We start from the raw sequence: 57,671 nt of genomic DNA on the forward strand, positions 1-57,671 counted from the left end.
CCATTTCCCCAACACACCAACGCAGCGCATTGGCTGCTTCTTTCATGTCGGTGACAACTTCACAAAGTAAGTGCGGAATGCCTTCATAAACCGACAGTTCCAACATTTTCGGGTCAATCATGATAAAGCGAACATCATCAGGACCAGATTTATAAAGGATACTGGTGATCATGACGTTAACACCTACAGACTTACCCGAGCCTGTAGTACCCGCTACTAATAAATGCGGCATTTTACCTAAGTCAACAACAACAGGGTCGCCCGCGATGTCTTCACCCAGCACCATAGATAAGTTCGACTGGCTTTCATCAAAGGTTTTACTGTCAAGCACATCTCGCATAAAGACCGTTTCACGGAATTTGTTAGGTAACTCTAACCCAACATAGGCTTTTCCTGGAATGACCTCTACAACACGAACACTTTCAGCAAGTAGAGAGCGCGCTAAATCCTTAGAAAGGTTTGTAATTTTCGAGGCTTTAACACCTGGTGCAAGTTCAAGTTCAAACCTTGTCACAACCGGTCCTGGGAATACGCCAACCACGTTTGCGACAATGTTAAAATCAGCTAATTTAGTTTCAACAAGCCTTGCAACTATATCTAGCTCATCTTTAGTTATTGGGTTTTCTTTACGATCAGGTACATCTAATAAACTGATACTCGGTAATGGCGGCATTGCCACTCTTGGCTGACTCGTGACCACTTGCGGCTCTTGACCAGGAATAACAATGATCCCCTCGGCAACATACGGTTTTTCAGCTGCACTTGCTTGAACGGGTTCGCTTTCAGTAGAAGCCACAGAATCTGATACCGAGTCTGATTGCTGGTTTTTAACCGCAGCAGCCATAACCGTTGCACCAATAGACGTCGTACGTTCAAACTCATCGCCAAACTCAGCAACACTGTTTTGTTGGTTCTGTTGAGTAAGGTCAACCGCTGGAGCATCACCTGTTGCGGCCCACGCGGGCGTGTCATCAGCTACAATAGCGTCATTTGTGTTTAATTGAGGTTCGACTCTGCCCTGCTCATTTATATTTGCCTGAGCCTGCTCTGAGTCATTCATATATTCGTCATCCAAAGCATCATTTACTTGTTGACGACGTGGTGAAAGTTTAGATTTTAAACGCGAGAAAACCGAAGGTTTATCTACGCTATTATCTTCATCAACGTAAACGGAATCATGGTTTGATTCTTCGTTGTCGGCGGTGAACTGAGGTTCTAGTTTTCCGCCATATTCACGTGTCGTTGCAGGGGTAATTTGATTGACGCCCTGACTTTCATCATGTTGTGGTGCACTGAATTGCGTATTACCGTCAGCAGTTACATTGGCATTGTCACGACCCTGCTTGAATTTATCGACAACAGACAAGAAACCTCGCGTGTCTTCTGTTTCTGTATTTCCAGAAAAGTAGGTAGGCAAACTTATAATTTTTTTGACACACCATATCGTGCCGTAACCTGTGCCTTCAATGACCGTGAGCCAGCTAATACCTGTCGCTAATGTAAAGCCTGCACCAATAAAGCAAAGCAACAAGAGTGTCGTGCCAAGATTATTAAAGTAAGGCAGCATAGCTTGGCCAATGACATCTCCCGCAACACCACCTGCTGAAAAAACATAAATATCATCAGCATTCATACTCGCTAACGCAGCTAAGGCTAATACCATAAGCATGAATCCAATGATTCTTAATCCAACCGAAAAGTAGTCAATTTCAAACAATTTATGAGTTCGGTTGAATATGAACCAACCTGTTGCCGCAATAATGATGGGAATAAGGTAAGCAATAAAGCCAAAAAAGTAGAACAAGACATCTGCAGTCCACGCGCCCACTGCACCAGTTAAATTACTGATTTCCCCTTGATAATGGGACTGGCTCCAGCCTGGATCATTCGGGTCAAAGCTACTTAAAGCTAAAAGGATATATGTTGCTGTCATGCAACAAATGATTAGGCCACCTTCAAGAAGACGCTGTAGACCACTAAGTGTTTGAAGACTATTTCCCTGAGACAAACGAAAACACCTGAATATGAATTAAATAAGAATGATAACAATAACAGAATATCAATGACGTTGCAGTGATTATGCAATGCTTGAAAGCCAAGCTCAACCTAATGTTTTCATATAGATGCCTGCATAACCAATATTTAATTAACAAAGGGATTTTGGAGTAAAAAGTAAGCAATTTAGGCGGTAAAAAGCCAAGAAGTGGGATTTTAGATAAAAAAATAAAGGGCAACGCCCTTTATTTTATTTGGTCAGAAAGTTTAGTAGCTATCTGCTAATAAATTTAATGCGACTTTATTAGTTTGTTTGACTTCTTCCATGACCACGTAAGTACGAGTATCAGAAACTGATGGCAACTTAAGTAGTGTCTCACCTAATAAACGACGATATGCCGACATGTCAGATACTCGAGTCTTCAGTAAATAATCAAAGTCACCAGAAACTAGATGACACTCTTGAATATCATCTAACAACTGAACTGCTTTGTTGAAGCGCTCAAAAATATCGGGCGTATCTCGTGTTAACGTGATTTCCACAAAGACAAGTAAAGATGCACCAAGATAATGCGGGTTAACTAATGCTGTATAGCCATTAATATAACCTTGTTTTTCAAGACGCTTAACTCGCTCTAAACAAGGAGTCGGACTTAACCCAACTCGCTTGGATAACTCCACGTTTGATATGCGACCATCAACTTGAAGTTCATTGAGGATATTACGGTCAATCCGATCTAAATCTTTTACAGAATTTTTTTTATTATTTGCCATATTATTAACCTTGCTTTAGCACAAAAACAACATATTCATCTTTTAATGTGTAAAGTTTAGCAGCATAAACTGCGTCTAGGGCACTATACTAGACTTCCCTGAAATAAGCACGTTCAGGCGACCGAATATAATAACAATTGAGATGTCGACACCGACAAATTTAAATAGAGGCACAAAATGATTATTGGTATCCCTACTGAAATCAAAAACCACGAGTACCGTGTAGGTATGGTTCCTTCAAGCGTTCGTGAATTAACGATTAAAGGCCATGATGTATTCGTTCAATCTAATGCCGGTATGGGCATTGGCTTTACCAACCAAGATTATATTGACGCTGGTGCTTCTATCTTAGAAACAGCTGCAGAAGTCTTTGCTCAGTCAGACATGATTGTCAAAGTAAAAGAGCCGCAAGCTGTTGAACGCGCTATGCTTCGTGAAGATCAAATCCTATTTACTTACTTGCATTTAGCTCCGGATATGCCGCAAACAGAAGACTTAATTAAGAGTAAGTCTGTCTGTATCGCATATGAAACTGTCACTGATGATCGTGGCGGCTTACCGTTACTTGCTCCAATGTCAGAAGTTGCTGGACGTATGTCGATTCAAGCTGGTGCACGCGCACTTGAAAAGTCTTTAGGTGGTCGCGGTATGTTACTTGGTGGTGTTCCAGGTGTTGAGCCAGCTAAAGTCGTGATAATTGGCGGCGGTATGGTCGGCACTAATGCTGCGCAAATGGCTGTGGGTATGGGCGCAGACGTTGTTGTGCTTGATAGAAGTATCGATGCCTTACGTCGTTTAAACGTGCAATTTGGCTCTTCAGTTAAAGCGATTTACTCAACAGCTGATGCAATTGAACGTCATGTTCTAGAAGCGGATCTTGTTATTGGTGGTGTCCTAGTTCCTGGCGCTGCAGCCCCTAAATTAGTGACTCGCGACATGATTTCACGCATGAAAACAGGTAGTGCGATTGTCGATGTAGCTATTGACCAAGGTGGTTGTGTTGAAACGTCGTACGCAACAACTCACCAAGAGCCAACTTACATTGTTGATGATGTTGTTCATTACTGTGTTGCCAACATGCCTGGTGCCGTTGCACGTACATCAACTTTCGCACTCAATAACGCTACACTGCCTTATATCATTAAGTTAGCGAACTTAGGTTACAAAGCAGCGTTATTAGACGACAAGCATTTATTAAATGGCTTAAACGTTATTCATGGCAAGCTTGTCTGCAAAGAAGTTGCAGAAGCATTAGAACTTGAATTTACTGAGCCTAAAAGCATGCTAGCGTAAACAATATCAGCTTGATTTAGTTGATTAAATCATATTTAAAAGCCGCTAATTAAGCGGCTTTTTTTATTCCCTTTCCGGTTATACCTAAGCTAAACACGTCTTACTTTTTATTCCAAAATGCATAAACTTCTCAATTTTTAAACACATTAAATGCCATTGAAAAGCGCGTTTAATGCACTCCACGTACACAAAAAACACGGCTTTAATACGCAACATAAAGTGCATCAATTTGTATCAATCGTTTGTTTTACACTCAGCTAACACGTGTTAATCTTTTTATTAGCTATTGCTTAAGTAAATAATTTGATAATTCTGCTCTTGACAGCATTTTTAGTGTTTTTTGATTAAGCGTTTAAAGGAAGCCTTGTAAGTCAATGCTGGTAAGGGTTTCAAAAAATACAACAAATAAAACACGCCAAATCATCACGTTAATCATCCTAATAGTGTTTTCTACTGAGTTAGTTTTTTTGAACAGAATTTTAAACTGTTGGAAAAATGACTGATTTTAACTACAATTTGGACTCATTTTTACCATTTCAGTGATTAAGTTATGTGGCTACAAAAGCAAGTACAACTCGCATCAAAAACACGTGGATTTCATATCGTCACAGACGAAATTCTCAATCAAATCCCCGAACTTAATCAGCTAAAAGTTGGTTTAATGCATGTCTTTTTACAACACACTTCCGCTTCCATCACAATCAATGAAAATGCAGATCCAAGTGTAAGGCAAGATTTTGAATCTTACTTCAACCGTGTCGCTGCAGAAAATGAGCCTTATTATATTCATACCTATGAAGGCAGTGACGACATGCCCGCTCATTTAAAGTCTAGCTTATTAGGTTGCCAAGTAACCATACCGATTAAAAATGGCCAACTTGAGCTAGGCACCTGGCAAGGAATATATCTTGGAGAACATCGTAACCATGGCGGACGTCGGCGTTTACTGGTTACTATAAATGGTGAGTAAAATGTCTGATAGTCATCGAAAGCGGTGTTATATCGATTTTATAAGGCGACATATCACAGTTAAATAACATCAAGTATTAAGGGTTATCTAAGCTTAGTTTATTTCAGTATTTATTTAGTTAGCTTAAGAGCAAAATTGTTTTTCAACTAATGCTAAAAACTCCTGTTGCGGCATTGGTTTATAAAAAAAGTAACCTTGAATATCGTCGACTTTTTGCGTTTTAACGAAATCTAACTGAGTTTGTGTTTCAACGCCTTCAGCTGTAACAGTTAACTCTAAAGCATTACTCATACTCGCAATGGCTTCTACTAATGCTTTATGCCGTGCGCCCTGTTCAATTTTTTGGATAAACGCTTTATCAATTTTTATCTGATCAACTGGGAAGTTGGCAAGATAAGATAACGATGAGTAACCAGTGCCGAAGTCATCGACCGATATTTTAATTCCCCACTCCCTTAATCGTATGAGTAAGGTTTCAATATTTTGATGCTGGTCCATCATTAGCGACTCGGTAATTTCCAAGGTTAATAACTCAAACGGAAATGCGGTTTTGCATGATTGTTCACTGCAGGATTTGATTGAATCAATAAATTGATGTTGTAACTCATCATTTAAGAATTCGCAGGTCGATACATTGACCGACAGTGCAATAGGCGTATTTTGTTCAACAAATTGATTAATCAGCTTGATGGCTTTTTCTCTAACCCACTTTCCAATTGGTACGATTAAACCCGAATGCTCAGCTATAGGAATAAACTCCTCAGGTGACACAAACTCACCGTGAAGCTTCCAGCGCAATAGAATCTCAGCCTTAGCAATATGAGTATTTTGAGTCGACACTATTGGCTGAAAGTACAATTCAAACCCTTTCTCATTTAATGCCTTAGTCATCTCCATTTGCAAATAAGCGGTACGTTCAGCATTTTGCTGCATTGTCTTATTAAAAAACTGATAACCGTTACGACCGGTTAACTTAACGTCATACATCGCTTGGCTGGCACAATTGACCAAAGATTCAACAATGGTAGAGTCTTCAGGGTATCGAGAAATACCAATACTAATAGAGGGGTGAACTTGTTGATTATCTATATTAATTTTATCAGTCACCACTTGGTTGATATCTTTGGCAATGCTGATTAGATCTGAGGTAGAGATTTTGCCAGGAATGAATAAACCAAATTCATCACCCGCGATTCTAGCTAATAAGCCATTTGAAGGAGCGACATTGGCTAAACGGTTTGATACTTCTTTTAGTAATACGTCGCCATTTTCATGTCCCAAACTATCGTTAATCTGTTTGAAATTATCAATATCCATTAATAGAACACTACAAGCCGCCCCTTTTTGATGGGTACGCTCTATTTGCCAAACATAGTCATAGATTTTATCTAAGAAACAACGACGATTAGCTAAACTCGTTAATGCATCGTTATTTGCTTGAAAATGGATCAAACGATTTGCATTTTTGTGCTCGCTAATATCAGTAATAAGCCAAGAAAAACAATTCTGTTCACCATGATAATCCCTGAAAGTGGTGACCGTAACATCAGCATCAAAGGTTTGCCCATTTCGCTTATAAGCAAGTAACTCACCTTGCCAAGTATTGCCACGATGAATGTTCTTCAGCATTGACTCCAGTACTACCGGATCGGATTGCTCAAAAAAAACATTAGGATCGAAACATTGCTTGTCAGCAGTAAAGTCTCTCGTGATGGTTTTGAACATAGGGTTAACGGACAAAATTGAATGTTCATCATTGGTGATAATCAAGCCCATTGGCAGTTTATTAAATATACGGCTAGTTAATCGTTGTAAATGCAGCCCCTGACTACGCTCTATGGCAAGGCTTCCAAGCTTTGCAGCTTCTTGTATTAACTCAAGATCAACGCCAGCAGGAGATTTAATCGTATCGTAATACATGGCAAAAGTACCAAGTACATTGCCATGGGTATCGATAATAGGCTCTGACCAACACGCTTTTAACCCTGCTTTAAGCGGTAGTTCTTTATAGGCGGCCCAATTGGGGTGATTTGCAATATCTTCAACAATGACACGTTTTTTGGTTGCAGCAGCAGCGCCGCATGAACCAACATCAATACCGATTTCAACACCATGAATTGCTTGGTTATATTCTTCAGGTAAACTTGGAGCAGCACCAGTCAGTAATCTTTTTTTATCATTGCTTAGCAATAATACTGAGGCTTTAGTACCGATTTTTTGCGCTTCTATGGAAAGGACTAATGAATGGAGGATTTCTCTGAGTGGTGACCCATCTAAAACCATAGAAAGTATCGTACTATAACGCACGATACTTGATGAACGATGACTTAGTACGGCATGTTCTTCAATATTCATTGGTTGAAATTGGGCACTTTCCATAGAGCTCCTTAGCATTACAGCTAGCCTATAATACTAGTTTTTATTTTTAATTTACTATTGAGATTATTCATAAAAACAAAGAAGATCAACCAAAGTATTACTAAAATTTAACATCTCTATCTGGGACAAACACCTAGCTAGTATGATTCTCTTACAAAAATATGCTTTGGTATATTTTGTTCTTAGAAGAACAAAAAAAGCAGTAATGTCTGCTAACATGACTGCTTTGATAACTTGTTTTAAATTAAAACAACTGAGTTTACGCTTCGCTAACGCGTTCCATTCTCGCTAAGTAAAAACCATCAAACCCGTGCTCTGAAACTAAAATTTCTTCATCATCGATAAAGCTAAAATGCGGGTTAGCGGCTAAAAATGCATCGACTTGATTACGATTTTCATCAGGCATAATTGAGCAAGTTGCATAAACCAATATACCGCCAACTTTCACCATTCTGCTGTAGCTTTGCAAAATATCTTTCTGTAATTCCATTAGAATAGGTAAACGTTCAGGCGTATCTCGCCATTTTGCATCTGGATTACGTTTTAACACACCTAAACCAGAGCATGGTACGTCTAACAGTACGCGATCAGCCGTTAACTTTAGGCGTTTAATTGTTTTACTGCTGGCAATAATTCGAGTCTCAACATTGTGAGCACCTGCTCTTCTCGCACGTGCTTTTAAATTGTCGAGTTTCCATTGTTCAACGTCCATTGCTAGCAAACGGCCTTTACCTTGCATTTGCGCTGCAATATGTAAGGTTTTACCACCAGCGCCAGCGCAAGCATCTACAACACGCATCCCCGGTTTAGCGTCGACTGCTGCTGCAACTAATTGAGAACCCGCATCTTGTTGCTCAAAAAAGCCTTCTTTAAACGCTGCCGTTTTAAATAATGCTGAATCAGATCGCACTTCTAATGCACTCTCAACACCTTCGACTTCGTTGGTTGCTACCAGCTCTCTTGTTAAACGTTGCTTTAACTCTTCACGACTCGCTTTTAAACTATTCGCTCGAATATAACGTTTTGGAGGCATTGCTAATGCAGCACGCTCAGCTGGCCATTTTTCGCCAAGTTGCGCAGCGCCAATATCATCTAACCATTCAGGACAACCGTCCCACAGTGCTGGTTTAGTTTTCGCTTCAGCGAGTTTCTGCGCAAAATCATCTTGATCAACGGGTAAAGCATATTCCATTTTCGGTAGATCTAATTCATGAAACAAATGCCAGCCATTTAATAATTTCGAGCCCATACGTTCGATATCAGAAGCTTGTATATCTACAAGTTCACAATATAAGTTTAGTCGACGCAGGATATCGCCCGTTACCGTTGTAATTCGCGCAAGCTCTGCTGGCGGTAATTGACGGCCTGAGAAATTGTGAGAGTATGCTCTATCTAATGGTTTACCATCAGTTAACACCATGGTTAGCACATCGATTACCAGCTCAGAAGAACTGCCAGAAAGTGGAAAAGTCAGCATTGAAAATCTCACAGAATTATGGAAAAGAAATTTATATAGGAAAAGCGGATGGATCATAGGAGCTATCAGGCTGTAGCGCAAGTATTGATTATGATTTATCAGGCTTTAAGCCGAATTAACAAGGCCTAAGTAGAAAACTAAAAAGCAGCCATAAGGCTGCTTGTTAGTTACGACATAATTATCTAACTGAATTATGACATCTGAGCGCCTTTAGCACCGTAAAATACGATAAAAGCATAACAAACTACAGGCAATATAAATGCTGGTTGAATGCCCATTGAATCAGCCATGACACCTTGCAATAAAGGAATGATTGCACCACCAACAATAGCTAAACACAATATACCACTGCCTTGTGACGTGTGCGGCCCTAAATCTCTTAGTGCTAAACTGAAAATGGTCGGGAACATAATTGAATTAAATAACCCCACGGCTAAAATGGCATACATGGCAACTTCACCGCTGGTATACATTGCCACTAACACCAATATTGCGGCAACCAAACCATTAAAGGCTAATACTTTACCTGCAGCAATTTTTTGCATTACAGCTGAACCGATAAAGCGCCCTACCATAGCTCCGCCCCAATAATAGGTAATGTATTTAGCAGCATCAGCTTCTTGTAAGCCAACAATGTGCTCTTCACCTAAAAAATTAACTAAAAAGCTACCAATAGAGACTTCAGCACCAACATAAACAAAAATACCCACTGCACCTAATACTAGATGTAAGCTTTGTACCGCACTGGTTTTGCCTTTATAGCTCACTTCACCTGTGGTTTCTTGTTCTACGTGCTCTTCAATAACGGGTAAAGACAGTTTGGCAAAAATAATTGCTAAAATGGCTAGAGTGGCCGAAAGAAACAGATACGGCATTTTAACGACTTCAGCTTCGGCTTGAGCATGACTCATTTCCCCAACGGCACCTGTAGCGACCGATAAAATCAAGATAGCGCCAAAGTATGGCGCAACTGTCGTGCCTAGCGCATTGAAAGCTTGGGTTAAATTAAGACGGCTAGAAGCGGTTTCTTCGCTCCCAAGTGCATTTACATAAGGATTAGCAGCAACTTGTAAAATAGTAATCCCTGATGCCAATACAAAAAGTGCCCCTAAAAACAAACCATAAACGGCTAAATCAGCTGCAGGGTAAAACAACGCACAACCGAAGCTTGCAATAACTAATCCAGTAACGATACCGCGCTGGTAGCCGAGTTTTTTGACTAACTTACCCGCAGGTAAAGACACTAAAAAGTAAGCACCAAAAAAACAGAATTGAATCAGCATAGCTTCGGTATAGCTTAATGAAAATACAGCCTTTAAGTGCGGGATTAAAATGTCGTTAAGACACGTGATAAATCCCCACATGAAAAAGAGTGAGGTCAGCGAAACCAATGCAAACCGGTATTTTCCATCACCTGAATGGCTAACGGTCGTATTAGAACTAGAGATAGTAGAGGCCATATTCTTGTTACTCTTGTTATTGTGTAATGGTTGTTAATTGAATATATGAACAGCGATCGTGAGATCGCTATTTAAGATTTAATCAATCACAGCGAAGAAACAGTTAAATGCATCGAGAAAAACGCGATTGTTTTTATCTACAACTGCACTCGCCAAACCATGGTCAGTAATGACTTGGTTAATTGTAAAGTTCGAAACATCAAACTCGTGAGTTTTATTTGCCAGGTTAAATACCACTAACAAGGTTTGTGTTTCGAAATGACGTGTGAAAGCAAGAATAGGTTCACTGCTATCAATAAACTTAATGTCACCTGCAATTAATGCAGGGAAATCTTTGCGCCAAGCTAAGAAATGACGATATGCGTGTAAAGTTGAATTGCTATTTTGTTCCTGAACATCGACAGCTAACTGTTTGTGGACATCAGGTATGGGTAACCATGTTTGCTTACTTTGACTGAACCCTGCTTGCAAATGGGCATGATCCCAAGGCATAGGCGTACGACAACCATCTCGACCTTTAAACATTGGCCAGAATGTAATACCGAACGGGTCTTGTAATTGCTCATATTCAATAGGCGCTTCAGTTAAGCCCAGTTCTTCACCTTGGTAACTACACACACTGCCGCGAAGTGAAAACAACAAGCCATTTAGCATTTTGACTAAGTCAGGGTTCGCTTCACCTTTGCCCCATCGTGTCGCAACACGTTGAACATCATGATTACCAATAGCCCAACAAGGCCACCCATTTCCAATACTGGCTTCTAACTCTTCAACAGTTTGACGTATATAAGCAGCACTGAAATCATTGGTGAGTAATTCAAAGCTATATGCCATGTGTAAACGATCGTCACCTTGAGTATATTCTGCCATCGTCGCAAGCGAATCTTCAGATGAGACTTCACCTAAGGTCACTGCACCAGGATACTTATTGATCAATGCACGTAAATCTTCGATAAAACCAACCGTTTGTGGGCGAGTATTATTATAATAATGGTACTGATACGCGTAAGGGTTATCTTCGCTGAAACCTCGCCCTTGACGTTGATCTTTAGGTTTTGCAGGGTTATCTCGAAGTTGTTCATCATGGTAACAGAAGGTAATGGCATCTAAACGGAAACCATCGACACCTTTTTTAAGCCAAAACTCCACATTATCTAGAACCGCTTTTCTCACTTCTGGGTTATGAAAGTTAAGATCTGGCTGACTTTTAAGAAAGTTATGCAAATAATACTGCTGACGACGTGGTTCCCACTCCCAAGCACAACCACCAAAGATAGCTAGCCAGTTATTAGGTGCCGTTCCATCCTCTTGTGGATCTGCCCAAACATACCAATCGGATTTATCATTATCACGGCTTAATTTACTTTGCTTAAACCACGCATGTTCATCTGAGGTATGACTCAATACTTGATCAATAACCACTTTAATATTTAATTTGTGCGCTTTGGCGATTAACTCATCAAAGTCATTCATGGTGCCAAACATAGGATCAACATCGAGATAATCACTAATATCGTAACCAAAGTCTTTCATTGGAGACTTAAAAAAAGGAGATATCCATATCGCATCAACATTTAAGCTAGCAATGTAATCAAGTTTCGCAATAATTCCCTGTAAATCGCCTACTCCGTCGCCATTGGAATCCATTAAGCTTCGTGGATACACCTGGTATATCACTCCACCGCGCCACCATGATAACTGACTCATTGCACACCCTCTGTAATAAGAGAATTAACTATTAAACAACTTAGACATAGTTAACTCTTTGTTGCGACCCAGTAACGAGCCGTCATTATTATTTAATTGACTCGAGGATACGTGAATATGGAAATCAGGTTCAATAGAGCTGCATACGTATGCAAAGAATTAATACAAATTTTAAAAATACAAAACCACAAGTTAAGTGCTACAATTCAACAACTTAATTAATCAGCAACAAGACTTTTGAATGTTAATTAAAAGTAAAAAAACGGCCTTTTTTAGCCTGCATAACCTTTGAATACGTATGCATAACGTTGTCGAAGAAAGAATGCTAGGAGTAGTATCTTCACTGTTCCGCAACAAAACGGACATATACCTCAGCGCTTATGCAGTCATTTAAGCAAGCTGAAGGAAATACTATAAAGACTGTAAATATAAATAATAGAAATCTAGCAGCCCAACCTTACACATTAATTAAGGGCTGCTGGCCATTCAGAAGGGGAAAGATGGATGTCGCTATTTAAACCAAGCTTACTAACGTTAGCAATGGTTGCTGCCAGTACAAGTATGTACGGTTACGCAGCTGAAGCAGAAGAAGCCGCTACTGCAGATGAATCAATTGAGGTGTTAAAAGTCACCGGTATTCGTCGAAGCTTACAAGAATCTCAATCATTAAAAATGTCTTCTTCATCAATTGTTGAAGCGATTTCAGCTGAAGATATCGGTAAATTACCTGATGTCAGTATTGCAGAATCACTTGCACGTCTGCCTGGTGTATCAGCACAGCGTCTTGATGGCCGTGCTAACGTTATCTCTATTCGTGGTATGGGCCCTGACTTCACAACTGCAACATTAAATGGGCGTGAACAGGCTTCTGTTAATGACAACCGTGGTGTTGAATTCGACCAATACCCTTCTGAATTATTAAATCGTGTTGTGGTTTATAAAACGCCAGATGCATCAGTAATGGCTCAGGCTATCGGTGGTACAGTCGATATGCAAACCATTAGTCCGCTAGCACACGGCGAGCAAACATTCGCAATTGGTTTACGTGGCGAAATGAACGATCTAGGCGCATTAAATAGCGGCTCAGATGACACTGGTTACCGTGGCAGCATTTCATACATTGACCAATTTGCAGATGATACTATCGGTATTGCATTAGGTTACGCTCGTATGGTGTCACCTAACCAAGAAGAACGCTGGCAGGCTTGGGGTTACCCTGAAAATGATGCTGGTGATAGTGTGTTAGGTGGTGCTAAGCCATTTGTTCGTTCATCAGAGCTTGAGCGTGATGGTGTTCTAGCGGTATTCGAATATGCTCCAAATGATTTTTACCACACAACGGTTGATCTTTATTACTCAAAATTTACTGATGATCAGCGATTACGTGGTATTGAGATCCCAGCAGCATGGGGCGCTAATGGCGGTGTGGAAGCCACTAATACTGAAGATGGTTTGGTAACTGAAGGCATCATTCGTGGCGCTGAAGTTGTTGTTCGTAATGACGTCAATAAGCGTGATGCTGAATCTTTATCTGTAGGGTGGAATAATAAATTTTTCCTAAATGATAACTGGTCTGTTGAAGCTGATGTTGCTTTGTCAAAAGCAGAACGTACTGATATCGGTATGGAAAGCTACAGTGGTACAGGTCGTGGTACTGGTGTTGGTGCCGTTGATGATTTAGGCTTCGCCTACAATGGCAGTGGTGGTTATAACTTCACTCACAATTTAGATTACTCAGATCCAAACGTAATTAAGTTAGGCGATCCACTTGGTTGGGGTAGCCCGTTAGGCGCCAACACTCAAGATGGCTTCATTAACAAACCTGAAATTGAAGATGAATTAAAGTCGTTCCGTTTAAGTGCTGAATATGTATTTGATGATGGTGCATTCCGTAGTATTGAATTTGGTGTAAACCGTACAGATCGTGATAAAACCAAGTTAGATAAAGGTTACTACTTAACCTTAAAAGGTTATGACGGTACAGACCCAAACTATGTAATGACAGTACCTGATCAGTATTTACTGAGCCCTACTTCTCTTGATTTCTTCGGTATGGGCGACGTATTAAGCTATGATTCTCTAGCTTTTTATAACGACGGTAATTACACAGAAACTGATGTAGCAAATGTTGACTTATCTCGTGCCACTAACTCTTGGGGCGTTTACGAAGAGATTTCTACTGCTTACATTATGGCTAATATTGAAAGCGAGTTATTTGACCTACCACTAACAGGTAACTTTGGTATTCAAGCGGTACATACAGATCAAACTTCAGACGGTACTGTTGCAACAGTTGAAAACGGTGAAGTAGTCGTTACTCCACGTACGGCAGGTGACGATTATTTAGAATGGTTACCAAGCGTCAACTTAGGTTTAGAAGTTGCTGAAGGACAAATGCTTCGTTTTGCAGCTGCACGTACATTAACTCGTGCACGAATGGACAAAATGAATGCAAACGTTAACTTTAGCTACAATGAAAACCCTAATGACGGAGTAAACTGGTCTGGTGGTGCAGGTAATCCTGAACTTCGTCCATGGTTAGCTCGTCAGTACGACTTGAGTTATGAAAACTACTTCAGTGATCAAGGTTACTTTGCCATAGCAGTATTCTATAAAGATTTAGAAAACTATGTCTATGACCAACAGTCAGCATTTGATTTCAGTACTATCTTGCCGCAAAACCCAGGCGATAACCCTATTGGCATCGTAACTCAGCCACAAAATGGTGACGGCGGTTATGTACAAGGTATCGAGGCTTCTTTCTCACTAGATTTTGGCTTCTTTGCTGATGCATTAACAGGTTTTGGTACGGTTATGAGTGGTTCTTATAACGACAGTGAAGTAAAAGAAACACCAGACAGCGATCCTACTACTTTACCAGGTCTTTCTGAGAAAACATTTAATGCGACTGTGTACTACGAAAACTCTGGATTTGAAGCACGTGTTAGCTCTCGCTACCGTAGTGACTTCTTAGGTGAAGTCACCGCAATTAGTTTGACGCGTCAAAACGTGAACATCAAAGCTGAAACTGTGGTTGATGCTCAAGTGGGTTATGACTTCTCTGAAAGCGGTATTGATGCCCTTTATGGTTTATCTGTACTTTTCCAAGTGAATAACTTAACCAATGAGCCATTCACATCTTATACAGGTGAAGATGCACGTCATGTTCGTGATTATCAAAATTACGGTCGTAACTACATGCTAGGCGCTAACTATAAGTTCTAATTAAGACGCTTTTGTCTCGTTAGTAACATTGAAAGAGCCCCTGTAACCTGTTACAGGGGCTCTTTATTATTCCATAATCTGTTTATTACAACCGGCAAATAAAAGGCGATTACTATGAATAAAAATAAAATAAAAGACATTGTAATTGTTGGAGGCGGTACTTCTGGTTGGATGACCGCAGCCATGTTAATCAAACTATTTAAGGCTCAACTTAACATCACATTGATTGAGTCAGAGTCCATTGGCACCATTGGTGTCGGTGAAGCGACCATCCCTCCTCTTCAAATATTCAATAGCGTCCTTGGAATCAACGAGGCTGACTTTATTAAGCAAACCCAAGCGAGTTTTAAACTAGGAATCCAATTTGAGAATTGGAGTAAGGATAAAGACAGCTACATGCATGCTTTTGGCAATATTGGCAAGGATATTGGCTACACTCAATTTCATCATTATTGGTTAAAGTCCTCGCCTCAAAATGCTCATTCATTTTGGGATTACTCACTCAACTATCAAGCTGCTACTGAGAATAAATTTGCTCCTATAGACACAATTAAGGGCTCTCCTCTTGCTGGAATAACGCATGCGTATCATTTTGATGCATCTCTTTATGCCCAAATGCTAAGGCAATATAGTGAAAACTTATCAGTAAAACGTCTTGAAGGATTCATTAGCTCAGTACAGCTCAAGCAAGAAGGCGACATTCAATCGGTTACTCTTGAAGATGACCAGGTCATTAACGGCGATTTGTTCATTGATTGTTCCGGGTTTGCAGCACTATTGATAGCACAGCAATTAAATGTCGGTTACGAGAATTGGCAACATTGGCTGCCGTGTGATAGTGCTTACGCAGTGCCATGTGAGCGCAGTGAGCCATTAGTCCCCTACACTCGCTCAATAGCTCATAAAGCAGGATGGCAATGGCGCATACCATTACAACATCGAACCGGAAATGGGTTGGTTTATAGCAGTCAGCATATAACAGATGATGAAGCTAAATCGTTATTGCTCAACAATTTAGATGGAAAACCACTTGCTGAGCCCAAAAAGATAAGCTTTACAACAGGAAGGCGTGAAAAGCAGTGGCATAAAAACTGTGTTGCTATTGGTCTTTCCAGTGGGTTCCTTGAGCCCCTTGAATCAACCAGTTTACATTTAGTTCAGTCTGCAATAATTCGATTAACAAAGTTCTTTCCACATCAAGGTATTCAACAATCCAGCGTTGACGAATATAACCGTCAATCAAAGTTGGAGTTTGAACAGATTCGTGACTTTATCATTTTACATTATCACGTGAATCAACGAAGCAGTTCATCCAATAAAACTGACTTATGGCAACAATGTCGTGATATGCCATTACCTGCATCATTACAGCAAAAAATTGACTGTTTCAGAACAACGGGAACAGTCACTCGATATCAAGATGAACTGTTTACAGAAGCGGCTTGGATCCAGGTCTTACTTGGCCAAGGGGTGACACCAAAAGATTATAACCCACTCGCTAACAATATTAACCAAAGTGATCTCACTGAGTTTTTAAGTAATGTAAAACAGATCATTTCTGGTGCAGTTACTAATATGCCAACACATAATGACTATATTCAGCGGCTTTAAACGCTATCACCAGTAATCTCATCCCTAAATAAAATATATAAAGCAAGGTTTATAATATGACGGATCAGTTTAAATTAGCTTACCCACTACTAATAAGTTTGCTGTTTTCAGCGCCAGTTGCTTCAGAAGTATCATCATTTTCAGTTGAGCCAGAGTCATGGTGGGCTGGCATGCATAACAACCAACTCCAATTACTGGTTTATGGTGACAATATCGCCAACAAACAAATCAGACTCGCCCAAGCTAATGGGGTTAAATTAATTGACGTTCATCAATCTAGCAGCGATAACCACTTATTTGTCGATCTTGACCTAGCGAATGCCAACCCACAAACGTTAACGTTCGCCATTTATGATAACGATAAACTAGTGCAGCATTTTGATTACCCTATCCTTGCACGTGAGCCAGGATCACGTGACAGACAAGGATTTAGCAATAAAGATGTCATTTACCTGATAACACCCGATCGTTTCGTAAATGGTAACCCTGATAATGATAACCACCCAGATATGCTCGAAAAAGTTAATCGTGCAGACAAAGATGGTCGACATGGCGGCGATATTATGGGGATCCGTAAATCACTTCCTTACTTGAGCGAATTAGGTGTTACCCAGTTATGGATTAACCCGCTTTTAGAAAATAATCAGCAAAAGTATTCATATCATGGTTATTCCACCACTGACTTTTACAACATAGATCCCCGCTTTGGCAGTAACGAAGAATACAAGTCATTAGTCGAAGAAGCGAAGCAGTTCGGAATTGGAATTATTAAAGATGTTATTGTCAATCATATGGGTTCAGGACATCGCTGGATGGCAGGTTTTCCAACTTCAACTTGGATAAACGGCCAGCAACAATGGCAACAAAATCCATCTGATATCTTATATACCAGCCATCGAAGAACAACAGTACAAGACCCTTACGCATTGAAAAGTGACAGAGCCGAGTTCGAAAACGGATGGTTTACTGACACTATGCCTGACATGAATCAACATGATCAGTTTATGGCAAATTACCTGATTCAAAATAGCATTTGGTGGGTGGAATATGCCGGTTTAAGTGGGATCCGTGAAGACACCTATTCATATGCCGACAAGACATTTTTAACTCGCTGGTCAAAAGCAATTATGGATGAATATCCAAACTTTAATATTGTCGGTGAAGAATGGACTGCGAACCCGATTACAGTCAGTTACTGGCAAGCGGGAAAACAAAATGCAGATGGTTATGTCTCACATACCCCCAGCATGATGGACTTTCCGCTATATGAAGAAATGATTAAAAGCTTTACCGATAAAGAGGACTGGGGAAGCGGCTTAATCACTTTATATGAAATGCTTGCCAATGATGTGATTTATGCCAAACCGACGGATTTAGTCTTATTTGAGGGCAACCATGATACCAACCGCTTATACAGTTTGATGGGTGAAGATTTAGCGACATATAAAATGGCGATGACTTATGTAATGACAAGTAACCGTATTCCACAAATGTTTTATGGAACAGAAGTGTTAATGACTAGCCCAACCAAAGACCGAAATGATGGGTTAGTGCGCAGTGATTTCCCTGGCGGCTGGCCAACGGATAAAGCCAATGTATTTGAGCAAACAAACTTAACGCCAGATCAACTCGATGCGCTAACGTTTAATAAGACCTTATTAAACTTTCGTAAAAACTCACTTGCTATCCAACAAGGTACCCTGTCTCATTACGTGCCTAAAGACGGTGTTTACGTGCAAGTAAGACGTTATCAAAAATCTGATAAAAATGAAGATATTCTGATCATATACAACAAGAATGAAAACGCTGTTGAGCTTGATTTAAATCGATTTAGTGAAGTGCTCAGTCAGCATACCTCAGGTGTTGAACTGTTCAGTCAACATTCGTATTCATTAGATAAGCCGCTCACTTTACAAGAAAAAGGTGTCATTATCTTAAGCTTATCTAACTAAAAACAAAAATGACTGCAGCGATTAAATTATTCAACTTAACCGCAGCAATAATAAGAGATAATTATGCATACCCTATCAAGTATTAATAAACCACAACTGCGGACTTCTGTACTCGCCAGCGCACTCGTATTTTTTGCTGCAGGGTGTAGTCACTCCAACACATCGATTGATAATCACATTGCAGAATCAGAAGATAAGCTTCACGATACAGCACTACACAACACAAGTGCTTTGACTGGAAAGCCAGTCATATATCAAGTCTTCACGCGTTTATATGGTAATACCAATACAACCAATAAACCCTGGGGAACCATAGATGAAAATGGTGTCGGTAAGTTTAGTGATTTTACTGATGTTGCCTTACAAGACATAAAATCACTTGGCACCACGCACGTTTGGTACACAGGTGTGCCCCATCATGCTTTGATCAATGACTACACTGATTATGGGATCAGTAATGATGATCCTGACGTTGTAAAAGGCCGTGCAGGTTCTCCCTATGCAGTAAAAGACTATTATAACGTTAACCCTGATTTAGCTAATGATCCTGCTAATCGCTTAAATGAGTTTGAATCACTTATATTGCGCACTCACAACAATGGTATGAAAGTGGTTATCGATATCGTGCCGAATCACGTTGCAAGACGCTATGAGTCGATTGATCAATCATCTAGCTTACCTAGTCATCGTAATTTTGGCCAAAACGATGACACTAATGTTGAATACGCTAAAAATAACAACTTTTACTATATTGTAGATCAAGCATTTCAAGTGCCTGACAGTCATCAAGGAAAGCAGCCTTTAGGCGGCGAACGACATCCACTTTCAGATAAAATATTTGAAGAGAGCCCTGCTAAATGGACCGGGAATGGATCGCGATTAGCAAAGCCAGATGCGAATGATTGGTATGAAACTGTAAAAGTTAACTATGGTGTCAAACCTGACGGTAGCTATGACTTCCCTACACTTCCTGAAGGGTTCAATAAAAAGACCCTTGCTGAGCATTATTTGTTTTGGCAATCTCAACTGCCAACAGCCATACCTGATTCATGGATTAAGTTTAAAGACATCACCGAGTTTTGGTTAGCAAAAGGGGTTGATGGTTTTCGCTATGATATGGCAGAGATGGTTCCTGTAGAATTCTGGAGCTATTTGAACAGTAATATTAAACACATCAATCCAGACGCTTTTTTATTAGCCGAAGTCTATAACCCGAGTCTGTATCGTGACTATATTCACCTAGGAAAGATGGATTACCTTTATGATAAGGTCGATTTATACGACACATTAAAAGACATTATTCATGATAAAACTGCTACATCTCAAATAGCTGTTGATCAGGCAAAAGTCGCTGATATTGAAGAGCATATGCTGCACTTTTTAGAGAACCATGACGAGCAAAGGATCAATACCAATGATTTTGCTGGTAGTCCTGAAGCAGCCTTACCAGCTATGGTCGTATCGACCACGATTAGCCGTTCACCTACTCTTTTGTATTTCGGTCAAGATGTCGGTGAAAAAGGTGCTGATAACGCAGGTTTCGGTCAGGCCACACGTACTAGTATCTTTGATTATGTGGGCGTACCAGCGCATCAACGCTGGATGAACAATGGTAAATTTGATGGCGGGCAATCAACTGAAGCAGAGAAATCTCTTCGTGCTTACTACCAGACATTGTTAAATTTAAGCCATACTGCATCTGCACTCAATGGCGAATATTTTGAACTAGATACACATAACCGTGATGCATCTGTAGCAACAAAAAATGGTTACTCAGACAAGCTGTTTGCATTTAGCCGTTATGATGAAAACCAATTTATCGTTGTCATCAGCAATTTTAGTCAACAAGAAGCAACTGACTTAACGTTAAGTTTACCTAAAGCCTTGCTTAAAGCAGTAAGCTTAACTGATGGTGTTTATAAGATGACAGATTTGCTAACGACTGAAGAACAGACTGAGATGACGGTTAATCAAGATATTGGCACAATATCGATAACGCTAAAACCATTACAATCTAGTGTGTTAATGATTGAACTATAACGTCTTTCGTCATTAATCGTATAAGCCAGATAGCCATGTTATCTGGCTTTTTATTTACATTTATTACAACGACTTATTTATATAACTCAACTTCAACAACGGTAATACTCAGCTCGGCAGTTAACTCAGTCAACAATAGCTTGCTTAACTGCGCTGCTGCACTGTATAAGCCACTATTATCATTATCTATAACCAAGGTTAAAAACCGTTCACTCCAAGGTAAAAGATGTTGGCTCAGTAGCACCTCTGTTCGACTTGTCCCCTCTTCACCTTGGCTAGATGCTGAGCCTGAGACACTATCAAGCTCTAAACAATGCACCAAAGCAACTAACATCAGGCTAAAGTGATCTGTCGGTTCATTATGTTCAAGATTAAAATTAAGATCTTGGAGCTTACAAAAGTCCATAAAGGCAAGCGTTGTATGGTCAAATAAACGATTTTGTTTATTTAAATAGACTGACCCCCAAGGATACGCTAACTTGCCCTTCGGCCTCACAAATAAGGCATTAAAATCTTGTTTAAGCGCTAATAATGGCAGTTGTGATGCTAGCTGTTTAATTTCATCTATTTTTAATAAAGCTAGATCTTGCAAATTCGTTTTATTTGTTATGAATATTGATGTATCGAGTTCAGATAAGGTATTTTTAAATTCTTCATCAGGATTTCGATAAAAAATTTCAGCTAAAATATTAAACATTAACGCTATAGATTTAACGTTATCTGAATTACTCATGTTTATTCCTTATTATTTAATTTACACCATATTATTTCAGGTTATTATTAATATCTGTGATGCATTTCCAGTTATAAAAAGTAATAGCGATGATTTGTAAGCACAGTGATTTAGATCATTATTCAATGCTTAAAAAATTCGTATGATGTTTCAATGCGGTTTATTAATAATAGGTAAACTATGTTAGTCATGAGCTTTAAAGAAAGATGGCGAGCAGCCGAATTGGCCAGTGCTATCGAAAACACCTTAAAGAATGAAGCTGTGTGGTTAGCATCATCTAACCCAGCAAAATCGATAGATGCTATCAGCAGAAAGCTTTCAAGTATGGTAATTAATGACTTCAGACGTGTGGAAACCTTTCCTGAAACCTTAACGGAGTCTGAATTATTAAGCGCTTTTTTTAACGGCTTCAGCGTAGTAATTAATAAAAGTATTAATCAAGAAACCATTACAAAAACCGACTACTCTATCATTGCTTTAGCGAGAGGTTTTGCATTGGATATTGATTTATCCCATGAACAAGCATTATTAGATCAAGCAAGCTCAGTTATTCAAGTTGCAAATAACTGGGATAAGCATATCAGAAATTTAAATCAAAGACGTAATACTCGATTTACTGTGTAATGATTTTTAAAGCTAGTGTATAAATAAACATTAAAAACTTTGTTACCTAGATAACAAATCTTTATTTATTATTTTTACGTCTAAAAAAACTATAGTTTAGTATTAAAAAAGCCTGTTAAATTAACAGGCTTTTACATAACAGCATTTCATTTTGAGCTTTAAAAAGGACATTAATATTTTAAATGCTCTTAATATTAACGCTTTGCCAGTCACTAACCTCTTAATTTAATAAAGACTGTACTTGGGGCCGTACCTAAATCTTGGTGACCATCACCTGACATACTCGCACCAGGTAACGCTAACGCCTCACTGAGATCCATCACATCTAGAACCTGTACAGGACATCCCGTTACACAGAAAGGTTTTTCACCGACATCAAGCCTATCTTTGCACATATCACATTTGGTTAGCACACCTCGACTTGGGTCGATCTTAGGCGCATCATAAGGACACGCATAATGGCAAACACCGCAACCAATACAAGTAGATTCATCTATGTATACAATGCCATCATCTCGTTGGATCATCGCACCTTGTGGACATTTCTCGACACAAACCGGTGACTCACAATGGTGACAAGACTGAGATAAAAATACCGAGACTTCTCTACCTTCACTATTTATTTTTTCGCCTTGGCTAATATCGCGCAAAGTAACGAACTCATTGACGTCGTTACCTGCTTGGCAAGCGACGGTACATGCTTCACAGCCGACACAGTTTTCTTGGCGAAATACAAAACATTTTTGTTCAGACATTTGTTTATTCCTTAATGTAATGGATTACGCCAAAGCGATATCAACACGAGTTGAGTGGAAAGTTGAACCAAAGTTCATATCGGTTAATTCACTATTGGTAAGCTGATTAATAGCAGTGCCACTGCCGTTTTCATTGAGTTTTTTCCATGCATTTTTCCAAGCAAAAATTGTTCCTACTGGTGTCATAGCTTCAACTCTTGCAGTGTATTGAATCACCACATCACGCTGACCATAACGACTCGCCGTTAACTTAACTTGGTCGCCATCACTGATCCCTTTGCGCATAGCATCATCGGGGTGAATATAAACCCTATGCTGCGGGAAAGTGCCTTCAATATATTTAACGTTTGCCCATTGCGAATTACTCAGCTTGGGATGCGCTGGAGAAAGTAAACGGAATTCACGTGATTTTTCATCATCTGTCATGCCTTTGGTGGCAAAGTCATCTGACTCTGGCGTACCAGTATCGATAACAGGATTGAATTTTTCAGGATCGAAATAAGTACCACTGGTGTCTTTAAATTCAATTTTTCCGCTAGGCGTTGGGAAGTCATAATTTTTACGGAATGGGTAATCAACCACTGGGCTATCCCAATTTTGAACACAGAGTTCATCGTAGCTAATGTTGCCCTTCCACGTACCACGTAAAATATCCTCAATACTTTCACTAAACTCAGGGTCGCTGTAACCCATGGCTTTTGCTAAATCTTGGAAAATAATGGTATCTGGTTTTGATTGATATAACGGGCTAATCGCTTGGGTGCTGTGTTTAGCATAATAACAGTGGTAACTATCAATCATATTAGCTTGCTCAATGTAACTTGAGGTTGGCAGTAAATAATCAACGTAGTCCATGGTATCGGTTTGGAATAGATCAATCCCGACTAAAAATAAGTCATCCCGCATTAACCCAATTTCAATTAAATCAGCATCAGGAGCAATAGCCATCGGGTTACTTGAATATACAATCATCGCTTTAATCGGATCGCATGGTTCATCAAACGCTAATGGGCCGACTTGACCATCTTCATGCTGATAATCTTCTGGCAGAAGTGATTTACCAATTTCACTAATATTGACAGTATCTCTTACTGCATCTTCTGGTGTTAAATGATTACCGCCACAATATGCCCAGTCAAACATTCCACCTGCTTGAGTGTTCAGATACACAACGCCTGCACCGACTTTACCAATATTACCTGTTAAAGCGGCTAATGTTGGAATAGCTTTTACCATACGTCCACCATTTAGTGTACGTTGTAAGCCATAACCAATACGGATCATTGCACATTCAGCGCCAGCATAAGCTCTTGCAAAAGACTGATACTGTGACTTGCTCACCCCTGTTTCAGCTTCAATTTGCTCATGGGTAAATTCTTCTAATCTTGCCAATAACGCATCATAGTCTTGGGTATACGATTCAATAAACCCAGTATCATGCAAGCTTTCTTCAATCAATATCTTAGCAATACCAATAACCAAGGTTGCATCTGTCCCAGGTGTCGGTTGTAACCAGATATCGGCCTGTGATGCTAGCGGCGTTCTTGCTGGGTTAACTACCAGTACTTTTGCCCCTTTATCACGCGCTTCATTGATAAATTTTAAGTGATGAATATTGGTCGCTTGTTCGTTTGTTCCCCACGACACAAAACACTTGGTATTGACGTAATCTTCTGGGCTCGGACCGGAGAACTCGCCTAAAATTGAGCTCATGCCAGAATAACCCGCACTAGCACAGATGTTTCGTTGTAAATTACGACTCGCAATTCGGTTAAAGAAACGGTTAGCACCAGAACTAGCACCAATGCCGCTGTAGCCTGAATAGAAATAAGGCACAATGGCATTACCAGAATAGGTATCAATAACTTCATTTAATTTTGCAGCAATTTCGCTATTAGCTTGTTCCCAACTAATTGGCTCGAAGGTTGCGCCAGGACCACGTGGACCTACGCGTTTCATTGGTTGCTGTATGCGGTCAGGACTGTATATAGATTCGAGATACGCATGGCCTTTTACACATGGCGTACCTGCAGTCACAGGATGCGACGGATCGCCACTAACAGAAACGGCAACCCCATCTTTAGTTGAAACTAGCAGGCTACATCTATCACCACAGTTTCTTGGACATGTTGTATGAAAAACACCGTCGGGTTCAGGTGTTGGCGGCTCTGTTACAGGTGGTTCTGTTGTATTGTCATCATCGCTACTAGAACACCCCATGATACTCGCAGAAAATGCAAAAGCACTACTGCCTTTTAAAAAACTACGTCTATTCATTGCCATCATTTAATCCTTATTGTTATTCAAAAAAACCATAGCAAATAACCGTGTTTTGTTAACAAAAAAAGATTAAAAAATATAATCTGTTCAAACATTTAGAAAATCATTTAACGCTATCACAGTTTCATCTTTTGGATATCAAGTTTTCACATATCAAAAGTGATTGTTAGTAAACATCTCATTAAAAATTTAAAGCTGTAAAAATAAAAACAAATGTATCAGCGCGATCAATATTTACATTGTCACTATCAAACATTCACTGTTACATCCAGTTATTTTCCTAAAAAGTGCTAACTATGACTTACCAAAATTTATCACTCAGCAAAGTGTACTTAAAAACAACAAATTCTAATTTTTGAAAGCAGCATTGAGAATTTTTGGTTTGAATACGTATGCAGTCAATTGCGGCAAAAATATGAACAGCTCTAGTATGAAGTAACAAAAATAATTAAATCTATAATGGAGTTGTTAATGTCGCCGGTTTCAAGGAAGTCTCAACCTAATGTCTCGCTGTTACCCAAAAGAAATTTAGCTCGTCTACCGCTATTAATTAGTCTTGTTTTGCTTGGCACCCACCAACCGACCCTTGCAAAAACAGTAACCGTAAATTCTCCTGATAAGCGTATTTCAGTTAGCTTGACCGATGACGGTGACAGACCGGAATATAAAGTAACTTTTAACGGTAAAGATGCCGTACTTAATTCAAGACTTGGATTAGTTTTTGAAACATTTGGTGAATTTGGTAGCGGTTTTGATATTACAGAGTACAGTAAGTCAACGCACTCTTCTCGATGGCAACAACCTTGGGGCGAGCGTGAATGGATAGACGACAACCATAGTAAGCTGACAGCGACTTTTTCTAATGGTCGGCATCAATTTGCACTGGAGTTCAAAGTATTCGATGACGGTATCGGATTTAGATATCTCGTCCCGAAGCAAGCGTCATTTAATAAAGTGACTCACCTTAATATCACCAATGAGCTGACAGAATTTTCCGTTCCTGATGCGCATCAAGCAACAGCGTGGTGGATCCCTGGCCGAGGCTGGAACCGTTATGAGTATTTATATCAAACAACATCGGTTAACAAAGTCGACCGTGCCCACACACCTTTCACTTACAAATTAACTTCAGGGCTTCACTTAAGTATTCATGAAGCGGCTCTAACAGATTACGCAGCGATGGTGTTAGATCAGCGCCGAGATGGCACGCTTAAAGCAGATCTCACCCCTTGGTCCGATGGCACCTTAGTCAAAACTCAACCTGGTTTCACTACCCCTTGGCGCACTATTCAAATTGCTGATGCAGCAACTGGACTTCTCAATTCAGATTTAATCCTTAACCTGAATGAACCGAACAAACTCGGTGATGTTTCATGGGTTGAACCTGGTAAATACGTCGGTATTTGGTGGGGGATGCACATTAATGAAAACACATGGGGTTCTGGCGAAAAACACGGTGCAACCACCTCAGAAACGAAACGTTATATGGATTTTGCAGCTAAGTACGGTTTTGATGGTGTTCTCGTTGAAGGCTGGAATCTTGGTTGGGATGGAAGCTGGTTCCATAACGGTGATGTATTCAGTTTTACTCAGTCTTATGATGATTTTGATATTGATGCTGTCAGTGCACATGGAGCAAACAACAATGTGCGTTTAATTGGCCATCATGAAACTTCAGGTTCTGTGACCAACTACCGCAATCAAATGAGTGACGCTTATGATTTATATAAGCAACACGGCGTAACACAAATCAAAACAGGTTATGTTGCTGATGGTGGCGACATTAAGCGAGTCGACTCGCAAGGTATTGTTCGCCATGAATGGCATGATGGTCAATTTATGGTTAATGAGTATCTTCATAGCATTACAGAAGCTGCTAAACGTCAAATTAGCATTAATACTCACGAGCCAATAAAAGACACTGGTTTAAGACGAACCTACCCTAACTGGATTTCTCGTGAAGGCGCTCGCGGTCAAGAATTTAATGCATGGGGAACGCCTCCTAACAGTCCAGAGCATACCGCAATATTGCCATATACACGCATGCTATCAGGACCGATGGACTTCACTCCGGGTATTTTTAATCTTGCCCCTGAGGGACTTGATGCCGTTAACCGCGTCCAAACAACCCTCGCAAAGCAACTGGCTTTGTATGTTGTACTGTACAGTCCAATTCAAATGGCAGCTGATTTACCAAGAAATTACGTTGAACGATTAGATGCATTTCAATTCATTCAAGATGTACCAACGGATTGGAGCGAGAGTATTGCGGTCGCTGGCGAGATTGGCGATTTTGTTGCCTTTGCACGAAAAGACCGCGCTTCAGAGGATTGGTATTTAGGCGCGCTAACCGACGAATCTGAGCGGGAGTTAACAATCAAGTTAGACTTTTTATCAGCTGATAAATCCTATCAAGCACAAATATATCGTGATGGAGCCGAAGCTGATTGGAAGACCAATCCATACGACTATGTTATTGAAAACAAGCAAGTGACAGCGAAAGATACCTTAACATTAGCCCTTGCCACCAGCGGCGGTGTAGCGATTCGTTTTATCCCAGTCGATTAACACTCAACTTTAAGTCTCCCCCCAAAAACCTGATGCGCAAAGTGATTGTTGCCATCAGGTTTTTCTTCATTTACATTGCCTTAGCTCACAATAAAAACAACACCAAAGACGCCATGATATTTAAGAATACACCCCACAATCTTGTTACAAATATGATCAGTTTTCGTTGTGCATAAATGATGAATACGTATGTAATTAGTTGTGCCAAAATCCACCACAAGGCTAATATAAAACCTGCTAAATTTCTTCCTCTGCTTGTGGGGATGAAATGGGCTAGGTCGTTACTGGCGCATCACCTTCATCGGATTGTGTCAGGTTTAAGAACCTTTCTAACTTCTTTATCAATCGAAGTCAGAATACGAGGTCTTTGGCGAATACCCGTCTTAGGGAGATGTGTATTCGCCATTTTTTTAACTATCGTCTATTCAAGCCGAAATGAATACCTAGCAAAATAACAAGTAACAATAAGAATTCAGCCATGATGCTGAACAGCCCATTTATAATGGAAGATAAAGGAAGATACATGTCTGCCGATAATACATCGCATCAGGGTACACCGAATAAACAACCGCTACGTCAGCAACCAGAATTAAACTTCTGGCAAATTTTCAATATGTGTTTTGGATTTTTGGGGATCCAATTTGGCTTTGCACTTCAAAACGCCAATGTCAGCCGTATATTTCAAACGCTAGGCGCTGAGATTGATGAAATTCCAATCTTATGGATTGCTGCTCCGTTAACAGGACTTATCGTTCAGCCAATTATTGGCTACTTAAGTGATAATACATGGAATGGACTGGGTCGCCGTCGCCCTTATTTTTTAATTGGCGCAGTTTGTACCACACTCGCATTATTTATCATGCCGCATTCTCCAGTTTTATGGGTAGCAGCGGGCATGCTTTGGATCATGGATGCCTCAATTAACATTGCCATGGAGCCATTTCGTGCATTTGTTGGAGATAACCTACCGAAGTCTCAGCGTACTCAAGGCTATGCGATGCAAAGCTTCTTTATTGGAATCGGCGCCGTTGTAGCGTCAGCCTTGCCGTATTTATTAACCAACTATTTTGATGTGGCGAATACTGCTCCTGAAGGCGAAATTGCCGACTCGGTTCGTTACGCATTTTATTTTGGTGGCGCCGTTTTGTTCCTCGCGGTTGGATGGACCATCGTAACCTCTAAAGAATATTCACCTGAAGAACTGGCCTCTTTTCATCAAGAAAATGATGAAGAATTAATAGCTGAAAACAATAGTGATAGCCGCTCTAGAACAGCTAAGCAATATCAATTTGCTTCTATGCTTTGGATGGCGATTGGTGGTGGTTTAACAGGTTTAGTTTTTGGCCTTTCGTTAGATAAGCAGCTTTATATATTAACCATCGGTATTTTTGTATTTGGCCCTTTGCAATTTTACTGCGCCAAAGCCCTCGCAAAAGTTAATCCAAATGACATAGCTGAGCGCGAAAGTCTAGGCATGGTATTTAACGTAGTTGATAATTTATTCCATATGCCAAAAGCCATGCACCAACTGGCCATCGTACAATTCTTTTCATGGTTTGCCTTATTCGCGATGTGGATTTATACCACTTCAGCAGTCACCTCTTACCATTATGGTACCAGTGATGTACTGACCAAAGCCTACAATGATGGCGCAGATTGGGTCGGTATGCTATTCGCTTCATATAATGGTTTTGCTGCTGTTGCTGCGATTGCAATACCGTTTCTAGCAAAAGCAGTCGGAATAAGATTCACACATACCATCAATTTAACATTGGGTGGTATTGGGCTTATCAGCTTTTATTTCATTAGCAATCCTGCCCTACTTTGGATACCTATGATTGGAGTCGGCATCGCGTGGGCGTCAATCTTATCAGTACCGTACGCAATGCTATCTGGGATCTTACCACCTAAGAAAATGGGGGTGTTTATGGGAATATTTAACTTTTTCATTGTTATCCCTCAATTGCTTGCGGCCAGTGTTTTAGGCGTAATTCTTAATACATTATTTGATGGAGAGCCAATCTTTGCATTAATGACTGGCGGTGTGTTTATGATTATTGCGGGTATCGCAGTGTTGTTTGTTGACCAACCAAAACAATAACTTATTGAGTCATATTTCTGATTATTCAAATTATAAAACGTTTCGTGACTATACGCGGATCTTGATTGGGGAAAGTTACACATGATGGGTAAAAGCATTAACAGTTATAAAAAAACTACACTGGCAAGTGCGATCAATATTGCAATGATTGGTGCCTCTATTTTCGCTTTATCGGCTTGTTCAGAAACAACAGCCAATAAAGATGTTCCAGCATCAACAGACACCAGTTCAGTAGTGACTCAAGTGCAAATAGCACCGGGCGCGCCAGGTGCTGCGCCTACATGGGCTTTTTCTGGTAAGACAGGTATCGGTACATCTTATGAGCCTTACATTGACGGTCAGTACCAAGGAACAGCTGAGAACCCTGTCAGTAAAGTGTGGTTTTCACTCGCACAAGGGATCTTAACCGAAACCATGTATGGCATGATCCACAATGCACAACTAAAAGAAATGCAATTTATCATCACTGGTGAAGGGTTTGTCGATACAGAAAAAGATGACACGATCAGCACCATCGAATACCTACATCAGGATGAACAAGGTCGCCCACTTTCATTGGCATACAAAGTCATTAATAAAGCTAAAAACGGTCAATATCAGATAGAAAAACATTTTTTCACTGATCCAAACCGTGACAGTATGATGATGAAGGTTATTTTTACTGCTTTTGCTGATGGAATAACCCCTCATTTATACGCTAACCCGCATGTGGATAATAGCGGTGCTAACGATATTGCGAGTATTGAAGAGCAAGCACTTGTTGCTTACACCAATGCTAAAGACTCATCTGTGATGACGATTAAATCCGATGTAGCCTTTACAAAAGCTTCAGCAGGATTTGTTGGTCAGTCAGACGGCTTAGTGGATTTGGCAGATAATGGCGTACTGGACAACATCTATCAATCTACCAGTAAAGCAACAGAAACTGTCGGTAACGTTGCGTTAACTGCTCAGTACAAGACGCTCAACAAAGCCACTGGTGAAAACACCTTAGAAATGAATGTGGCTATTGGTTTTGGTGCAGACAAAGCCCAAAGCTTAGCTAATGTTGAAGCCACGCTTTCTGCAGGTTACGACAAAGTATTAAGTGCTTATTTAGGTGATGATAAACACCTTGGCTGGAAAGACTACTTAACTGGTTTACCCGCACTTAATGCCATGAGCAGCAATACTACTGATGATGGCAAATTACTTTATACCAGTGCGTTAGTGCTAAAAGCGCAAGAAGATAAAACCCATGCCGGAGCATTAATTGCTTCGCTATCAAACCCATGGGGTGACTCAGTCTCAGCTAAATTCGGTAGTACAGGCTATAAAGCAGTTTGGCCACGTGACTTTTATCAATGTGCAATGGCCTTTCTTGCTATGGGCGATCTTGAAACGCCAAAAGTGGCTTTTGAATACTTGAAAAAAGTGCAAGTTAGTCAGCAAACGCCTGAATATGTTGGCACGCCTGGTTGGTTCTTACAAAAAACGCATGTTGACGGTCAAATTGAATGGGTGGGCGTGCAGTTAGACCAAACAGCTATGCCAATTATGTTGGGGTGGAAGTTATGGCAAGCTGGCGTATTAACTGATGCTGAAATCACTCAGTGGTACCAAGACATGTTAAAACCCGCTGCAGACTTTTTAGTCACTGGCGGTAAAGTTAAATTAGACTGGAACGATACTGAAATAACCCCGCCAAGTACCCAACAAGAGCGCTGGGAAGAACAAGCGGGATTCTCACCTTCGACAACTGCAGCAGTCATTGCAGGATTAGTGGCAGCCAGTGATATTGCCCAACTAGTTAACGATAAAAAAGCAGGCGAATATCTAACGTTAGCCAAAGAACTAGAAGCAAGCCTTGAAACCACTATGGTGACTAACAATGGCGAACTTGCCAAAGAAGGTAAACCTTACTATGTGCGTATCAGTCCAAACGGAAACCCAAATAATGCTGATAAATTACTGGATAATAATGGTAAGCCAGGGTTAGATCAGCGCCAGATTCTAGACGGCGGTTTTCTTGAATTAGTTCGTTACGGTGTTAAGGATGCTACAGATGGTATCATTCAGAACAGCGTCATGCTGATTGACGATACAACTCTTGAGCATAATCTACGTGTTAAATATGAATTTACTGCCAAAGATGGCAGCAAAATTCCAGGTTACCGTCGATATGGTAATGATGGTTATGGCGAAGATATCACAACTGGTTTCAGCTATGCTGAGCAAGGTAATACCGCCGATCAACGAGGCAGAGTATGGCCATTCTTTACCGGTGAACGTGGTCATTATGAGTTGGCACTTGCCAAATCGACCGATAGTTTAACGCCAGAAGTCCACCAGCAATTAATTAATACCTACGTTCAAGGTATGGAAACATTTGCTAATGAAGGCTTAATGTTGCCAGAACAAGCTTGGGATGGTGTTGGTAATCCAACTCGTTATAACTACGCGATGGGTCAAGGCACTAACTCAGCAACACCACTTGCGTGGACACATGCTGAATACGTTAAGTTAGTACGCTCGATGACTGATAAGGCAGTATGGGATTTCTATCCTGTTGTTGCGGATAAACTGGCTGAATAACTTGTAGATTTAGATAGTTGGCTTGCTTTTAAAGCATATTATTAACTATCGCTAAAAGAGTGAGTTATTGAATTCAGAAAATTAACAATCTTCTGTTCAACACCTACAAATCGAAAAATGCCACTCAATGAGTGGCATTTTTATTTTGGAGTTTGCTAAAACAAATCTAGCGAATGCCTAAGCGTTTTGTCGTTTATTATCCTTGCTTTAGTTTAGCAAATAACGAAAATATCGATACGGCAATGGCACCGGCAATCAAACCAAAAATCGCATTGAGTATGCTTGGAGTTATAAATGCCAGTATATAGCCCACATATTCGACTTCAGCAATCCATAGCGCTGTTTGTGTAATTAAACCGCTAACTTGATGAATACCATGTGTCAGAATACCTCCACCTACCATGAACATTGCTATCGTGCCGACAATTGTGAGTCCTTTCATTAAGTACGGTGCAGAGGTTAATAAACCAAAACCAAGCTTATGCCAAAAAGCAACTAAGGCCCCTTTGCCTTGTCGTTTTGTTAAGTACAACCCTAAATCATCAATCTTAACAATGCCTGCTACCAATCCATAAACGCCAACAGTCATAATAATCGCAATGACACTTAAGGTTAAAAACTGACTTAACAAACTGCTTTGAGCCACAACACCCAAGCTAATCGCAATGATCTCTGCTGATAATACAAAATCAGTTCTAATTGCCCCCTTCACTTTTGTCTTTTCAAAAGCCGCAATATCTTCTACTGATTTTTCAACAACAGCCTGCTCTGACAAGTCAGTTTGCCGATCTTTACGATGAACATACCAGTGATGAACTTTTTCAAATCCTTCAAAGCATAAAAATAACCCACCAAACATGAGCAGCGGTGTTATTGCCCAAGGAATAAAAGCACTGATTAATAAAGCAGCTGGAACAAGAATTAATTTATTGAGAAAAGAGCCCTTAGCAACGGCCCAAACAACAGGTAATTCACGTTCAGAGGCAACACCTGATACTTGTTGAGCATTTAGCGCTAAATCATCTCCCAACACACCTGCTGTTTTTCTGGCAGCAACTTTACTCATAGCAGCAACATCATCCAAAATTGCAGCAATGTCATCCAATAACATTAATAAACTTGCGCCAGCCATATCTCGTCCTTGTTTGTCGTCAATGTTCTTGTTTTGACTAATCGGGTTGCGATTAATGATGTTAATCGTATTTTTAAGGTTAAAACCTAAGCTTAATATTGCTTAACGATAGCTCAAGTCGACGTTTTACTTTCGTCAAAGCGATTAAAAAGCGTATTGCCAGACTAATCCCAGTGTATCGAAATCATTCCCTATGCGTGTGATCACGCCCGTACTGGCATAAAGCTTCATACTATGATGTTGATTAAAGGCAAGTGAATACGTCAGTCCAAAACGTGAATTGTCCTCAGCATCATCAGCGTCAATTCCATTTTTGCTGGTTTCTCCGCCAACAAAGTAATTTCCACTCAATGACACCCATTGCCCTGGTCCTATACTGTATATGACATGAGCTTGAAACGTGTATTGTGCTTGTTTCTCAAGTGACACTTGATTGTAAAACTCATCATTATCACTATAGATTCGAATTGACGTCATGGCATCGTAATACCAATTACCCACTCGGTACGACATCCCTATTCCTGGTCTAAATACCCATTGATTGGCACCAGCGTTGATCAGTTTATCTTCATCATAGGTTCCTAATGGCAAGCTAAGTTGCAAACTTGAGCCAACAACTAATCCATCTTTAGATTTGGCAAAATCTTTCCTTTGTAATGCTTGTGCACCATAAAAATTCCAAGTCAGACGCATTTTAGGATCGCCATAACCACATCTGTCAGCTTCAACAATGTCGTTTTGATAATTCGCTGAGCCTGCCATACAAATGCGAGATAAGGACATATCAAATTTTGATGAACTACCCGCTAGCGCAAATGAGTGCGCATAACCAAGCACGGCAGCATCTAACGTTAAATGTGCATCTTTGAGTGGAACTGAAGGTGATGGCGATAAGGCCCCTTCTGAGTGCAGATAGCCCAGGGCTAGAAAATGCATGTCGATAGGGATATTGGTATAACTGCGAGGTTCAAGATCTTGGCTATACACTTGGGTATGCCAAAACAGCGCTGTAATGCCTAACAAACTTATTTTGCTAAACTTTGTAAGCAAAGTGAATGCACATCGATTAAATCGGGTTAATTCCTTCATAAATTACAAAGCATTTTCCATAATGACAGATATAAAACAGACTTACATAAGAAACAAAGACTTAAGTGATAGTCATTAACGTGGCAAATGTCACAAAACAAAATGCGGCACTGATTACCGCACTTTGTATAACATAAGGTGACTAACATAAGGTGACTAACATAAGGTGACTAACATAAGGTGGTTAACATAAAGTGACTATCATAAGGTGGCTAACATAAACCAAAGTCATTATTTGTTACGACTTATCAACGCCACCGCACGACTGCCTAACCACTAAATTAGTCGGAATTAATTGCGGTCCAACGTCCTTACCACGAATTAATTTCAAAAGACTTTCAACTAAAATTTCACCTGCCAGTTTAGTATTTTGTTTGACCGTGGTGAGCGCAGGGTTTGCAAAACTTGCAACCGGAATGTCATCATAACCAACAACGGCAATGTCTTCTGGTACATTAACGCCGCGCTGTTTAAGTGCTCTTATTGCACCAATGGCGATTAAATCACTGGCAGCAAAGATTGAATCGAATTGATGCCCGCTATCTAATAATTTCATTGCAGCATCAAAACCTGAGCTTTCAGTGCTAATGGCATCAAATTGACATTTTTTATTGAGTTTAATACCCGCTTTTTTTAGCGCTTCGGCATGACCTAAATAACGGTCTCGAAACTCAGGGCTATGCTCTGATGCATCCCCTAAAAAAGCAATATTCTTTAAGTTTAATGAGAGAATGTGCTCTGTGGCGATAACACCGCCTTGGTGATTATCACAACCGATGGACAGCACTTCTTTGTTATTATGTTCTGCCCCCCAAATAATAAAGTGGGTATTTTGTTCTAACAACTTTTGCAGCTTATGTTCATAGTCTACGTAGTCTCCGTAACCTAATAAAATAATCCCATCAGCTTTATTACTGTCTTCGTAATCTGCATGCCAATCACTCGAAAGCTGTTGAAATGAAACGAGTAAATCATACCCTTGCTGTGCAGTTGCACGGGTGATTGAACCAAGCATAGATAAAAAGAAAGGATTAATTAACGACTCATCGTTTGTGGGATCTTCACAAATTAACAGCGCTAAAGTATGGCTATTTTGGGTACGAAGATTACTGGCGTTTTTATCGACTTTGTAATTTAACTCTTTGGCAATAGCTTGAATACGTTGCCGCGTTTCCAAGTTTACAAGTGGACTATTTCTCAACGCTCTAGAAACAGTAGATTGAGATACGCCAGCACGGTATGCGATATCAATTGAGGTAGCTTTAGATGTCATTTTGCATCAGGCCTTTTTATAGTTATTTTAGATACTCACGTATTGTTTATACCTAAAATAACGCTTCTTTTCACCGTTTAATTTCTTTTATAATCCTAACTCACTCAGTAAGTCGTCAGCATCATCAGCAACCACGACTGCTGGGTCTTTTTTTGCAGTTGATTTATCAGCTTCGCCTTGTGTATTTCTGTGTGCTTCAATTAATGAGTCTGGGTCAAATTCTTCATCTAATTCAAACTCTTTTAATTTAATGAATTCAGTTTTATCCATCGCAAATTCTAAGTAAAAGATATGATTATCTGCCGTTTTGAACGACACTCTTCTTGATACTGCTTCATCTAAATTAGTATCAATCGATATAGTTAACTCTTTATTAATGGTCAACATTTTCGGCTGACTTTGACTGATAGATGTTTGTAATTCTTTAGACACAGTTTTAATGAAATCACCTAATATTTGATTCATTAACTCCCCCATGACATTACCAACGTCATCAGAGGTGTGTGAGAAAGCAAGCTCTGACTCTGGCATCCCCATATTTATCATGTATCGACGGTATATTTCTATTGCAGCTTCTTTGGAAAAGTTAATCACCACTAAACCAGAAAACCCGCCATCAAAAATTGAAAAACACCCTAGATCAGGCTTTAAACATGTACGTGTAATGTTTTGCACCATACCGGCATGGGTAACTTGACTGTCGCTAGTGCTTGAAAGAACGTGGGAAACCGAGTGACATAATTTGAGTAAAATATCATCTGTTGTAACAACTTGAACTGAATCCATAACAATGTATACCTAGTTTTTACTTTTCCCTCATTCTGAGGCTTAACGAGTAATAAATCAAAGCCTAAACATCTCATTATCAAAAATAAACAATCAAGCTAACAAGCGTTACACTAACAAGCTGATATTACGTATATTCTTTGCCGTTTATTTGTGGGCCAACTCCACTCAACATATGTATCTTTTTGTAAAAACCTTTCAATAGATCACATATCAACTATTAAACAGTTCTTTCTGGAACTGTTTCTGTCTATATTTGCGCAATACATTGAACTTACTCTCTTTAAGGACGAACATGATCGCTTTCCTCAGACAGTTAACTATCTTAAAGCGCCTGATCATAATGCTCGCCCTGGCAGCAATAGGAACCGTTTGCTTTGCCAGCTTTTCAATTAACGAACAATACAATAATTTAATTGCACAGAAGCAAGTTCAAATTGCTGCGCAAGTTAGCACCGCTACCTCAATGCTTAGCGCGCTATCAGCTGATTTACCCCAATCTGCTGACCAACAGCAACAACAAGACATTCTTAATATTATTTCTCAACTGCGTTATGGCTCCAACGACGCTTATGTTGTTATCAATGATCAAAATGTCATTATTAGCTTTCCTGAAAGTCCAAACCTAGAAGGCCGCTCTTTTGAGCAATATATTGCCGCTGATGGTAGTAAACCGTTTGCGCAACTGACCAGACAAGCTAAATCGACAACGACAAGTCACGTTGAATATAAAGATAATATTGCATCAACATCTGGCGTTGAAACTATTCTCGCAGGCGCCCAGTTCTACCCAGAATGGGGCTGGACAATTATTGCCCATGCCAGTGCGACCGACGTCATGGATAGCATGGGAAGTGTTGTTATCAATTATCTGATTATTATGATGTTGATTTCTATTCCTATCTTTACTTTCTTCTTATTACTAAATGTATCGATTACCTCCCCGATTAATGCAGCAATTGCAGCAATGGAGAATATTGCTAAAGGCGAAGGCGATTTATCACAGCGACTTGATAACAGTGGTAAGGATGAAGTGGCTAAAATGGCCGATGCGTTCAATGACTTTGTGATCAAAATTTCAGCCATGGTGTCGGATTTAAAACCACTTGGCCGTGATCTAGATAATGATGCACAACATTTATTAGTGGCTGTAGAAGAGTCGAATCAAAGCTCTGAGTTGATCCATAGTGAAACTCAAAGTGTTGCTACTGCGGTCAATGAAATGTTAGCGACTACCCATGATATGGCGCAAAACACTTATCAAGCCGCTGATGGTGCTAACAATGTTAAACAGCAAGCCGAGCAATCACACGCATTTATGCAGCAGACTGTGCATGAAACAGATCAGTTAGTAAATGAGTTAAAAAATGCAGAAAGCGCCACACATGACCTAGGCAAGTCTTCTGTAGAAATCAGTACAATACTAGATACCATTGGTGGTATTGCAGATCAAACCAACTTATTAGCACTAAATGCAGCAATTGAAGCCGCACGAGCAGGTGAATATGGCCGAGGTTTTGCTGTCGTTGCTGACGAAGTAAGAGCGTTAGCAACACGTACCCAAGCATCTACCAATGAAATTAATAAAATCATTACTGATATTCATAACGGCGTTGAGTCTGTTATCAAAAGTAATACTGAAACCCAGGAACAATCGATTCAATTGCAATCTAAGGCGTTACAGTCACAAGATGCCATGACTGAGATACTCGCCGTTATTGCTAATATCAGTGACATGAATACTCAGCTTGCCAGTGCCACAGAAGAGCAATCTCAAGTCACTGAAGAAATAAACCGCAACATTACCCGAATTTCTGAATTGACCGAAATAGCTGTAAAAACCAATGAAACAAACTCTGAAGCAGCGCAATCATTACAAACGATTAGCCAAACTGTTACTGAGACACTAGGTCAATTTAAAACCAGCTAATGTAATGACAACTAAATCCAAACGTATTAGTAATAAATAAGTCACCTTTCTATATCAGCAAGCGCCACATTGTGGCGTTAATGCTGGTATATCTCTTGTCGCTCTCCTAAATGACCTCGTAAAATTCATCTTCAAATAAGCCTTAACACGTAAAGCCTCTGTCAGCCTAAAAAGCTTTGCGGTATCATACTTCGCAAGCCCATTATTAAGAGTTACCTGTTGATGTACGAAAAGACTGTTACCATTATTGCCCCTCACGGAATTCACACACGACCTGCTGCATTATTAGTCAAAGCAGCAAAAAACTTTGACTGTGACGTCATTGTCGAATGTAATGGGAAACAAGCAAGCGCCAAAAGTCTATTTAAATTGCAAACTCTTGGCTTATATCAAGGCCAGTCGGTTAAGGTATTTGCTGAAGGAGAACAGGCAGAAACAGCGGTAGAAACCGTCTCTGAATTGCTAATTACACTCAGTTAACAGGATAGTTTATGGCTTTAACAGGAATCGTAGTGTCACCAGGAATTGCTTTTGGACAAGCAGTTCATATCAATTTGCATCATCAACATGTTGATTACCGATTACTGCCTGTTGCGTCAATTAAAAGTGAATGTGACAAAGCCATTAAAGCCATAGATTTTTTGGCAAAACACCTCAAGCATTGCCAAGTTAACCTTGATACTGAAAGCGACCATTTTCATCTAATTGATGCTGATATCATGCTATTAGAAGATGAAGATTTAGCTGATGAACTCACCCAATATATTACTCGATTTCGTTTCTCTGCCGTTGTTTCCATTGAACGGATTTTTGCGCAACATGCTGAAGAGCTAGCCAAGCTAGACGATCCTTATCTCGCTAACCGTAGTAATGATGTAATTTGTTTAGGTAAGCGATTAATGTCTGCCGTCAATGGTACGCTTCAATGGGATGTATCAAAACTCACTGATAATAGTATTTTGTTGGCTGAGGATATAACACCTGCAGAATTTGCCACCATTCCGCTTAACAAAATAAAAGGCATTGTGCTTAAAACTGGCGGGCTCACAAGCCACACCGCTATTTTGGCCAAAGCTGCGGGGATACCTGCGTTATTAAGTTGTCAATTCGATGACTATGACATTCAAGATGGTGCCCCGCTAATTTTAGACGCCTTTAGTGGTGAATTACATGTTAATCCCGTTGCTGAAACACAGCAGCAACTAGAGCAAAAAGCCACCGCAGAAAAAGAACGCCGAGAAGCACTTTTACATTATGTTGATAAACCCAGTGTCACCCGAGACGGCCACCCTGTCTGTTTGCTTGCCAACGTAAGTAGCATGAGTGATTTCACTCAGATAGAGCGCAGCGGCGCTGCTGGCGTTGGGTTATTTAGGACTGAGTTTTTACTTATGCAAGTCGACTCAGTTCCAGATGAAAAACAGCAGTTCAAACAATACTGCGATGCATTACATAGCTTAAATGGCAAGGTCCTTACCATACGTACCTTTGATATCGGAGCGGACAAAGAAATCCCTTGCCTTACTCAACAATATGAAGATAACCCGGCATTAGGCGTGCGTGGTATTCGGTATAGCTTACAGCACCAACACCTTTTTACGACTCAAATTAAAGCAGTACTTCGCGCAGCAAATCATGGACGTATTCGATTACTATTCCCAATGGTTAATCAAATTGAAGAGTTGGAGTTCGCGCTAGAATTAATTGATTGGTGCAAACAACAGTTAATTGAAGAAGAAAAAGGCTTTGGTGATCTTAATATCGGCATCATGGTTGAAACACCAGCAGCAGTGTTAAATTTACCGCATCTACTGCCACGACTTGATTTTGTTAGTATCGGTAGTAATGACTTAACCCAATATACTCTAGCAGCTGATCGCGGTAATCCCGTGCTAGTTAATGATTATCCGCCAGTTTCTCCAGCAATGATAAAGTTCATAAAAATGGCTGTAGACACCTGTAAAATACACCAAACAAAAGTGTGCCTTTGCGGCGAATTAGCCAGTGACACGAAATTAATTAGTTTACTCGTCGGTCTAGGAATTGATGAGCTCAGTGTTAATACTGCCAGCTTATTGGATGTAAAAGCGACCATTTGTAATGGTCAATACCAACAATTTTATCAGCAAGCCCAACAAGCATTAGGGTTTAGCCATATTGAACAACTTAATCAATTATTCAGCTAATTTGACTAATTTACTTGAAAACAATAATTATTGTTTATAAAAAAATCAGACAGCACTAGAATAAAACCATAATAACATTACAAAAAGAGGCTATATCTCATGGGATTTTTAAGCCGTATTCGCCGACTTATATCTGGGCAGCCGACCTTAACTGGCGGCATTGAAATTTTTGCGCCTGTTTCTGGCGACCTAGTAGACATTGAAAAAGTACCCGACGTAGTATTCGCTGAAAAGATTGTCGGTGATGGATTAGCAATTAACCCAACAGGCGAGCTAATTCTAGCGCCTATTGATGGCACAATTGGCAAAATTTTTGAAACTAATCATGCTTTCAGTATTGAGTCCCCTCAAGGGCTCGAATTATTTGTTCATTTTGGTGTCGGCACAGTAGAGCTTAGAGGCAATGGCTTTAAGCGACTCGCTGAAGAAGGACAACAAGTTAAAGTTGGCGATCCGATATTACAATTCGATTTAGACTACTTAACCGATCAAGTAGAGAGTCTACTTACCCCAGTTGTACTTGCCAACATGGAAGATATTCAATACTTAGTGAAAGCTCAAGGTCCTGTAACAGCTGGTAAAAGTGTCATTTTTACCGTTGAGCTTTAAATTCGATTTACATTGTAGATATGGGTTATAGCTAAAAACAGGCTTGCTTTAACCCATCATTGAACAGAGCGTAGTGCAATATCCAGCTATAGATGAAAAGCAATAATTGCATTGCGTAACAATAACTTAATTCAAGGAATACATTACCCCATGAGCAACAGTGTTATTTATGGTATTAAAAACTGCGATACAGTGCGTAAAGCACGTAAATGGCTAGAAGCAGAAAATCAGCCATTCACCTTCCATGACTTCCGCGAAGATGGTATCACAGCTGATATTATCAACCAGTGGTTTGAGCTAAGTGATTGGGAGCTACTGTTTAATAAACGTAGCACGAGTTTTAGAAATTTAACCGATGATCAAAAAGCCGATATTGATCAGCAAAAGGCGCTCGAGCTGATGCTGGAGTTTCCAACGCTAATTAAACGTCCTGTATTAATAACAAATAATAAAATATTAATCGGTTTCAAAGCTGCAGACTATCAAGCGTGGTTTAACTAATGACCCAGGAAGTACTTGAGCTCACTAAAGATTTACTCGCACGCCCGTCAGTAACGCCACTTGATGAAGGCTGTCAAACTTTGATGGCCGATAGGTTATCTGCTGTTGGTTTCAACATTGAATCAATGGTATTTGAAGACACCACCAACATGTGGGCAAGAAAAGGCACTAAAAGCCCCGTTTTTTGTTTTGCTGGACACACTGATGTTGTTCCCACAGGCGATTTAAATAAATGGCACACTCAACCATTTGAACCAACTGTCATCGATGATTATGTTCATGGTCGCGGCGCAGCCGATATGAAAGGATCATTAGCAGCTATGGTTATTGCTACAGAACGCTTTGTGGCAAAACACCCAGATCATAATGGCTCCATAGCTTTTTTAATTACCAGCGACGAAGAAGGTCCATTTATTAATGGTACAACTCGTGTCATTGATACCCTTGAAGCTCGTAATGAAAAAATTACTTGGTCACTGGTTGGTGAGCCTTCATCGACTCATAAGTTAGGTGATGTGGTTAAAAACGGTCGTCGTGGTAGTTTAACCGGTAATTTAACGGTGAAAGGGATTCAAGGACACGTTGCCTACCCTCACCTTGCTGATAACCCTATTCATAAAGCCTCACCAGCACTTGCTGAACTCGCGCAAATGCATTGGGATAACGGTAATGAATTTTTCCCACCAACCAGTTTTCAAATAGCAAATATTAACGGCGGTACAGGCGCATCTAATGTTATCCCTGGTGATTTACAGGTGATGTTTAACTTCAGATACTCAACTGAAGTCACAGCCGATGAATTAATCAAACGTGTACTAAACATACTTGACGCCCATGGGCTCGATTATGATATCGATTGGGTATTTAATGGTCTTCCTTTCCTGACTGGGGATGGCCCATTGCTGGACGCAACGAAAGACGCTATTTTTGAAGTCACAGGCTATGAAACCGACCCGCAAACTTCAGGTGGCACCTCAGATGGCCGATTCATCGCCCCCACGGGTGCTCAAGTTATTGAATTAGGCCCGGTAAATGCGACAATTCATAAAGTGAATGAGTGTGTAAAAATCTCAGATCTTGAACTATTGGCCAAATGTTACGAGTCTATTCTGGAAAAGCTCCTTTGCTAACCTCTTCGCTCAAAAGTATTGCTCATCCGGCTCTTTATGGGCTGGATGCTGAGCATCTTGTCTCTTTTGATCAATTTCTGCTAACTCAAAAAACAGCTGCAGCTTTTCAGCGGTTACAAAAGCATGCGGCAGATTCAGGTATTAATATTCAAATCTGCTCCGCCTATCGTGATTTTAATAGGCAAATGGCAATTTGGAATGCTAAAGCTCATGGTAAACGAGTACTACTCGATATTAATAACCAACCTATTGATAGCAAATGTCTTTCAGAAAATGAACTCATAGATTGTATTTTAACCTGGTCAGCCTTGCCTGGTGCCTCCCGCCATCATTGGGGGACTGATATCGATATATTTGATGCCAACAATATCCAAAAAGCTGACTTAGCTTTGATTACGGATGAATATACGGGCAATGGACCATGTGCTCAGTTAGCCAGTTGGTTAACGCAACAAGCCCATGAGTTTGGTTTCTACCTACCGTACCAGCCTAATAAGAGTGGTGTTAGCCCAGAGCCTTGGCATTTAAGTTATTATCCAGAATCGTCGCAATTTATGTCACATTATCAGGTAGAATCTTTAAGACAGCTCTTGTCTCAATCAGAAATCGCTTTACAATCTGCGCTACTTAAAAGACTAGATAAACTTGTAGAAGAATATGTTTTTTACGTTGCGCAGCCGCCAAATCAATAACCATTGATAATGTTTATTGATTCCAGTAACGATAGCTGCTCATGGCCGTATTCAAATAACCAAACACTATCGCTAAAAACATCGAGAACCACATGACAAAGCCGCTACATGACTTAACTGCCACAATTGATGGCCAATCTATGTATTACTCAGATAGTGATAAACACAATACAGATTCACAACCTATTGTATTCATTCATGGCTTTTTAACAGACAGTAGTATGTGGCAAGCTCAAATCGATGCGCTTAAATCACAACATCGGTGTATCGCCATTGATTTATGGTCACATGGTCAATCAGATCCTATGCCTAAGGGAACAACATCACTGGTCACCATCGCTGAGCAATGTTTATCACTGTTATCATCACTTGGCCTTAACCAGTTCAGATTAGTTGCTAACGGTTCAGGTTGTGCAATTGCCGCAGAGATGGCATTGATATCGCCCACATCAGTTACAAAAATGGTGATGGCGAACGGCTTTATTGGTTTTGAGCCACAAGTTAACTGCATCAAATATCAGCAATGGATTGATCAAATTAGTCAACAACAAAGCTGCTCTAAAGAGATGGCTGACCTTATTACAGAGCAGTATTTCGCTAATCTTGCAATTGAGAGCCATAACAATAAAGCGAGTCATTCGGATAATAGCAGTGATGCAAACACGAATAACTCATTAACCCCAGAAAGGTTTTCTCAAGCGCTTCAAAATCTCAGCCCAAAGAACATTGCTGAACTTGCATTGATGGCGCCACTTTTTTTATACAAGCGAGACACACTCGAGTTAGCGGAGCAATTAACTTTGCCTTGCCTCATTTTAGTTGGCGAGCAAAACAAGTTAAGAACAGTTTTAGAAGCTTACTTGATGCAGGATTGCATTACAGGAAGTACCTTAAAACAACTTACTGCAGCAGGTCACTTAGCAAATGTTGAACAGGCTGCCATGGTAAATCAACATTTGATCAATTTTTTCGAAAGCTAACCTAACGGTTAGTCTTGTACGCTAGTGCCTCACACTCGTCAATCAATGACAAATAGGCTTAAGAACTCAGCTGTAGTGGCTGAGTTCGCTATTTCTAAATCAGTATTCTCAATCTATTACGAATGGATAGACCAGCATAACAATAAATACTGATATACTCTAAAAATGATATTAATCAGACAGTTTACGAATCTGAATTAGCATACTTTTATTTATTAGGGTCTACCAAACACGATGAAATTACTTAAACCACTTTTTGATAATAACCGCCGCTGGGCCGAACGCATTAACGAAGAAGACCCTGAATTCTTTAAACAGCTAGCACAACAACAGAGCCCTGAATATTTGTGGATAGGTTGTTCTGATAGCCGTGTTCCATCAAATCAAATTATTGACCTAATGCCAGGCGAAGTCTTTGTTCATCGTAATATCGCTAACATGGTCATTCACACCGACTTAAACTGTTTGTCAGTTATTCAATATGCGGTTGAAGTACTAAAAGTCAAACATATCATGGTGGTAGGTCATTACGGTTGTGGTGGTGTTAAAGCATCAATGACTACTGAGCGCTTTGGTTTAATTGATAACTGGTTGGGACATTTAAAAGATATTTATCGTATTCACCGTAGCGATTTAGAGCAGCTTGATGACGAAAAACGATTCGACAGATTGTGCGAATTAAATGTGATGGAACAAGTCGCCAATGTCAGTAGCACCTCAATTGTTCAAGATGCATGGGATCGTGGTCAAGAACTGGCTATTCACGGCTGGATCTACGGCATTAATAATGGATTATTGACTGATTTAGATGTCACGGTATCAAGTGAGCATGCTGACAATAAAGCCTAATAATCAATCATACAGCAAACTCAACGTCCATTTACACATTTGCAATAATAGGTATATGGACTTGTTTGCCTGTTATTTAACCCTCTCGTATCGCTAGATACTCAATAAACCCCTTCAAATTTGTCATCTTTAGCTATTATTGAACAACATCAATCTTTAATAACGCCGGTTAAATATTAATCGAAATAGAGAAGGTTTAGCTGTTTATGCATTCTTGGGCAAGTAAACTCACCTACTTCGCTCAGATAAGGTCATATTGTTAATGCATTTAGTTGCCTAACACAGTTATAATCTTCGGGTTTATTTAGCGCGACCTCGCGCACTGCATTTTTTAGGAGATAATTTCCATGCCAGGTTTTGAATTATTTGGACCAGAGGAAAAGCAAGAAGTCGCTGACGTGATGGAAAACGGTTTTACCTTTCGCTACAACTTCGATCACATGCGTAATGATCGTTGGAAAACACGTGAAATGGAAGCGCTTCTTTGTGAAAAGATGAACGCAAAACATGCGCATCTTGTTTCTAGTGGTACCGCTGCATTACAAACGGCAATGGCTGCTGCAGGTATTGGCGCAGGCGACGAAGTTATTGTTCCACCGTTTACTTTTGTTGCATCTGTAGAAGCAGTATTTATGGCTGGTGCCGTACCTATTTTCGCTGAAATTGATGAAACACTATGTCTATCACCAGAAGGCATTGAAGCTGCAATTACTCCACGCACTAAAGCAATTAACCTTGTTCATATGTGTGGTTCTATGGCTAAAATGGATGAAATTTTAGCGGTATGTAAAAAACATAACCTAGTGATCCTTGAAGATGCATGTCAAGCTATCGGCGGCAGCTACAAAGGTAAAGCATTAGGCACAATCGGAGATGTTGGTTGTTATTCATTTGATTCTGTTAAAACCATCACCTGTGGTGAAGGCGGCGCTATCATGACTAACAATGAAACCATCTATAACCATGCGCACATGTTCTCAGATCACGGTCATGACCATGTTGGTAATGATCGCGGCGCTGAAGGCCACCCTATCATGGGACTGAACTTCCGCATCTCAGAAATGAACTCAGCGATGGGTCTGGCACAGCTTCGTAAGCTTGATAAAATTATTGATATCCAGCGTACTAATAAAAAGCTAATCAAAGATGCAATGGCCGAAATTCCTGAAGTCACATTCCGAGAAATCCCTGATCCTGAAGGTGACTCAGCAGGTTTCTTAACCTTCTTAATGCCGACCGAAGAGCGCACAATTGAAATCAACAAGAAGTTAGCAGAGAACGGCGTTGATGGTTGTTTCTATTGGTATGTTAACAACTGGCACTACTTAAACAACTGGAAGCATATTCAAGAGCTTAAATCGCCAGCTGCTTTACCGATCACATTAATTCAAGATCGTCCAGATTACACTAAAGTGGAAACGCCAAAGTCTGATGCAATCATGAGCCGTACTATCTCTATGTTAATCAAGTTATCTTGGACAGAAGAAGAAATTGCTCAACGTATTGAAAACATCAAGCGTGCTTTTGCATAATTAATCCTACTCTTTCTATTGAGCTAAAGCTTACCAAGCAAGTAATAGCTCAATAGTACTTTTTACAGTACTAATCTCAACGGAGAATGTTGTAATGAGTTTCAAAAATTTTAAGTGTGTGCCAAAAATGATTTTTGGTCGCGGTTCTTTTGCTCAACTTGATGCCGTACTTGCAGAAGAGCGTAAAGAAGCTAACGATTTCGTGGTTTTTTTAGTTGATGATGTGCATCAAGATAAGTCACTTGCAGGCCGTGTCCCTGCAAAGGACCATGATTTATTAATCTACGTGAATGTAGATGATGAACCGACAACGAAACAAGTTGATGACTTAACCGCACAAGTTCAAGCATTTAATTCGAAAGCACCTGTAAGTGTGATTGGTTTAGGTGGTGGTTCAACACTTGATTTAGCTAAAGCTGTGTCACTTATGCTGACCAATGAAGGCGGTAGTGCTGAATACCAAGGTTGGGATTTAATTAAGAACCCTGCTATTCATCATATTGGTATTCCAACTGTATCAGGTACTGGTGCAGAAGCATCACGTACAGCTGTACTTTGTGGTCCAGTACGTAAGTTAGGTTTGAACTCAGATTACACTGTGTTTGACCAAATTATCATGGATTCAGAGTTAATTGCTGGTGTACCAACTGATCAATGGTTCTACACAGGCATGGATTGTTATATCCATTGTGTTGAGTCATTAGAAGGCACTTACTTAAATGAATTTGCTAAAGCATTTGCTGAAAAATCAATGGATTTATGCCGCGAAGTGTTCTTAGACAATCATGAAGAAAAAGATGACAAACTCATGATGGCTTCATACATGGGTGGCATGAGCATCGCATACAGCCAAGTAGGTGCATGTCATGCGGTATCATATGGTCTAGGTTACGTGTTGGGTTACCATCACGGTATAGGTAACTGTTTAGCATTTGACGTACTTGAAGAGTTTTACCCTGAAGGCGTTAAAGAGTTCCGTAAAATGATGGAAGTTCACAACATCACTTTACCTAAGAATATCTGTAAAGACTTACCAGATGAAACCATTGCTAAAATGGTTGCTGTAACTAAGAGCATGGGTCCATTATGGGACAATGTTTATGGCGAAGGCTGGGAAGAGAAAGTAACAGACGAAATGCTGACTAAACTTTTCCGTCGTATTTAATCGGCCCCCTCGCTATAATTAAGGGCTCTTTTGAGCCCTTTTGTTTATCGAATAATGATAAGTAGGTTTTTTTAATGAAAGTTACCCTTTTAATCCCTGCTAGATATGGTTCTAGCCGTTTTCCTGGCAAACCACTAGCACCTATTAATGGTAAGCCAATGATCCAGCACGTTTTTGAGCGAGCATCATTAGCCAAAGGATTAGATAATATTTACGTTGCGACAGATGACGACCGTATCAAAGAAGCGGTTGAATCATTTGGTGGACAAGTCGTCATGACAAGCCCAGAAGCTGCGTCGGGTACTGACCGTATCAATGATGCCATTAGTCAATTGGGTCTTGATGATGACGATTTAGTCATTAACCTTCAAGGTGATCAACCGCTAATTGATCCTATTTCAATTGAACAAATCATTAGCTTGTTTGAACGTCACCCAGGTGAGTTTGAAATGGCGACTTTAGGTTTTGAAATCATCGATAAGCAAGAAAGAGATGACCCACTTCACGTGAAGATGGTATTCGACAATGAGTTTAATGCCTTGTATTTCTCTCGATCTTGTATTCCGTTTGGTCGAGATACAGACGACTATCCAGTATACAAGCATTTAGGCGTATATGCTTACACTCGCCGTTTTGTAAATGCTTTTGCGAAGCTTCCTCTAGGTAGATTAGAAGACTTAGAGAAATTAGAGCAACTTCGAGCGCTTGAGTACGGTCACAAGATTAAGGTTGCAATCAGTGCATTTGATTCGCCTGAAGTAGATACGCCTGAAGATATTCGTAAATGTGAACAACGTTTAGCTGTTGATTAACTGAACATCAAAATTTGAGGCAACTATGGATTTATCTGGATTAGAAGTTTGGATCATTATCATTTTGGTGGTTGGTATTATTGCGAGTAATTTAGCCGTATTGAAATACAGTGCTAAATTTAAAATGCCGCAGTTTGGCGATCCTAAAAAGCCTACTGACAGCCAAGGCAAATCTAACACTGAGCATTCAGCATCAGATTCAGAGACTCAAAAAGATAAGTAATATTATCTTCACTATCAGTAAAAGTATCCCAAGAAAAAGGTGACATTATGTCACCTTTTTTATATTCGATTGTTAAGGCCGTTATGAGTGCAAACACGTTGGCTCAATCGGCCTTGACTATGGGTTCGCTTTCAGCAGGCTGGCTGTCTGGCCAAGCATTAATAACCGCTTTAACTAGCGATGCTAATGGAATCGCAAAAAAGACTCCCCAAACACCCCATAAGCCTCCAAAAACCAACACCGCGGCAATAATAAGTACAGGATGTAAATCAACAGCATCTGAGAACAATATAGGTACTAAGACATTACCATCAAGCGCCTGAATAATTCCATAACCAATCATCACATAACCAAATTCAGGGCTCACACCCCACTGAACAAAAGCGACAAGTGCAATGGGTAAAGTCACTAAAGTGGCGCCAACGTAAGGAATTAACACTGATAATCCTGTTAACACACCTAAAAGTGCTGAATACCTCAAGCCCATAACGGCAAAAAAGATATAACTCACTGCCCCAACAATGACAATTTCAATCACTTTACCGCGGATATAATTAAAGATTTGCTGATCCATTTCAAACCAGACTTTACGTGCTAAATCGCGGTTATTAGGGAAAAATCGTTTGCTGCTTTTAATCAGTTGTTCTTTGTCTTTTAAAAAGAAGAACACAAGTAAAGGAACTAAAATGACGTACACCATTAACACAAGTAAAGATGCTGAATAGCCCAGAAGTTGCTTACCGATATCCAGCAAGTGCTGAGTATCCAGTAGTTTTTTAAGCTCAATCACCATCGCATCAATTTGTTCAATACTGATGTATTGTGGGTACTTTTCACTCAGTGACACTAAAGATTGCATGCCTGTATCAATCATTACAGGTAAATCAGTGGCTAAAGCGATACCTTGTCGCCATAGACTTGGCACTAAACCAAATGCGATCAACACCATCAAGCCGATAAATAAAACTAAAATTAACGAGGCGCCAACACTTCGATTAATGCCAAAACGAGAAATTTGAGCCACTGGCCACTCAAGCAAAAACGCTAAAACTAATGCGACCAATAAAGGCGCTAGCAAGCCACCAGCAAAATACAGTAGTAATCCAATTCCAAGTAAGATAAACAAAAGCGTGATAGCTTGTGGGTCACTGAATCTCGCTTTATACCAATCGCCTAAATAAGAGAGCATGTAAAATACCTAAAAAAATGTCGCACTTTGAATTCACTATTTAATGATATTAAGTTAACTATACACATAATTAAACTTAGAAAGTGTTTCCTTTCGTAATGACCATCGATAGCTTTTTTGGGTTATCATCAGTAATCTCAACCTGATGACCAATTTTTTTTAAAAATGGCGGAACATCTCGACGTGAACCAGAGTCAGAGATACTAATCCCGAGCAATTCTCCAGGCTGCATTTTTTTTAATGCGAGCTTGATTTGCACTAAAGGATAAGGACAATGATGAGCAGTTAAATCAATAATTTTCATTCTAAACTTGCTTTACATATTCTCTGGCTATTATCCTAGCAAGGAAGATAAACCACAAGCCAAACTGTGTGAGTATTATTGTCATTTTACACACCACCCTATTGAAATAATTATAATAAAGGTTTCATTTGCGCAAATTATCGTTTTCTCAGTTTTCCAAAGGTGTTATCACTACTGCAGTCTCCTTAGTACTGACGGCAGGAGTTGCGAAAAGTTTCGCCAATAATGACCTTCCAGATCTTGGCACTGCCGCAGTTAATACCTTCAGCCTTGAAAAAGAAATGATATATGGCGATGCCTACATGCGTGTCATTCGTTCTTCGGCGCCAGTTATTAGTGATCCTGTCTTAAATCAATACCTATCAGAGCTAGGAAATAAGCTAGTTGCGCACGCAACAGGGGTAAAAACCCCTTTCTATTTCTTTTTACTGAGAAATGATGAAATTAACGCGTTCGCTTTTTTTGGTGGTCATGTTGGGGTTCATACAGGACTATTTTTACATGCCGATACAGAAAGTGAGCTAGCCTCGGTTCTTGCCCATGAAATAACTCACGTAACCCAACGACATTTAGCTCGGTCATTAGAAGCTCAAGACAAAAGCTCAACAGCAACAATTGTTGGTATGTTAGGCGCTATTTTATTAACAATTGCTGCCCCACAAGCAGGTATGGCAGCACTAGCAACCACGCAAGCATTATCGACTCAAGCTCGAATTAACTTTACTCGATTACATGAGCGTGAAGCAGATAGAATCGGCATGCAAATTTTAGCTGATGCAGGCTTTGACCCTAACGGCGCTTCTGATTTTTTCTCAAAGCTGGCCATTCGATATCGTTTTACGAGTACGCCACCACAAATGTTGCTTACTCACCCATTACCTGAATCTCGGATCACGGATGCTCGAAATCGTGCAGCGCAATATCCTCATCGCTATATTCCAGATCAGCTTAATTACCAACTAGCAAAAGCAAGAATACAGGTTAGATTTTCAAATTACAGCGACCAAGCCGCAATGTCTTTATTTGATGATCAATTGCGTAAAAAGACCTACACATTTAAGAGTGCTGCTGAGTATGGTAAAGCACTGGCTTTATTCAGAGTTAAACGTTTTGACGAAGCAGAGCAGATCATTGATAAATTATTAGAACAAGATAAAAATAACTTGTTCTATATCGATACCAAAACCGATTTATTGGCACAAAAAGACGATTATGATGAAGCCATTGCAATGCTTAATCATCACCTTAAATTAAAACCAACATCGTCAGTCATTGCTGCCAATTTAGCGAATATTTATGTAGAAGCCGATCAACCTAGAAAAGCAATTCCTTTGTTAGAAGATTTAATTTTCCTCGACAAACAAAATACCTTGCCTTATCAAATCATGACACAGGCTTATCGTAAATTAGGTAATAAAGCCCTAGAACACTACAGCAATGCAGAAGCCATGGCACTTGCAGCAAATTATGATGGCGCCATAGACCAGCTTAATTATGCTTATCGTCATTCAGAGGGGCAAGCTTTACAGATTGCCAGAATTGAAGCTCGCATTAGGCAATTTAGACAAGCTAAACGCTCATTAGACGCATTAAAATAACCGCTAAATGAATTAGCCACTTCCATTAGAAGTGGCTAACTTTTTGAAAGATTCTTTGCTAGACTGTCGCCAAAATATAAATAGAAGTGAAGCCCATGACTACTGTGACTTTGTACCATAACCCTCGCTGTTCAAAAAGCCGTCAAACACTTGCATTACTTGAAGAAAATAATGCCTCTATTCAAATTGTTGAATATTTAAAACAAACGCCGACAGTTGAAGATATCCAACAAATTCTCTCATTACTGAATCTTACTCCGCGCGAATTGATGCGAACTAAAGAAACGGAGTATAAAGAACAGAATTTAGCAGACTCAGCGCTCACTGAAGCAGAACTAATTCAAGCGATGGTTGCAACACCAAAACTGATTGAACGCCCTATCGCGCTTGCAAATGGCAAAGCGGCAATAGGCAGACCGCCTGAAAATGTACTAGCGATTTTATAGGATCATCATGAGCACACATTCTTTGTTTCAGCTGTGCCGGCTAGGATATGTTGCATTGCTAATGCTATTAACAGGTTGGTTTATTCAACAAGGTCTTAGTGGCGTATATTCAATGGCGTTTAGCTTATTATGGATTGTTCCTCTATTGCTCCCTATTAAAGGGATCCTAACAGGCAAGCCTTATACTTATGCTTGGGCGAGTTTCATTCTCTGCTTATACCTATTACATGGGTTAACTTTAGTCTGGGTCACAGAAGACGCATTATACTTTGCCATTATTGAGTCATTACTAATTAGTGCCCTACTCATAGGCTTTCCGTTTTATGCCCGTAAACGCGGTAGAGAGTTAGGCTTAGGCTTAAAGAAAAAATCCCAACAAGACAAATAACATCGTCATAGTTGATTTTTAAAGCGCCTCATGGCGCTTTTTTATTATTTTTATTCCAAGTATCTCGGTTTATTTTATAAGTGAATATATATTTACACTAAAGTTACCAATGGGTTAACACAATCTTTAGGTAACTTAATTCCCATGCTATAGTGAATTATAATAACTTTGCACTAGCCTTTAGCGCTTAAAAGGTCGTCGAAGTAAGTAGTAATAAGCAACGGAGATTGTGCATGAAACTTGGCCCTATTAATTCGCTTTCAATATCTTCAACACTCGCTGTGAGTATGACAGCATTAGTTTTATCCGCCTGTGGAGGTTCATCTAGTGACTCAGAAAGTAATGGAACCCCTGACAATTCACTGCCAATTAACGCTTGTGAAACCAGTTTAGGCTTAGTTCAAGTCGAAACGGCATCAAATCTGATTTTTAATGTTGAGCAGCAATACACGGCTGGGCAATCAGCAACAATTATCGCAGGCATGAGCGCTGGTCAGTCATCTGGAATGAACTTCAAGTGGCAACAACTATCAGGCCCTATCATTAGTACGGTTTCTGAAAACAGCCCTTTGCTATCATTTGTTATACCTGAACCAGGCAGTTATTCTTTTTCAGTTACTGTTACAGGCAATCAAACCGAGCTTACTGAAACTGTCAATATTGATGCAGGCGTTGCTATTGCCCAATTAAACATCAATAGCGACCATCAAGTCGTAGAAGGTAACGGCGTGAGTTTGAGACTACAGCGGATCAATGGCCAAGTCGCAAATGATATTGAGTGGTGTTACTTCTCTGGACAAGAAATCAACCTTGATTTAACCAACGAAGAACGTCCACTGTTTACCGCTCCAACTGTCAGCACCGACAGCATTATTGGTTTAAAAGCAACGGGTCAAGTTTCTGGTCAGAGTTTATCTGATGAAGTGTTTGTTTTGGTAACCAATGAACCATCAATTACCTCGCCTTACTTTGATCAACCTGTAGCACGAACTTATTCATATAATACTGAATCAAGTTATGCAGATATTGCCAGTTCATGTGTTTACTCAACTCAATTACAGCAAACTTGTGAGATTGTAGATTTACCTTTAATTGGCCAAATGAATAATGCTGAAAACATCAGTTCTGTGATGGATCGTGTTGTTGTTTCACACGATTGGATGGGTAAAAATTTCGAAACATTTTTAACTCAAGCTGACCCCAATAGTGATTTTATTAAACTGTTACAATCAGTCACAGCCGTCGTAATAAGCTACGATGTTAGACCGTCATTTTATTGGGTTGCGACAGGCGCTATTTACCTAGATCCTGAATATTTATGGTTAACACCAGAGCAACGAGATTCAATTAACGAAGCACCAGATTACCGTAGTGATTTTGGTAATGAGTTACAATTTAGAATGCCTTGGCGATATGTAAAGGATAATGATTACGCATACTCCAGTGTTGAGCGAACAAAGCGCCAAACACGTAGCATTACAGATATCACCCCCAGTCTAGCCAGTTTGCTATATCATGAATTAGCTCATGCGAATGATTTTTTCCCTCGCTCAGTACATGACACTTTAATAGGGCCAACTCTCATTGATGACTTTTATCGAAGAACCGATAGTAATTCATTGGTGTCAGACCAACTTCAAAATGTCGACCCACTCACCAGCAGTGAAATGTATGGTTTAGCCAGTGTTAGCTTTCAAGGTACTGACGCTAATGCAACCCAAAAAGCCTATTTACCGAGCGACATTACCAGCTTCTTTTTAACAGATCATGCAAATGACTTTTATGCATACTCTTCAACTCGTGAGGATGCAGCAATGCTGTTTGAAGAATCCTTCATGAGTCATAGATATCAAATCCAACGTGATGTTGCAGTAACTGATGCAACGGACTTAATCGTTGATTGGGGACAACGTGGCAGAGTTGGCTCAGCTGAACTGTTAAATAGAGCAGCCTTCGTTATTGATGAAATCATGCCAGAGGTTGACGGTAAAACACTGCTTAATGCACTACCTGAACCCATTAATATGACTGCTGGGATAAATTGGTATGATAATATTGCCATTACGCCAGTAAATTCCAGTAACCCAGCAAGAGTGAGCGGCTTTGAGGCAATATCGACTGAAGTTGAACGTCGTCCAGTTCAAATGGGCAGAGAGCATAAAAAACTGCCACCACTCATTCGTCAATAAATATGTTACGAGTTAATTTAAAATCAATACAATGATAAAAAGCCACCTAAATGGTGGCTTTTTTACGTAAAAAATGACATCGACAATGACAAGCTAGTGGCTGAAATTTTTTATTATAGTCTCAGCATTTCTTTGATAAATGGAATCGTTAATTTTCTTTGATGTACCATCGAGGCTTTATCTAACTTATCTAATACATCAAACAAGGTACGTAAATCGCGTGCCATTCTAGTTAACAAAAAACGCCCGACTTCATCAGATAATTGCAATCCACGCATTGCAGCACGGCGTTGGAGTGCGACTAACTTTTCTTCATCAGCCATGGGCTGTAATTGATAAATAAGCCCCCACTGCATTCGAGATATTAAATCTGGTAATGCAAAGCCAGCTTCTGTGGGAGATGAACTGCCGCTAACAATTAATCGACAGTCAGGCTGCTCGGCGACACGATTGTATAAATGAAATAACGCTTCTTCCCAGATAGGGTGACCCGCAATAGCATCGATGTCATCAATACAAATTAATTGTAGCGATTCCACACCTTCGAACAAAGCAGGAGAAATACTGGCATGAATACCTAAGGGAATATACAGGGTTCGTCTATCAAGCTCATTGGCATGGGCACAAGCAGCGTGCATCAAATGTGTACGACCTGACTTAACCGGTCCAAACAAATACATACTTGACGATAAACTGCCCTCTGCAGTCGCTTGCAGTTTTTGAATCAATTCATCATTCCCCACTGCAGGGTAATAACTTTGAAAAGTTTCATCGTCAGGTAAATATACAGGCAATGATAATTGTTTTGGTGAGTTTTGGGTCACTCAAAAATTCTCTAATAATAAAACAAGCAAAGTAAAGTATAACACAGCCAAGTTAATAACTGCTGTTGAATAACTAAGCGTTAAAGGTTCCCTAAACACACTAAGATCAACTTTCCCACTTCAACGCTGAATAAATCAGCAATTGTTAACGCTTAATGCCACTGATAAATCAATGTTTCTGTTAGTTCCGTCTTAAAGTCTTCCTCTGATTCTGGGTTTGGTAACACAGCGTCAACGGGTTCAGACTGATTTAGTGTATCAAGTTGGGTCAATCTTTTATTGATATTCAGTAATTTCTGTAAATCATCAGCAGTACCAAATAGTGATAATTTATAAGTCACTGTATCAGCTTTAAACTGATGTAAACTGACAGATTTTATTGCACTTAATTGGTTTAAATAAGCTTCAATCTCGACTAACTGAGCCATATTTTGGACACCAACTAACGACAAATGTGTCGTTGCACTATTACCACTATCAGCAAAGGCATATTGGCTAACAAAGTACTCGGCAAGTGTTGATAATATTTGATTAGTAGCCGTTTCATAATCAAGCACTTCAGCCTGATGGTGAATAAGCGGTTGCATTACAGCAGAGTCACTTTCTTTATCAAATAACGAAACTTGAAAGCGAACAAATCCACCGACTTGATCCATATCCGCAATAGCAAAATAGTCTGCGCGGTAACGCTTTGAGGCTTCAGAGACAACATCAGTAAACATACCTCGGACGTCAGAAACATTGATTTTCATCACATCATCTAAGTCCATCAAAGGCAAAATGACTGGAATGCCTTTATTGCTTGATTCAAGCTCAATTTGAGTACGAGTATCCATATCAGAAATGTCAGACAAGATATGACGCTCGCCATTGTCTTCGATTGACACCCACAATAGGGTTAAAGGACGTTGCTTGCCCCAAACAGGTAACTCAGCCTGGCGAAGTGTTGAAATAATTCTTTTATGATCAAAGTTAGCTTTTAGGACTAACTCATCGTCAATTTCACTGTAACCATATTGAGTCAATAACACTTCAGGCTGGTTAATCTGAGCCTTTACTAATGGATGTGAAACTGCAGAAGGTAAACCGGAATTTTTTACAAATACAGCGGAAAGTGCCGTTTTTAATGCTTGTTGACGTTCAGATTTAGCACGTGAAGAGACAACAATATCCGCTTCATCTAATAAGCCGACTTCAGCAGACATGCTACTTGTTGTTAATCCTACTGAAAGCAGGACAAATAACAAAATTTGTAATAAAAATTTTGGCATATAAAAATCATAAAAAAGTAATAATGATCAGAAGTGTAGCATATTATTTTTATGA

At 39.9% G+C, this 57,671-nt stretch carries 44 protein-coding genes (1 of these 44 cut by a window edge); 27 read left to right on the forward strand and 17 right to left on the reverse strand.

Going from position 1 to position 57,671, the window contains the following annotated elements; translation table 11 throughout:
• A protein-coding gene (locus tag J8L86_RS03745) for a DNA translocase FtsK 4TM domain-containing protein (protein ID WP_211028770.1) crosses the window boundary here: on the reverse strand, nt 1-2,008 show its 5' portion. Its footprint begins 824 nt before the window's first position; 2,008 of the gene's 2,832 nt are visible here — the first part of the coding sequence; it begins with the start codon at nt 2,006-2,008; the stop codon falls past the left edge of the window.
• 254 nt (nt 2,009-2,262) lie between these two features.
• Entirely contained in the window at nt 2,263-2,769 is a 507-nt protein-coding gene (gene lrp / locus J8L86_RS03750) for a leucine-responsive transcriptional regulator Lrp (protein WP_055026025.1), read from the reverse strand.
• Between the two features lie 177 nt (nt 2,770-2,946).
• Between lrp and ald the strand changes: the two genes are divergently transcribed.
• Both ald and J8L86_RS03760 read left to right on the forward strand, forming a co-directional pair.
• Nucleotides 2,947-4,062 carry an alanine dehydrogenase gene (ald, locus tag J8L86_RS03755; protein WP_055026024.1) on the forward strand — a complete coding sequence of 372 codons (1,116 nt, stop codon included), beginning with the start codon at nt 2,947-2,949 and terminating at the stop codon, nt 4,060-4,062.
• Nucleotides 4,063-4,612: 550 nt separating this feature from the next.
• On the forward strand, nt 4,613-5,032 hold the full coding sequence (locus J8L86_RS03760; RefSeq protein ID WP_065107996.1) for a secondary thiamine-phosphate synthase enzyme YjbQ: 420 nt from the start codon (nt 4,613-4,615) through the stop codon (nt 5,030-5,032).
• Nucleotides 5,033-5,155: 123 nt separating this feature from the next.
• On the opposite strand, the gene J8L86_RS03765 is transcribed toward J8L86_RS03760, so the two are convergent.
• The 4 genes from J8L86_RS03765 to J8L86_RS03780 all read right to left on the reverse strand — a co-directional run bounded on the left by J8L86_RS03765 (nt 5,156) and on the right by J8L86_RS03780 (nt 12,055).
• Nucleotides 5,156-7,411 (reverse strand): EAL domain-containing protein, encoded by a 2,256-nt coding sequence (locus tag J8L86_RS03765; protein ID WP_211028779.1) that lies wholly within the window; start codon nt 7,409-7,411, stop codon nt 5,156-5,158.
• 259 nt (nt 7,412-7,670) lie between these two features.
• Nucleotides 7,671-8,888: an RsmB/NOP family class I SAM-dependent RNA methyltransferase gene (locus tag J8L86_RS03770; RefSeq protein ID WP_211028780.1), complete on the reverse strand. Its 1,218-nt coding sequence runs from the start codon at nt 8,886-8,888 to the stop codon at nt 7,671-7,673.
• 191 nt (nt 8,889-9,079) lie between these two features.
• Nucleotides 9,080-10,348, reverse strand: a complete 1,269-nt coding sequence (locus J8L86_RS03775; protein ID WP_211028782.1) for a sugar MFS transporter — start codon at nt 10,346-10,348, stop codon at nt 9,080-9,082.
• Between the two features lie 78 nt (nt 10,349-10,426).
• Nucleotides 10,427-12,055, reverse strand: coding sequence for an alpha-glucosidase family protein (locus J8L86_RS03780; protein WP_211028784.1), 1,629 nt, complete (start codon nt 12,053-12,055; stop codon nt 10,427-10,429).
• Nucleotides 12,056-12,559: 504 nt separating this feature from the next.
• On the opposite strand from J8L86_RS03780, the gene J8L86_RS03785 reads away from it, so the two are divergent.
• The 4 genes from J8L86_RS03785 (at nt 12,560) to J8L86_RS03800 (ending at nt 20,883) form a co-directional block, all read left to right on the forward strand.
• Nucleotides 12,560-15,280 (forward strand): TonB-dependent receptor, encoded by a 2,721-nt coding sequence (locus tag J8L86_RS03785; RefSeq protein ID WP_211028786.1) that lies wholly within the window; start codon nt 12,560-12,562, stop codon nt 15,278-15,280.
• Nucleotides 15,281-15,394: 114 nt separating this feature from the next.
• Nucleotides 15,395-16,891 (forward strand): tryptophan halogenase family protein, encoded by a 1,497-nt coding sequence (locus J8L86_RS03790; protein WP_211028788.1) that lies wholly within the window; start codon nt 15,395-15,397, stop codon nt 16,889-16,891.
• A gap of 56 nt (nt 16,892-16,947) precedes the next feature.
• Nucleotides 16,948-18,843, forward strand: a complete 1,896-nt coding sequence (locus J8L86_RS03795) for a glycoside hydrolase family 13 protein (RefSeq protein ID WP_211028790.1) — start codon at nt 16,948-16,950, stop codon at nt 18,841-18,843.
• 63 nt (nt 18,844-18,906) lie between these two features.
• Complete coding sequence (locus tag J8L86_RS03800) at nt 18,907-20,883, forward strand: alpha-amylase family glycosyl hydrolase (RefSeq protein ID WP_211028792.1); 1,977 nt, start codon at nt 18,907-18,909, stop codon at nt 20,881-20,883.
• Nucleotides 20,884-20,956: 73 nt separating this feature from the next.
• On the opposite strand, the gene J8L86_RS03805 is transcribed toward J8L86_RS03800, so the two are convergent.
• Entirely contained in the window at nt 20,957-21,616 is a 660-nt protein-coding gene (locus J8L86_RS03805; protein WP_065107989.1) for a molecular chaperone TorD family protein, read from the reverse strand.
• A 180-nt stretch (nt 21,617-21,796) separates the two neighbouring features.
• On the opposite strand from J8L86_RS03805, the gene J8L86_RS03810 reads away from it, so the two are divergent.
• Nucleotides 21,797-22,240 carry a hypothetical protein gene (locus tag J8L86_RS03810; protein ID WP_065107988.1) on the forward strand — a complete coding sequence of 148 codons (444 nt, stop codon included), beginning with the start codon at nt 21,797-21,799 and terminating at the stop codon, nt 22,238-22,240.
• 212 nt (nt 22,241-22,452) lie between these two features.
• On the opposite strand, the gene J8L86_RS03815 is transcribed toward J8L86_RS03810, so the two are convergent.
• On the reverse strand, nt 22,453-22,995 hold the full coding sequence (locus tag J8L86_RS03815) for a 4Fe-4S dicluster domain-containing protein (protein ID WP_065107987.1): 543 nt from the start codon (nt 22,993-22,995) through the stop codon (nt 22,453-22,455).
• A 24-nt stretch (nt 22,996-23,019) separates the two neighbouring features.
• On the reverse strand, nt 23,020-25,278 hold the full coding sequence (locus tag J8L86_RS03820) for a molybdopterin-dependent oxidoreductase (RefSeq protein WP_211028794.1): 2,259 nt from the start codon (nt 25,276-25,278) through the stop codon (nt 23,020-23,022).
• A gap of 468 nt (nt 25,279-25,746) precedes the next feature.
• Here J8L86_RS03820 and J8L86_RS03825 point away from each other — a divergent pair, with 468 nt between their 5' ends.
• The 3 genes from J8L86_RS03825 to J8L86_RS03835 all read left to right on the forward strand — a co-directional run bounded on the left by J8L86_RS03825 (nt 25,747) and on the right by J8L86_RS03835 (nt 32,518).
• Nucleotides 25,747-27,843 (forward strand): glycoside hydrolase family 97 protein, encoded by a 2,097-nt coding sequence (locus J8L86_RS03825; RefSeq protein ID WP_247663184.1) that lies wholly within the window; start codon nt 25,747-25,749, stop codon nt 27,841-27,843.
• Nucleotides 27,844-28,366: 523 nt separating this feature from the next.
• Entirely contained in the window at nt 28,367-29,944 is a 1,578-nt protein-coding gene (locus J8L86_RS03830; protein WP_247663185.1) for an MFS transporter, read from the forward strand.
• Nucleotides 29,945-30,025: 81 nt separating this feature from the next.
• The gene (locus J8L86_RS03835) at nt 30,026-32,518 is read left to right on the forward strand and encodes a glycoside hydrolase family 15 protein (protein WP_211028797.1); all 2,493 of its coding nucleotides are present in this window, start codon (nt 30,026-30,028) and stop codon (nt 32,516-32,518) included.
• A 196-nt stretch (nt 32,519-32,714) separates the two neighbouring features.
• Here the strand turns inward: J8L86_RS03835 and J8L86_RS03840 are convergent, their stop codons facing one another.
• From J8L86_RS03840 to J8L86_RS03855, 4 genes are all read right to left on the reverse strand, one after another.
• Complete coding sequence (locus J8L86_RS03840) at nt 32,715-33,650, reverse strand: DUF808 domain-containing protein (protein ID WP_211028798.1); 936 nt, start codon at nt 33,648-33,650, stop codon at nt 32,715-32,717.
• A 144-nt stretch (nt 33,651-33,794) separates the two neighbouring features.
• The gene (locus J8L86_RS03845; protein ID WP_225442238.1) at nt 33,795-34,673 is read right to left on the reverse strand and encodes a transporter; all 879 of its coding nucleotides are present in this window, start codon (nt 34,671-34,673) and stop codon (nt 33,795-33,797) included.
• 304 nt (nt 34,674-34,977) lie between these two features.
• Entirely contained in the window at nt 34,978-36,012 is a 1,035-nt protein-coding gene (locus tag J8L86_RS03850) for a LacI family DNA-binding transcriptional regulator (protein WP_055026008.1), read from the reverse strand.
• A gap of 87 nt (nt 36,013-36,099) precedes the next feature.
• Nucleotides 36,100-36,798, reverse strand: a complete 699-nt coding sequence (locus tag J8L86_RS03855; protein WP_055026007.1) for a DUF3334 family protein — start codon at nt 36,796-36,798, stop codon at nt 36,100-36,102.
• 295 nt (nt 36,799-37,093) lie between these two features.
• Here J8L86_RS03855 and J8L86_RS03860 point away from each other — a divergent pair, with 295 nt between their 5' ends.
• The 13 genes from J8L86_RS03860 to J8L86_RS03920 all read left to right on the forward strand — a co-directional run bounded on the left by J8L86_RS03860 (nt 37,094) and on the right by J8L86_RS03920 (nt 49,407).
• Nucleotides 37,094-38,728 carry a methyl-accepting chemotaxis protein gene (locus tag J8L86_RS03860; protein WP_211028804.1) on the forward strand — a complete coding sequence of 545 codons (1,635 nt, stop codon included), beginning with the start codon at nt 37,094-37,096 and terminating at the stop codon, nt 38,726-38,728.
• A gap of 222 nt (nt 38,729-38,950) precedes the next feature.
• Nucleotides 38,951-39,208 (forward strand): HPr family phosphocarrier protein, encoded by a 258-nt coding sequence (locus J8L86_RS03865; RefSeq protein ID WP_211028806.1) that lies wholly within the window; start codon nt 38,951-38,953, stop codon nt 39,206-39,208.
• An 11-nt stretch (nt 39,209-39,219) separates the two neighbouring features.
• Nucleotides 39,220-40,914: a phosphoenolpyruvate--protein phosphotransferase gene (gene ptsP, locus J8L86_RS03870; RefSeq protein ID WP_211028808.1), complete on the forward strand. Its 1,695-nt coding sequence runs from the start codon at nt 39,220-39,222 to the stop codon at nt 40,912-40,914.
• A gap of 99 nt (nt 40,915-41,013) precedes the next feature.
• Nucleotides 41,014-41,523, forward strand: a complete 510-nt coding sequence (gene crr / locus J8L86_RS03875; protein WP_065107979.1) for a PTS glucose transporter subunit IIA — start codon at nt 41,014-41,016, stop codon at nt 41,521-41,523.
• Between the two features lie 150 nt (nt 41,524-41,673).
• Nucleotides 41,674-42,024, forward strand: a complete 351-nt coding sequence (locus J8L86_RS03880; RefSeq protein WP_065107978.1) for an ArsC family reductase — start codon at nt 41,674-41,676, stop codon at nt 42,022-42,024.
• Entirely contained in the window at nt 42,024-43,154 is a 1,131-nt protein-coding gene (dapE, locus tag J8L86_RS03885; RefSeq protein ID WP_211028810.1) for a succinyl-diaminopimelate desuccinylase, read from the forward strand. The genes J8L86_RS03880 and dapE overlap by 1 nt, the downstream gene beginning before the upstream one ends.
• Nucleotides 43,148-43,846 (forward strand): M15 family metallopeptidase, encoded by a 699-nt coding sequence (locus J8L86_RS03890; protein WP_065107976.1) that lies wholly within the window; start codon nt 43,148-43,150, stop codon nt 43,844-43,846. The genes dapE and J8L86_RS03890 overlap by 7 nt, the downstream gene beginning before the upstream one ends.
• 92 nt (nt 43,847-43,938) lie before the next feature.
• On the forward strand, nt 43,939-44,826 hold the full coding sequence (locus J8L86_RS03895; RefSeq protein ID WP_211028812.1) for an alpha/beta hydrolase: 888 nt from the start codon (nt 43,939-43,941) through the stop codon (nt 44,824-44,826).
• A gap of 234 nt (nt 44,827-45,060) precedes the next feature.
• A complete protein-coding gene (gene can, locus J8L86_RS03900) occupies nt 45,061-45,675 on the forward strand; it encodes a carbonate dehydratase (protein ID WP_055025998.1) in 615 nt (204 codons plus the stop codon).
• 347 nt (nt 45,676-46,022) lie between these two features.
• On the forward strand, nt 46,023-47,207 hold the full coding sequence (gene kdnA / locus J8L86_RS03905; protein ID WP_055025997.1) for an 8-amino-3,8-dideoxy-alpha-D-manno-octulosonate transaminase KdnA: 1,185 nt from the start codon (nt 46,023-46,025) through the stop codon (nt 47,205-47,207).
• 94 nt (nt 47,208-47,301) lie between these two features.
• Nucleotides 47,302-48,372, forward strand: a complete 1,071-nt coding sequence (gene kdnB / locus J8L86_RS03910) for a 3-deoxy-alpha-D-manno-octulosonate 8-oxidase KdnB (RefSeq protein WP_211028819.1) — start codon at nt 47,302-47,304, stop codon at nt 48,370-48,372.
• A 74-nt stretch (nt 48,373-48,446) separates the two neighbouring features.
• Entirely contained in the window at nt 48,447-49,184 is a 738-nt protein-coding gene (gene kdsB / locus J8L86_RS03915) for an 8-amino-3,8-dideoxy-manno-octulosonate cytidylyltransferase KdsB (RefSeq protein ID WP_055025995.1), read from the forward strand.
• A gap of 25 nt (nt 49,185-49,209) precedes the next feature.
• Nucleotides 49,210-49,407: a DUF2897 family protein gene (locus J8L86_RS03920; RefSeq protein WP_211028821.1), complete on the forward strand. Its 198-nt coding sequence runs from the start codon at nt 49,210-49,212 to the stop codon at nt 49,405-49,407.
• Between the two features lie 103 nt (nt 49,408-49,510).
• Here J8L86_RS03920 and J8L86_RS03925 read toward each other — a convergent pair whose 3' ends face one another.
• Both J8L86_RS03925 and J8L86_RS03930 read right to left on the reverse strand, forming a co-directional pair.
• Nucleotides 49,511-50,596 carry an AI-2E family transporter gene (locus J8L86_RS03925; protein WP_055025993.1) on the reverse strand — a complete coding sequence of 362 codons (1,086 nt, stop codon included), beginning with the start codon at nt 50,594-50,596 and terminating at the stop codon, nt 49,511-49,513.
• Nucleotides 50,597-50,672: 76 nt separating this feature from the next.
• A complete protein-coding gene (locus tag J8L86_RS03930) occupies nt 50,673-50,900 on the reverse strand; it encodes a sulfurtransferase TusA family protein (RefSeq protein WP_055025992.1) in 228 nt (75 codons plus the stop codon).
• 167 nt (nt 50,901-51,067) lie between these two features.
• On the opposite strand from J8L86_RS03930, the gene J8L86_RS03935 reads away from it, so the two are divergent.
• The 4 genes from J8L86_RS03935 (at nt 51,068) to J8L86_RS03950 (ending at nt 55,521) form a co-directional block, all read left to right on the forward strand.
• Complete coding sequence (locus tag J8L86_RS03935; RefSeq protein ID WP_348772645.1) at nt 51,068-52,498, forward strand: M48 family metalloprotease; 1,431 nt, start codon at nt 51,068-51,070, stop codon at nt 52,496-52,498.
• 95 nt (nt 52,499-52,593) lie between these two features.
• Nucleotides 52,594-52,944, forward strand: coding sequence for an arsenate reductase (glutaredoxin) (gene arsC / locus J8L86_RS03940; RefSeq protein ID WP_211028823.1), 351 nt, complete (start codon nt 52,594-52,596; stop codon nt 52,942-52,944).
• A 7-nt stretch (nt 52,945-52,951) separates the two neighbouring features.
• The gene (locus tag J8L86_RS03945; RefSeq protein WP_065107972.1) at nt 52,952-53,332 is read left to right on the forward strand and encodes a DUF2069 domain-containing protein; all 381 of its coding nucleotides are present in this window, start codon (nt 52,952-52,954) and stop codon (nt 53,330-53,332) included.
• A 233-nt stretch (nt 53,333-53,565) separates the two neighbouring features.
• The gene (locus J8L86_RS03950; protein ID WP_211028824.1) at nt 53,566-55,521 is read left to right on the forward strand and encodes a hypothetical protein; all 1,956 of its coding nucleotides are present in this window, start codon (nt 53,566-53,568) and stop codon (nt 55,519-55,521) included.
• A 113-nt stretch (nt 55,522-55,634) separates the two neighbouring features.
• On the opposite strand, the gene hda is transcribed toward J8L86_RS03950, so the two are convergent.
• Together hda and J8L86_RS03960 are read right to left on the reverse strand one after the other, a co-directional pair.
• Nucleotides 55,635-56,345: a DnaA inactivator Hda gene (hda, locus tag J8L86_RS03955; protein ID WP_055023189.1), complete on the reverse strand. Its 711-nt coding sequence runs from the start codon at nt 56,343-56,345 to the stop codon at nt 55,635-55,637.
• A gap of 152 nt (nt 56,346-56,497) precedes the next feature.
• Nucleotides 56,498-57,616, reverse strand: a complete 1,119-nt coding sequence (locus J8L86_RS03960) for a DUF2066 domain-containing protein (protein ID WP_065107971.1) — start codon at nt 57,614-57,616, stop codon at nt 56,498-56,500.
• Between the last annotated feature and the right edge of the window lie 55 nt (nt 57,617-57,671).

Origin of the sequence: Shewanella sp. MMG014 (assembly GCF_018100775.1) — a bacterium.
GTDB lineage: Bacteria > Pseudomonadota > Gammaproteobacteria > Enterobacterales > Shewanellaceae > Shewanella > Shewanella japonica.

Excerpts from the sequence above, each read along its gene's own strand:
- ald (WP_055026024.1), top strand. The coding sequence starts at position 2,947 with ATGATTATTGGTATCCCTACTGAAATCAAAAACCACGAGTACCGTGTA.
- J8L86_RS03930 (WP_055025992.1), bottom strand. The coding sequence starts at position 50,900 with ATGAAAATTATTGATTTAACTGCTCATCATTGTCCTTATCCTTTAGTG.
- J8L86_RS03950 (WP_211028824.1), top strand. The coding sequence starts at position 53,566 with ATGAAACTTGGCCCTATTAATTCGCTTTCAATATCTTCAACACTCGCT.
- J8L86_RS03785 (WP_211028786.1), top strand. The coding sequence starts at position 12,560 with ATGTCGCTATTTAAACCAAGCTTACTAACGTTAGCAATGGTTGCTGCC.
- J8L86_RS03865 (WP_211028806.1), top strand. The coding sequence starts at position 38,951 with ATGTACGAAAAGACTGTTACCATTATTGCCCCTCACGGAATTCACACA.
- J8L86_RS03855 (WP_055026007.1), bottom strand. The coding sequence starts at position 36,798 with ATGGATTCAGTTCAAGTTGTTACAACAGATGATATTTTACTCAAATTA.
- J8L86_RS03895 (WP_211028812.1), top strand. The coding sequence starts at position 43,939 with ATGACAAAGCCGCTACATGACTTAACTGCCACAATTGATGGCCAATCT.
- J8L86_RS03920 (WP_211028821.1), top strand. The coding sequence starts at position 49,210 with ATGGATTTATCTGGATTAGAAGTTTGGATCATTATCATTTTGGTGGTT.
- J8L86_RS03780 (WP_211028784.1), bottom strand. The coding sequence starts at position 12,055 with ATGAGTCAGTTATCATGGTGGCGCGGTGGAGTGATATACCAGGTGTAT.
- kdnA (WP_055025997.1), top strand. The coding sequence starts at position 46,023 with ATGCCAGGTTTTGAATTATTTGGACCAGAGGAAAAGCAAGAAGTCGCT.
- J8L86_RS03795 (WP_211028790.1), top strand. The coding sequence starts at position 16,948 with ATGACGGATCAGTTTAAATTAGCTTACCCACTACTAATAAGTTTGCTG.
- crr (WP_065107979.1), top strand. The coding sequence starts at position 41,014 with ATGGGATTTTTAAGCCGTATTCGCCGACTTATATCTGGGCAGCCGACC.
- lrp (WP_055026025.1), bottom strand. The coding sequence starts at position 2,769 with ATGGCAAATAATAAAAAAAATTCTGTAAAAGATTTAGATCGGATTGAC.
- kdnB (WP_211028819.1), top strand. The coding sequence starts at position 47,302 with ATGAGTTTCAAAAATTTTAAGTGTGTGCCAAAAATGATTTTTGGTCGC.
- J8L86_RS03860 (WP_211028804.1), top strand. The coding sequence starts at position 37,094 with ATGATCGCTTTCCTCAGACAGTTAACTATCTTAAAGCGCCTGATCATA.
- J8L86_RS03835 (WP_211028797.1), top strand. The coding sequence starts at position 30,026 with ATGATGGGTAAAAGCATTAACAGTTATAAAAAAACTACACTGGCAAGT.
- kdsB (WP_055025995.1), top strand. The coding sequence starts at position 48,447 with ATGAAAGTTACCCTTTTAATCCCTGCTAGATATGGTTCTAGCCGTTTT.
- arsC (WP_211028823.1), top strand. The coding sequence starts at position 52,594 with ATGACTACTGTGACTTTGTACCATAACCCTCGCTGTTCAAAAAGCCGT.
- J8L86_RS03770 (WP_211028780.1), bottom strand. The coding sequence starts at position 8,888 with ATGCTGACTTTTCCACTTTCTGGCAGTTCTTCTGAGCTGGTAATCGAT.
- J8L86_RS03760 (WP_065107996.1), top strand. The coding sequence starts at position 4,613 with ATGTGGCTACAAAAGCAAGTACAACTCGCATCAAAAACACGTGGATTT.
- J8L86_RS03925 (WP_055025993.1), bottom strand. The coding sequence starts at position 50,596 with ATGCTCTCTTATTTAGGCGATTGGTATAAAGCGAGATTCAGTGACCCA.
- can (WP_055025998.1), top strand. The coding sequence starts at position 45,061 with ATGAAATTACTTAAACCACTTTTTGATAATAACCGCCGCTGGGCCGAA.
- J8L86_RS03840 (WP_211028798.1), bottom strand. The coding sequence starts at position 33,650 with ATGGCTGGCGCAAGTTTATTAATGTTATTGGATGACATTGCTGCAATT.
- dapE (WP_211028810.1), top strand. The coding sequence starts at position 42,024 with ATGACCCAGGAAGTACTTGAGCTCACTAAAGATTTACTCGCACGCCCG.
- J8L86_RS03830 (WP_247663185.1), top strand. The coding sequence starts at position 28,367 with ATGTCTGCCGATAATACATCGCATCAGGGTACACCGAATAAACAACCG.
- J8L86_RS03800 (WP_211028792.1), top strand. The coding sequence starts at position 18,907 with ATGCATACCCTATCAAGTATTAATAAACCACAACTGCGGACTTCTGTA.
- J8L86_RS03765 (WP_211028779.1), bottom strand. The coding sequence starts at position 7,411 with ATGGAAAGTGCCCAATTTCAACCAATGAATATTGAAGAACATGCCGTA.
- J8L86_RS03820 (WP_211028794.1), bottom strand. The coding sequence starts at position 25,278 with ATGGCAATGAATAGACGTAGTTTTTTAAAAGGCAGTAGTGCTTTTGCA.
- J8L86_RS03805 (WP_065107989.1), bottom strand. The coding sequence starts at position 21,616 with ATGAGTAATTCAGATAACGTTAAATCTATAGCGTTAATGTTTAATATT.
- J8L86_RS03810 (WP_065107988.1), top strand. The coding sequence starts at position 21,797 with ATGTTAGTCATGAGCTTTAAAGAAAGATGGCGAGCAGCCGAATTGGCC.
- ptsP (WP_211028808.1), top strand. The coding sequence starts at position 39,220 with ATGGCTTTAACAGGAATCGTAGTGTCACCAGGAATTGCTTTTGGACAA.
- J8L86_RS03815 (WP_065107987.1), bottom strand. The coding sequence starts at position 22,995 with ATGTCTGAACAAAAATGTTTTGTATTTCGCCAAGAAAACTGTGTCGGC.
- J8L86_RS03960 (WP_065107971.1), bottom strand. The coding sequence starts at position 57,616 with ATGCCAAAATTTTTATTACAAATTTTGTTATTTGTCCTGCTTTCAGTA.
- J8L86_RS03790 (WP_211028788.1), top strand. The coding sequence starts at position 15,395 with ATGAATAAAAATAAAATAAAAGACATTGTAATTGTTGGAGGCGGTACT.
- J8L86_RS03775 (WP_211028782.1), bottom strand. The coding sequence starts at position 10,348 with ATGGCCTCTACTATCTCTAGTTCTAATACGACCGTTAGCCATTCAGGT.
- J8L86_RS03850 (WP_055026008.1), bottom strand. The coding sequence starts at position 36,012 with ATGACATCTAAAGCTACCTCAATTGATATCGCATACCGTGCTGGCGTA.
- J8L86_RS03825 (WP_247663184.1), top strand. The coding sequence starts at position 25,747 with ATGTCGCCGGTTTCAAGGAAGTCTCAACCTAATGTCTCGCTGTTACCC.
- J8L86_RS03880 (WP_065107978.1), top strand. The coding sequence starts at position 41,674 with ATGAGCAACAGTGTTATTTATGGTATTAAAAACTGCGATACAGTGCGT.
- J8L86_RS03945 (WP_065107972.1), top strand. The coding sequence starts at position 52,952 with ATGAGCACACATTCTTTGTTTCAGCTGTGCCGGCTAGGATATGTTGCA.